We start from the raw sequence: 48236 nt of genomic DNA, 5'->3' as shown, positions 1-48236 counted from the left end.
GTCAGCCTGCCGTGATCCATGATCTGCAGCAGCACATTGTACAGGTCCGGATGCGCCTTCTCGATTTCGTCGAGCAACACCACGCAGTGGGGGTGCTGATCGACGCCATCGGTAAGCAGGCCACCCTGGTCGAAGCCGACATAGCCCGGAGGCGCGCCGATCAGCCGCGACACGGTGTGACGCTCCATATATTCCGACATGTCAAAACGGATCAGTTCGACGCCAAGCGACGCGGCGAGCTGCTTGGCCACCTCGGTCTTGCCGACACCGGTCGGGCCCGAGAACAGATACGAGCCGATCGGCTTCTCCGGTTCGCGCAAGCCCGCGCGCGCCAGCTTGATCGAGGCCGCGAGCGCGTCGATCGCCTTGTCCTGGCCGAACACCACGCGCTTGAGCGTCTGTTCGAGATGCTTCAAAACCTCGGCATCGTCCTTCGACACGCTTTTGGGCGGAATCCGCGCCATGGTCGCGATGGTGGTTTCGATTTCCTTGATGCCGATGGTCTTCTTGCGCTTGTTCTCCGCCACCAGCATCTGCGCCGCGCCCGACTCGTCGATGACGTCGATCGCCTTGTCCGGCAGTTTGCGGTCGTGGATGTAGCGCGACGACAGCTGGACCGCGGCCTCAATGGCCTCGTTGGTGTATTTGAGCCGGTGGTAATCCTCGAAATAGGGCTTCAGACCCTTGAGGATCGCAATCGCGTCTTCCACCGTCGGCTCGTTGACATCGATCTTCTGGAACCGGCGCACCAGCGCGCGATCCTTCTCGAAATGCTGGCGATATTCCTTGTAGGTGGTCGAGCCCATGCAGCGGATCGTGCCCGATGCCAGCGCCGGCTTGAGCAGATTGGACGCATCCATGGCGCCGCCGGAGGTCGCCCCTGCCCCGATCACGGTGTGGATTTCGTCGATGAACAGGATGGCGTTCGGATGCGCCTCGAGTTCCTTGAGCACCTGCTTCAGCCGCTCCTCGAAATCGCCGCGATAGCGCGTGCCCGCGAGCAGCGTGCCCATATCCAGCGAGAACACCGTGGCCGCCGCCAACACTTCCGGCACTTCGCTGTCGACGATGCGCTTGGCGAGCCCCTCGGCGATCGCGGTCTTGCCGACGCCGGCTTCACCGACGAACAGCGGGTTGTTCTTCTGCCGGCGGCACAGAACCTGGATGGCGCGGTTGATTTCGGCATTGCGTCCGATCACCGGATCGATCTTGCCGTCGCGCGCCTTCTTGTTGAGGTTCACGCAGTAAGTATCGAGCGCCTCGCCCTTCTTCTTGGAATCCTCATTGCCTTTGGTCTCGGTCTCTTCGTCGACACCGCGCACCGGGCGCGCTTCCGACACTCCGGGCCGCTTGGCGATGCCATGGCTGATGTAATTGACCGCGTCGTAACGGGTCATGTCCTGTTCCTGCAGGAAATAGGCGGCGTGGCTCTCGCGCTCGGCGAAGATCGCGATCAGCACATTGGCGCCGGTGACCTCCTCCCGGCCGGATGACTGGACGTGGATCACCGCGCGCTGGATCACGCGCTGAAAGCCCGCGGTCGGCTTGGCGTCGTCGGCGCCGTCCGTCACCAGGTTTTCGAACTCGGTCTCGAGATAGTTGACCAGACTGGTGCGCAGTTTGTCGAGATCGACGCTGCAGGCACGCATGACCGCGGCCGCATCGCTGTCATCGATCAGCGACAGCAGCAGGTGTTCAAGCGTCGCATATTGGTGGTGACGCTCGTTTGCAATCGCCAGCGCTCGGTGCAGGGATTGTTCAAGGCTCTGGGAAAAAGTCGGCATTCGCGTCCTCGTTGGCCCCCGCCATCATGATCGTCGTTGCCCGGTCAGGCAACAACAACCTTTGTCATATATAGTTACATCCGATCATGGCGGAAGACCGGTTCCCGCGACTCGCCGAAGCTTGGCCTGCGCGAAGCTGGCATCCATTGCCTGTCAATGCTAAACCCGTTCCCATTCTGGCAGAGCGCGCGCGACGTCACTTCTTTTCCATCACACATTGCAGGGGATGCTGGTGCTTGCGCGCGAAATCCATCACCTGCGTTACCTTGGTCTCGGCGATTTCATAGGTGAACACGCCACACTCCCCGATTCCGTGATGGTGGACGTGGAGCATGATCTTGGTCGCGGCCTCGACGTCCTTCTGGAAGAACTTCTCCAAAACGTGAACGACGAATTCCATCGGCGTATAATCGTCATTCAATATCAGCACGCGATAGAGATTCGGCCGTTTTGTCTTCGGTTTGACCTTGGCGATGACGGATGTGGCAGGACCGCCGGTCCCACCCGCGCGGCTCTCGTCATTGCCCATTCGAGCAGCAGATGCGCCGGCGGGCGGCACGGACGGATCAGATTTGAAAGTTAATTGCAGCATGGCACAGGCGTTCGAAATCCCCACGGGAAACTGGGCGGCGACCGGATGATGCTCTCCGAGAGGAGGCATCGAAGAATTCCGGACACCCTTCCAGATCGCCGCTCCCGGCCGGCCTGACCCATCAGTTGGATCGATAGCAGGAATATGGGTCTAGCCTCGGTTCGCCGCAAGCGCGCAGATATTGGTCAAATGCAGCTTGCGACGGGCCCGATTCCCGGCCCGGCGATGTCACTAGGTTAGTCAATCCCGTTGGGTTTGACAAAGCGAGCCTACCCCGGGCGTTTACGGGCCTTTGAAAGATATCGACGGCTGGCGCAGGTCAATTCGCGACCCACGGGACGATGGCCCCGATTTTTCAGGCCAGGTGTCATGTCCAGTGGATGCGACAGCGTTCACAAGCGCTGCCAGTCGCGAAGTTTTTATCCCCTGCGATCCCGCGAACCCGGCGCCGGACGTGGATGCGGATGTCAGGCTTCCTGACAAGAAAAAGCCCGGCGGGTGACCGCCGGGCTTTCGAATTTCGGAAAACCGAGTTCCCGTTAGTGGGTAGCGGCAGGGGTGTACTTGGCGACCATGCCTTCCAGCGGCTTGAAGGTCTGCTTGGCCAGATCGCTGTAAAGCCCGGCGATCTTCTGCGACTCGGCCACGAAGGTCTCATAGGCGGACTTCGCGTATTCGGTCTGCATTTCGACGGCCTTTTCCAGCGACTTCACGCCGGACAGCTTCTCGACGAACGATTTGGTGTCCTCATAGGATTTCTTGGTGTAGTCGCCATAAGCGCTGGCGATCGCCTGAAAGCCGGTCTGAAGGGTTGTCGCGGAGGCAACAACGGTCTCAAGATGTTCTTTTCCGTACTGCTGAATGTCTTCAATTTTGACCATTAATGGAATCCTTTCCCAGACTGATGTCGCGTTGATCTGCCGGGAGGTCCCGGCCCCCTGACCTCCAGCAAAATACTGCAATGCACAATAAAGTCAACATTTTTGTGCGCCGCACCAATTTATGATAATTAGCATCGAATCCCGTGGTCTTACGCAAGCCTTCCTTAATCTTTTGGAAACCCCGGGGACCTAACCTGATTCTTGGCTTGCTCGGATCCGGGCAGCCATCCGAAAACTGTTTGTTGACAGCGTCTTAGCCAGAATAGCGGACTGATCGGCCGGCCCGGCGGCAATACGCGCCGCGAGTTGGTGCCTGAGCAGTGAAACATCAGCGGCCGTCGGGCATAATTTGGCCTCACGAACCGGTGATCAAGACAGAAATTGGGACGGGGAAGTTCATGCTTCGCACAACCTTGGCTTCCTCGCGTTTGCGGGTATGCGTTTTCGGGTTCGTCACGGTCACCGCAGCGGTCGCTTTCACCAACGATACCGCCGACGCGCGCCACTACCGGCATTACCGTCATTATGCGCGTCACTACAGCGAGCCGCATGAAAGCTACAGCCCGGCGTTCTCCTCCATCATCGTCGACGGCAATTCCGGCGCGACCCTGTCTTCCAACAATCCCGATGGAAGCCGCCATCCCGCCTCGCTGACCAAGATCATGACGCTTTATCTGCTGTTCGAGCGCCTCGACGCCGGCAAGATCAAGCTCGACACCGAAATGGAAGTGTCCGAACACGCCTCCGAGCAGGCGCCGACCAAACTCGGGTTGCGCCCCGGCCAGACCATCCGCGTCGAAGACGCCATCAAGGGACTGGTGACGCGCTCCGCCAACGACGCGGCCGTCGTGATCGCGGAAGCCCTCGCCGGCGATGAAGACGATTTCGCCAAGCTGATGACCCGCAAAGCCCGCGCGCTCGGCATGAGCCGGACGGTGTATCGCAACGCGTCCGGTCTGCCCGACGACGATCAGGTGACGTCGGCGCGCGATCAATCGACCCTCGGCCGCGCCATCCAGGACCGCTTTCCGCGCTACTACCGCTACTTCTCGACGACCGAGTTCAGCTATCACGGCCATTCGATCAGCAACCACAACCATCTGCTGGGCACCGTCGAGGGCGTTGACGGAATCAAGACCGGCTATACCCGCGCCTCCGGCTTCAATCTCGTGACCTCGATGCGCCGCGGCAATCGCCATCTGGTCGGCGTGGTGATGGGAGGCCGCAGCGGCGGTTCGCGCGACGCCATCATGCGCAGCCTGCTCGCGGAAAATCTCGAAAAAGCCTCGACCAGGCGGACCGTCGCCGCGATTACCGAACGCAATGCCGCCGATGCCAATGCCGATGTCGCGGAAGCCGAAGCTGAGACGCAGCCGGCACCGATGGTTCAGGTTCAGGGCGCCGTTCAGCCCGCACCGGTTGAGCCAGCCGCGCCGCCGCCGGTGCATTCGGCCGCGCCGGTCTTGCGAGCGGTCGCGCCAGCCGCCAGCGCGGCTGCGCCGCCACAGGCCAAATCCGATATCAGGTTCGAGTCCAAGTCCGAAGCCAAGTCCGAACCCGCGCCGCTGACCAGTGGCGTGATTCAATCCCAGTCGATCGCGGCGATCCCGGGTTCCTCCGAACCGATGAAGCCCGTCAAGGTGAAGACCGTTCAGATCAAGGCCGGACAGGTCAAGCTGGCTTCGGCGGGTTCAGCGCAGCCAGCCACGCCCGTCACCAATTCGATAGCTGCGCGCCCGGAAGTGCCGGAGACATCAAGCGCGGTCGTGGCCAAGGCCGAGACCGGCAAGCCCGATTCCAGCAAGCTCGACATCTCCGGCAAGGCCGACATGCCGCCGCAGCCGGCAAACCACGGCACCGGAAACGGCGTGCTCGGCGTATTGCCGGCATCGAGCGTACCGTCCGCCTCCCCTACCCAGGCGATGGCCTACGCCGACCCCGCTCCCCATTCCCAGCCGCAGACCATTCAGCAAAACGGCGCGATCAAATCCGAAGCCACCCATACGGGATGGATCATTCAGGTCGGCGCGCTGGAAAGCGAAAGCGAAGCGCGTCAGCGTATCGACGCCGCGCGCAATCAGGCCCACGGCCTTCTCAACAAGGCTGATCCGTTCACCGAACCGGTCGTAGCCAAGGGCGAACGCAAGCTGTTCCGGGCCCGCTTCGCCGGCCTCGATCATGATCAGGCCGAAGCGGTGTGCCGGACATTGAAGCACAGCGACATCTCCTGCATTACCGTTCGCAACTGATCACACGACCGGCAGCCTCGAGCGAAACGCCAACGGCTGCGCGCAAACCGCGGCCCGCTGATAGCGCACATGCCTGTTCGCGCGGGATGTCGCTGCCGTGACGACTGCTGTGGCCGTCATGTCACTGCCGACGCGCAATCCGCGCCTTGCAAACCTCTCGTCAAGATTTAGCCGCTACAAACGATCAAATAAGGGATCGACCATGCCGGACAACGGCGGGCGGCAACGGGCGTCAACCGGAGAATAAAGCAGGAAGCAACTCGCGGAATCGTGGCGTTTGATAGCGTTGCCGGAGTTAAGTGTGATGCGTACGAATCAAAGTCTCCTTGGCCTCGTTTACACGGGCAGCGAGGTACGTCGACCCCCCTTGGTCGGGATGCAGTTTCTTCATGAGCGCGCGATGCGCCCGGCCGATCTCGTCGCGCCCCGCGCCCGGCTGCAGGCCAAGGATCTGATAGGCCTCCTCGTTCGTCATTTTGCCGCTCGCCGCCGGGCGGCTCTGCCCCCCTGCCGTATTGCCCTGCGCGTCCTGACGCCAGGCGGGAAACCGGCGGTCCAGATAGCTTTCGAGTAGCGGCACGCTTTCGGCGTCCATACCTGGAATCATCGCCGTCAACTGCGGCAGATCGAACTCGTCCAGCGAGTGACCGGCATTCGGCCCGGCCACGATCTGGCCTGAAAGCTCGCCGCTGTCGTGATCGAGGCTCATATCGAGAAACTGCGAGCGAACCCGCGACCGCTGTCCCGACGAGCGCTGTCCGCTTGAGCCCCCGAACATCCCGGCGATGTTGGCGAAACCCGACGTCCCGAACGGCGACCAGCCCAGCAGCCCCGCGCCGAAAATGCCGATCGGGATGGCGACGGCGAGTTCACCCTTGATGCCGGTAAACGCCGCGACCGCGAGCGCCACCACACCGCCGCCGATCTTGATCGCGCGCGCCAGCACGACCGGATTGGCTGCGCGAAACATCTGCAGCAGTGAATAGAGCAGGATAACGGCGACAACGCCGGCGATCAAAGTGGCCATGAATTCAATATAACGGGCTCAGCCGTAAAAATCATGCCGATCCCTGCCGCCCCGAGGACGATCAAGCCAAAATCTTCTTGGTGCAAAATCTCCTTGGCGAGGGTCTTGTGAATTCATTACGCTGCCGTCCGACCGCAACCGGATAGCGAGGGAGCGCGACGTGACGACACCGGGCTTGACGACGATCCAGAGCAGTTTCGAACCGAAAGAGACGATGAACAGGCTCGAGGCCGCGGTGCAGGCAAAGGGCATGACGGTATTTGCCCGCATCGATCACGCCGCGGGCGCGACCGCGGCAGGGCTGTCGCTGCGGCCGACCGAGGTCCTGATTTTTGGCAACGCCAAGGCAGGCACGCCGCTGATGAATTCAGTCCAGACCATCGGGCTGGACCTGCCGCTGAAAGCGCTGGTTTGGCAGGATGCCACCCGCAACACATGGCTTTCCTACAACGATCCTGGCTGGCTGGCGCAGCGGCACGGGATCGACCCCGAGACGCAGCCCGTGGTCGCTAATATGACCGTCGCGCTCAATGGCGTCGCCAAAGCCGCCACCACGGCGTAATCCCGGCGACGTCCGGCCGGCCAGCCACGCCCACAGCCTGCTTCGGATCACTTCATCTGGCCGAGCAGTTTGGCGGCACCGCTTCCGGGTTTCGACAATTGCTGCAACGCTGCGCGGCCACCGGCGGCATAGGCCGCGGCAGCGCGCAACAGCTCGCGCAATTGCGCGGCTGCGCCAGGATCGAACCGGCACCATGCGCCACCGGTCAGGCGCGCGATTTCCCGGAACGCCTGCTCGGCTGCGCCGTCATGGCCTTCCTGAAACATGAACACCGGCACCTTGAGCAGGCCGAGTTCGCCCGCCTTGGCGCAGAGCTCGTCGACACGTTCCTCCATGGCGTCGCCGACGAACACCACCGCGCGCACCGCGGAGGCGACCGCCTCGCGCCGCGCCTCCGACAGCACCTTGCCGATCTGGGTGTTGCCGCCGCGGCAATCGATCTTGCCCATCAGCTTCGCCAGTTGCGCGCTGTCGGAAATCCAGCCGGTGGCGCGGCACTCGTTGAGGCCGCGATAGTAGACCAGGCGGATATCGAGACTGCCGATCGCGGCCGCCTCGCGAAACATATCGGCCTGTAGCGCGCAGGCCATATCCCATGTCGGCTGCCGGCTCATGGTGGCGTCGAGCGCAAACACCAGCCGGCCCCTGGCGCCGGCGGCATGCGGGGACATCGCGCGGGCTTTGGCGACGAAAGCGGCTATGTCTTCCGAGGCGGACGGCCTCGCCTCCGGCAACGCACCGGCTTTGCCGGCCTCGGCCTCACGGCCCGCGGATATTTCGCCAGCTGATTTCGGTTTGGTCGGTTCGGCGGACATAAAGGCTCGCGAATGGCTGCAAGCCTTATGTGGGCCGCGATCCCCGAGGGGTCAATGCGTCGCGTCTGGCCCGGCCTGATCCCGGAGCGGTATTTTGCCGGAAGGCGCCAGACCCGGCGTCAGTTCTGGGCAACCGGCGCGTAGGGCGTAACCGGTCCGGCATCCGTCATCGATGGCGGCACTTTGGTGTCGACCGGCCTGAGCGGGCTTTCATCATCGAGGAATTTGTCGACCATGTCCTGGATCGATGCCTTGGCCTCGTCCGGCCCGGTATCGCGCATGTCGTTGTGCTGGAAACCGGTACGAACGACGGTGATGCCAGCCTTCTCGCAGATCTCGGCGTCGGGAATGACGCCGGGATCGGGCTTGAAGACGGGGTCGCTTGAGCGGAATGAGAGGATCTTGAACCTGCCATCGGTCATGAACGGCACACGCAGATTGTCGAGCGTGACCACCTTCTTGATCTGATCGGGATACATCTTGGCGAAGTAGAGCGAGACGTCAGCGCCCATGGAGTGTCCCACCATGGTCAAATGGTCATAGTCCGCGTTCGGCTGGACCTGCTTCATTTCATCGATAGCAAAGCGGATGTTGGCGATGTCGCGCTCGTATTGCGGCTGACGGCCGACATAGAGTTCGCCGACTTTCGTCACCATCGGGGCGTCGGTCGGCAGATCATGCTGAATACTGACCACCATATAACCACGGGCGGCAAACAGGTTTGCCAGAAAAGAGTACTCGGTGAATTTGACGGTGTTGCCGTGATTGAGGATCGCCACCGGCAGTTTGATCATGCCGGCATTCGCCTGCAATTCCTTGTCACGCCGCACGGCCAGATCGACAGCGACCAAACGGTTGCCCCGCACCGGATCATTGAACGTCAGCATCTCGTGCCTGATCGCCCACTTGCTCGCGGTGAAATAGGCGACCGCGACAACGGCGCAAAGCGAAAGCAGAACGGCAATTCCACGTTTCATTTTTATCCTCGGCGGGACGGCTTCAGCGGTCCGAATTCAGGTCGAGACTCCGGCAGCACGTGACCTTAATATAATTCACGCCCAAGTGACGTGAAGACTAAATATTGTGACTTAGCCGCCTGATCGTTGTGCGGCGCACCCGATTATTGTGCAGGTGCACAATCCGAGATACCCATCAATCTGGGACACCACGCCTCAAGGAGCGGTTCAAATCCTGGGTAAACACCCGGTAAACAAGGCACTGTAAAAACGGCCTATCAGCGCCATTCGTTCCACAGTTCTGAAGAGAATGAGAACAAAACCACCGGTTGAAAGCGGCTGTGCGATCGGGACCGGCGCCAGAAAAGCGCGGATTAGCCGGTCAGGAGCATCTCGTACGGGCGATCTCAGGCGCCCAGGATGTCGTGGACCTCGAGCGGCTTGTCGACCTGGCTGAACCATTCGGCGCGGTTGGCCGCGCGGCGGCGACCGCGCTCGTCGAGCGGCAGCTTCAGCTGGCGCAGCAGGCTCGTGACTTCCTCGCGTGCGGTCACATGGCCCATGCTCGGGCGGGTGCCGAGCGTGGCTTCGTCGAGGTCGTCGAGCGCGGTCAGCCCGCGCGGAAAGAATTCGCGGTACACAACGCGTTCGGCAAAGCCATCGATCGAGCGGAAGCCGAGCCGGAACGACAATTCGTTGAGGCCGTCGGCGACCAACTGCTTGTTGCGCGATCCCAGCATCGACAACCGGTTGCGGACGACGATCCAGTCGGTGGTGACGCCGTCGACCTGGCGGCGCTTGCGCCTGGTATCGCGCACCATCTCCGCATAGTGGCTCTCGCCGGTCACGGAATAAGTCGCGGGGTCGACGGTTCCGAGCACGTCGAAATCGAGGAAGCTGTCGTTGATCGGCGTCACCAGCGTATCGGCCATCGAGTGCGCCAGCCGCATCAGATAGCTGTCGGAACCCGGGGTATCGATGACGATAAAGTCAAACGTCCGCTCGACCGCGCTCACGGCAGACATGAATTGCTGGAATTCGGACGACTCGTTGTCGGCGATCTGCATGGTTTCGCCGAGCTTGATGCAGCAATGCACGGGAATCTCGAGATCAAGCCCGGTGCGGCGCGCCCAGGCGCGCCGGTTGTCGATGTAATGCGTAAAGCTTTGCTGGCGGCAGTCGAGATCGATGGTGGCGACGCGCTGGCCGGCTTTCATCAGGGCGACGGCGACATGCAGGGCGGTGGTGGATTTACCCGAACCACCCTTCTCATTGCCCAGCACAACGACATGAGCCGAGCCCGACTGCCCTTGACTAGTCTGCACCAACATTCTGCAACCCCTTTCGATATCTTCAAATTACGCGCGACCGCGGTCAAGTTAAATGCGCAACGATGCCCTCAAATCGCTGACCGTCTGCCTTAATCATGAATCGTAGACATGGCGCCGCGCGTCCGTGATCAGCGACACGGTTTGGCGCACGACCGGCACCACCGCCCTGTCGCGTTCGGGCGGTGCCTTGCTTGGCGGCAAGGCTGCTTTGATCAAGGCATCTGATTTGATCAAAGCTTGGGCTTTGATAAGGTCGGCTTCCCCGCCGCAAAGTCAGACGCCGCCGACTTCCCGACCTCACAGATCGAGCCCCGATGTCGCCAAGCCCCATGATCGTCCGCACGGTCCCTGCGTTACGTCGCGCCCTCGATGGTCTTCGTGCACGAAAAGCCACCATCGCGCTGGTACCGACCATGGGAGCACTCCATGACGGCCATGTGTCGCTGGTTCGGCTGGCCAAACGCCGCGCCAAAAAGGTGATCGTGTCGATCTTCGTGAACCCGACCCAGTTCGCGCCATCGGAGGATTTCGGTTCATACCCGCGCACCTGGAAAGCCGATGTCGCCAGACTTGCGGCCGAGGGTGTCGACCTGATCTGGAATCCCGACGTCAAGACGATGTATCCGGACGGCTTCGCCACCCGGATTCTGACCGAGGGGCCGGCCACCACGGGCCTGGAGGATCGCTTCCGCCCGCATTTCTTCGGCGGCGTCGCCACCGTGGTCGGCAAATTGTTTACGCAGTGCCGGCCGGATTTCGCGATCTTCGGCGAAAAGGACTTCCAGCAATTGCGCGTGGTGACGCGGATGGCCGGGGATCTCGACCTCGGCGTCAAGGTGGTGGGATCGCGAACCGTGCGCGAGCGCGATGGGCTCGCGATGTCGTCGCGCAACGTCTATCTGTCGCCCGAGGAGCGCCGCGCCGCGCCCGTGCTGTACCGCGCGATGAAGCAAAGCGCCGGACGCCTGCGGGCCGGCGATGACGTCGAAGCCGCGATGGCCAGCGGCACCGAGCTGATCGTCGGCGCCGGTTTTACACTGGATTATTTCGAGGTCCGGCACGCCGAGACGCTGGCGCCGATCGCCTCGGTCGAGGACGGGCCGATGCGAATCCTGGTCGCGGCTAAAATCGGAAAAACCCGGCTGATCGACAATATCGGGGTCTAGGCGGCCCGGCAGCCGCCGGAAACACCGAGACCCAATAGTGTAGCACTACTGTAGCACTACTCAGAATAGAATATCGCCACATAAGGATCTGCCGGGGGAACTGCCAGCATGAGCATATGGTCGGTACGCGCTATCATTTTCAGCGCGCTGATGACTTTGGTCGCCACCGGCTTTGCCGCAGCGCAGACGGCGCAGCGGCCGCCGATCGGCGGCATCGGTCAGTTGCCCGACGCCATGATCTTTTATGTCGCGCATGGTGCGCCCGGCGCCTGCGGGCAAGGCTGCTCGGAATGGATTGCCGCCGAAGGCACCGTTCAGTGGGATACCCATAAACGGCTGATCGCGATCCTCGACCGGCAGGCCGGGCGCAAGCTTCCCGTCATCATCCGTTCCTGGGGCGAGTCCAATCTCAATGTCGCAATCAGCCTTGGCCGGATCCTGCGCGACCGCGGCATCGACACCACGGTGGGGTCGACCGAAGTCGAAACCTGCGATGGAAAGCCGGAAGCGGAATGCTTCACGCTCAAGCGCCAGGGCGGCCCTCTCGACGCCAAGTTGAACCTGTTGGATGCGCGCTGCGAACTTGCTTGCGTATTCATGCTGGTCGGTGGCGTGCATCGCAGCCTGCCGGTCGGCACCCGGATGATCCTGAGCGGCATGTCGATCCACAACCGCCTGGCGCCCAATATATCCGAGGAACGGCGCGAAGGTCTGACGGTGCGATTTGGCGAACTGTTCCGCATATATCTGCGCGAGATGGGCGTCGAACCGGAACTGCTCGACATCATCGACAGGAATTCGGAATCCAGGCGTCAAACCGAGTTGCCGCCCTCCGAATGGACCAGGATGCGGATCGTCACGGCGACGTCGCTGTAGCGCGCGGACCACAGCGGGTCGATGCACAAGACAGCTGTCAGCTTAAAGCACGGCCTTGGGCTTAGAGCAGCCCGAGGTCACGCAGCTCGCGCCGCATCGGCTCGGGCATTGCCGCGACGCTCGCCGCCGCAGCCTTGCCGAGATCGGGCGGCGCGGCGTCTGGCGTGAAATAGCGCCAGCCCTGGAAGGCCCGCATCGGCCGCGGCGATACCGCGATCACTTTGGGCTGCATCACCAGCCGGCATCGCCCGATACCGTCCCGATCGCGAAACGGCTCGATCGCGATGAGCTTTTCGCGGGCCGCGATCTCACCGCGGATGACCCAGTACAGCGAACCGCCCGCGAGCAGTTCTTCGACGCGCTTCGGCGTCATCCGGGTGATGTGAATATGATGGAGCGGCAGCCCCTTCTTCTTGGCGGTCTTCATGCGCTCGGCGACCCAGCCCTTGAGTTCCTTTAGCGACTCACAGCCGACGGCAAGCTTGATGAGATGAAGCGACATGGTCTGGGGTTTAGCGATCAGCGCTGGCTTTTGAAAGCATCAATCATTCGAGGCGGCGGGAGCCGGTGCCGGTGCAATCGAAACCGGCGCCACCGCTGGCGCGCGCGGGGGTTTCGGCACCGGCTGCTTTTTCGCTGCCGCCAGCGTCGGCGCCGCCACCGGAGTGGGACGTGGTGACGGCAATGGCGCGTTGGCGGTCGACGCCGGCGGGCGCGGCGCGGCTGTGCCCGGCTCCGGCGTCATGATACTGACCGGCGGGATCGAGGCCGCGGTCGGAAACTCGGCATTGGTCGGCTTGCCCGTAGGCTTTCCCGGCTCCAGCGCCGCGACCGGTGCCACGGCCGGCGGCGCATTCGGCGCATTCCATGTCGGCGCATAACGCGAGATCAAGCCGTCATAGACCCGCTCATCCATGTTGGCCACGATCTGATGACGATCCGTCAGCGCCCGGAAGGCCGTGCAGTCCGACGGTGTACAATGGTCCCGCACCGCCAGCGCATACGCCATGAGCCCGTATCGGTCGTGCTCTACTGCGCGGCGTAATGCCTGCAGCTCCGGCGTCATGCTTTTGTTGGCGGCGGCGACATCGCCAAGCGCGGTCAGCCGGTTAATCTGGGAGGCCGCGTAGGATACGGCCGCGGCCGCGGATTCGGCGGAACCGAACAGCGCCTTTTCGCAGGCGGTCAGAACCGCATCTCCGGCCAGATCGTCGACACACGACAGCGCCGGCAGCGCCACGTTCACCATCTGCGACGACGAGGGTTCGCCGGACGCAGTCCGGCCACCCGGTCCAAATCCGCGAATGGTGGCGGCGACGGCAATACCGATGGCCAACAGCGTGATGACCGTCAGCGCGCCGTTGGCGACGGACTTCTCCGCGCGCAACAGCGTGATGAGGACGATGACCCCGAAGAATCCGGCCGCCGCCAATGTCAGCCACATCGGAAAGGCCGGTGAACGCCAGATTTGATCGAGCGATGAAGCCCAGGCCCAGTTCATGCGCGATGTCCCTTAACGCAGCATAATGCGCATTTGGCGAAAGTAAGTGCCGATTCTTTCGCACAAGACGCAGAATGGTTCTGCGAACGGGGCCTTTTCACGGCAGGCGAGATGCAAGCCGCGTCACCCGGCCATGCGCACAATTTCAGGAGATATCGAGCTGGCTTTCCTTGGCCACCCGCTCGAAAGCTTCCGTCGAGCTCTTGATCCGGTACTGGCAGTCGTCGCCATCGGTGGGAAGCAGCCGGATGACCTCATAGGTGCCGCTGGCGGCCGGACGTGCGACATTGCTGGCGGTAAAATAGACAGTCTCTCCAACGTTGTATTTGTGCTTCAACGCCCTCTCCATCACGCAAAAAACGTCGGTCGCGCCCACGGTCCCGCTGCAGCGATCGACTGGAAAACACGCATTTTATATAGCACGGCACCGGTCTTTTTGGCCAGTTAAATGCACATAGCAAATACCAGGAATTTGCAGGTTTTTCAGTACGATAAATACCTGTTTGGGGGGCGGACGAATCCGCCTGACGGCGGCATACAAGCGTCGCGGCCAAGCCGGAAATCGGGTCGATCAGGATCGAATATCGACCAAAGATCCCGGCAAATGGAGGCGGGCAGTCGGCTGGTGCCTGGCCCTCCCGGATAGCGCGCGTCTGCCAGCTCGCGACCGGCCATTCGACCTCTCCTACCGAGAGGAGAGGTCGCGCCGGTCACGCGGAATCCAACAACGCAAATGTCAGGCGGTATGCGGCAGCTTGCCGTCCGGGCTGGCGTGATCCACCGCCGCGGGAAGTTCCTTCGCCAGCAGTTCGGAGATCTGGTCGACCGGTATGTTGTACTTCGCCGCCAGTTGCTTGACGGTGTCGCTGCCCAGCACCTGATGCAATTGGTCGGCCGTAATCGGCAGGTTCTGACCGTTTCCGATCCAGGACTTGACCTGGTCGCCGAGGCCGGCCTGCTGCAGCTTGGCAACAACAGCGGTGAGCCCGCCCTGATTGCCATTGCCGAGCACTTCGCTCAGCACCACCGGAAGCACCGCGCCCCCGATCTGGCCGAGCGCGCTCTTGAGCGCGGGTGAATTTTCCAATGAATCGAGAATTCCCATGGCCAAACCCTCTTCAGCTAAATTCACAATGTCGGTTCCAGATTCAGACCGCTTTCGCTTGCCTGCGTCAAGCCGCGATTGCGGCCTGTGGCCGGCAAATTCGCCGCTTACACCGTCTCAAATCTGTCAATGATGATGGTTTCAGCCAGGCCGGCACGGGTCCACTCCTGAAAAGCCGGCAGTGCCATCATCGCCGCCATGTAATCCCGCGCGCCCGGCTCAATTTCGATCGCATAGGTCAAAAAACGATGCACCACCGGCGCGAACATGGCGTCGGCGCCGCCAAAGGCTCCAAACAGGAATGGCCCGGACGCTCCGAAGCGCTGGCGGCACTCGATCCAGATCTGCTGGATGCGCGCGATATTGGCGCGCGCATCCGCCGACAATTCGATGGCGCCAACCGGCCGATGCAAATTCATGCCGCATTCGTTGCGAAGCGCCGCAAAGCCCGAATGCATCTCCGCCGAAATCGAACGCGCATGTGCCCGCTGCACGCGGTTTTCCGGCCACAGCCGTTTCTCCGGGAACCGTTCGGCGAGGTATTCGATAATGGCCAGCGAGTCCCAGATCGTGACGTCGCCATCGATCAGCGCCGGCACCTTGCCCGAACGCGTAAACCCCAGAATCCGCTGTTTGTCGGCGTCGCCGGTATAGAGCGGAATGAAAACCTCGTCGAAAGCGATGCCGTTGGCGCGCAGCGCCAGCCACGGCCGCATCGACCAGGACGAATAGTTCTTGTTGCCGATCACGAGCTTCAAGGTCATGCACGCAAATCCATCTTTGGCTTGCCATCCCCAGTTTGCCGCAAGGTAGCACGAACTTCAGGCACCGGGCACTGGGAGCGTTCAACCCGCGGGTCGCATCGGTTGCCGTGATGGCTCATGCATGGCAGCATCGGCGAGCACCGGGGGATGCTACATGAGCGGATATTGGATCGATATTCTGGCGGTCGGCTTCTTCGCCCTGGAATGGACGGTGTATGCCGTCACCCTGGAGCATAGCGCCTATGGTCGCGACAGCCTGTCCGCCCGCATGCATATCTACCGCGAGGTCTGGATCCGGCGCATGCTCGACCGCGAGACCCGCATGGTCGACATGCAGATGTTGGCGTCGCTGCAAAACGGCACCGCCTTCTTCGCTTCCACCAGCCTGTTCGCGGCCGGCGGCGCGCTGGCGCTGCTGCGATCGACCAGCGAGGCGCTGGCCGTCCTTCGTGCATTGCCGATCGATCTCAGCCCCTCGCCCGCACTTTGGGAACTCAAATGCGTCGGACTGATCCTGATCTTCATTTATGCCTTCTTCAAATTCGCCTGGACCTACCGGCTGTTCAACTATGTCGCGATCCTGCTCGGCGCGATGCCGCCGGCCGCGCGGCGCGACACGCCGGAAGCCGAAGCGCATGTCATTCGCACAACAAGACTGTTCGAAGCCGCGGGCCGGCACTTCAATCGCGGACAGCGCGCGTTCTTCTTTGCGCTCGGCTATCTCGGCTGGTTCGTCAGCCCCTGGGTTTTATTCGCGACGACGGCGGCGGTGGTAATCGTCATCTGGCGCAGACAGTTCGCCTCGAGTGCCTGGCGGGCGATGGGGAGTTGATCGTCAGCACTTTTATCAATCCCATTTCGGCGCGAAGCCGAAATCGGTGAGCCGGCCCTTGGCGCTTCCCATCGCGGAGATCAGACGCATCTCCTCGTCCGACAGCGTGAAGTCGAAGATGTCGATATTTTCCGACAGCCGTTCGATCCGCGAGGTCCGCGGTATCGCCGAAACGTTCTGCTGCACGAGCCAGCGCAGGCAAACCTGTGCGGCGCTCTTGCCGTGGTTCTGCCCGATACGCGCCAGCGTCTCGTCGTTCTTGATCCGGCCCTTCGCGATCGGACTGTAGGCGACCACGGCCATGCCCTGGCGCGCGCAGGCTTCCAGCACCTTGGTTTGATCGAGGTAGGGATGATATTCGACCTGGTCGCACGCCAGAGGCTCCGGACAGGCCGCGACCGCCTCTTCGATCAACGCCACCGTGAAATTCGAGACCCCGATATGCCTGGTCATGCCGAGCTTCCTGACATGCGCCAGCGCGCCCAGCGTCTCCGCCAGCGGCACCTGCGGATTTGGCCAGTGCAGCAGCAGCAGATCGACCTCGGAAAGCCGCAGCTTGGTCAGGCTCTCCTTGGTGGATCGTTCGAGGTCGTTCGGAGCAAAGTGGGTGGTCCAGACCTTGGTCGTCACGAATATCTCGTCGCGGCGCACCTTCGAGGCGCGCAGGCCTTCGCCGACCTCGCGTTCGTTCTCATAGACCTGGGCTGTGTCGATGTGACGATAGCCGAGTCTTAGCGCCTGCTCGACCAGACGCGCGCAGGTTCGTCCGCGCAGCTCCCAGGTGCCTAACCCGATCGCGGGGATCCTAGCGCCGTTGGCCTCGACAAATTGCATTGCGGGAACTCGAACTGACCAAACCGCATTATGTCCCGCCAAAGCGGCGCTGCCAACAAAGGGCTGCGCCGGATCACGCCTTTTTGGCGATCAGGCTTTGGCCAGAGCGGAGAACACCATGTCCGGGGCGTGGGCGATCACCGCCAGAAGCGCGCGCGCCGGCCCGCGCGGCATGCGTTTGCCCTGCTCCCAGTTGCGAATGGTCTCAACCGGTACGCCAAGCCGTGCCGCGAATTCGAGCTGCGTCAGGCGGGCCCGGCGGCGAAGATCGCGCACCGCTGGAGGGGGCGCCGTTTCCATCGGTACAGATGCGGGCGTCACGGGCGCCAGCGGAAACTCCTGCCCATCCCGCAATTCGACGATCCGTCCGTCCGCTTTCAACCGCAAGCGCTGCATGTCCGACTCAATCCAGAGCGCGATCAGTAACGCGCGCGCGGATTGTCGGCGATGCGCGTTAAGGCCCGATTAACGATACGCGCCGGGATGGATCCGGGACGATCCGGGTAACACTTGATCTAACAGACCAGCCTCAAGCCCCCGCCGGCTTCGGCATCAGGCTGACATGCGCGGCGGCGATGCGCCAACCTTCCGGCGTGCGCAGCCAGACATGACTTTGCCGGCCGGTTAGCGTCGAACCTTCGCGTTGAAACTCGGTATTGGCGGTCGCGAAATCACGGCCGTAGGTCGTGATGGTGGTGTTGATCAGACGACGCGTCATGTCGATCGGCGGCCGGGTCGCGCGAAAATTGGCGATGGCATCATAGCCGTAGAGGTTTTCCGCCACACCATAGCGGAGTGTGCGGGAATTCCTCCAAAACAGCTGATCCAGCGCCGTCACATCATTGGCAACAAGCGCGCGCTCGTAACACGTGAAAGCCGATGTGACTTCGGCGACAATTTCGGGAACATTGATCTCAAGCATGCACTGCACCTCCAAAACTAAAATTTTACCGGCGGTGGCGCCAGTACACCGGCGGCCTCACCCGCCGCGGCCACCCGCAACGCCAGATCCTCGCGCCATGGCGCCGCAATGATCTGCAGGCCCAGCGGCAATGGGCCCGCCCCCGCGATCGGCGCAGCCAGAACCGGCAGCCCGGCAAAGGACAATGGCTGGGTGAAAACACCGAGATGGCCCGCGGCCGGAAGTTGCCGCCCGTCCACCTCCATCATGCGTTGGCCGATCGGAAACGCTGGATAGGGCGTGGCTGGTGCCAGGATCACGTCGACGTCGCGGAACAGCGCTTCAAGCTCCCGGCAATACCAGCGGCGAAAGCGCTGTGCCCGCACATACCAGACCGCCGGCACCACCGTTCCCGACAGGAACAGCGGCCTTGTCATCGGATCGAAGCTGGCGGCCTGGGCCTTGAGATCGGCCAGATGCAATTCGCCGCCCTCGCTCGCCGTGATGATCATGGCCGCAGCGCGCGCCAGCGCGGGCTCAGGCAAATTGACATGCCGCACCACGCCGAGCGCGGAAGCGGCCTTTTCCGCTGCGGCGAAGACTTCCGGATGACCGGCGTTGGTGAAGTATCCAGCCGCGAGCGCCACCCTCAAGCCATCCATGCCCTGATGGAGTACCGAGGCGACCGGTTCGACCGGCCGGCCGGCGCAGACGGGATCGGTTGGATCGGGGCCTTGCAGCGCGTCGTAAACGGCAGCGATGTCGCCGACCGAGCGTGCGAACGGACCGACATGATCGAAGCTCGACGCGAATAGCCGTGTGCCGGCCCGGCTCAACCGGCCATAGGTCGGTTTGAGGCCGAACACGCCGCACAATGCCGCCGGGACGCGGATAGAGCCATTGGTATCGGAGCCCAGACTCATCGGCACCAGATCCGCGGCAACGGCCGCCGCCGAACCGCCTGAAGAGCCGCCGGCGATACGCGACACATCGTGCGGATTGCGGGTCGGCCCGTAATGGCTGTTCTGGGTCGAGAAGCCGAAGGCGTATTCATCCATATTGAGCGCGCCGACCAAAACTGCGCCGGCGCTTTCCAGCCGCGCCACCAGCGTCGCGTCGCGCGCCGCCGGCGGGAGAGCCGCGTCGATGCGCGAACCGGCAATGGTCGTGATGCCTTCGATGTCGAACAGATTCTTGACCGCGAAAGACACGCCGGCAAGTGGACCGGGATCGCGGCCAGACTGGACCAAGTCATCGACGCGTGCGGCCGCGGCAAGGGCGCGATCCGCGACCACGGCGGTAAAGGCGTTGATCGAGCTGTCGTGCACACGAATTCGATCCAGACTGGCACGCGTGGCGTCCACCGCCGTGATTCGGCCGGCGCGAACAGCTGCGGCAATGTCGATAACGCCAGCCATGAGCCTCGTTACCTTCCGCCGGCGATAAACACCGGCGACGGTTCGATATCCGCCGGCAACGGAAACTCCATCAGCGGCGCCGCGACGCGCGCCAGATTGGCAAATATCGCGACGACGGCGGGCATGTCCTGCGGCGCGATCGAAAGTCCGATCGCGGCCGCGGCTTCATCGACATAGCGTTGCAGATCGATGGGAGGTGTCGGTGGATTGGTCATGTTGGGCTCCATTGTCCGGCGGGTCGATTATTTCGCTTTGCCGACCACGCCTTCGACGTACCAGTCGAAATTCCCCATCTTGTCGCCGCCCCAGGACTCGCCCTCCTTGATCCGCACCACGTCGTTGTTGTCGGTGATTGGACCAGTGAAGGGATTGAAGCCAGCGCCGATCTTGTCGGCCGAAGCGGTGACGAGCGCGCGCACATCGTCCGGAACAGCGGGCCCGAACGGCGCAACCGCCATCATCCCCTGCCCGAGGCCCAACCGCACCATCGCCGGCTTGAATGAGCCCGCGATCACGCTTTTGGCCGTCGCCGTCATGAACTGCCCCCAGGTGAAGCCTAAGCCCGTCAGCCAACCCTTCGGCGCCAGCGTTCGCGCCTCGGTCGATTGAAATCCGATCGAATAGACGCCGCGGCTTTCGGCAATCTGGATAATGGTCGCCGGCGAATCCACATGCATGGTCACGACGTCGGCGCCCTGGTCGATCAGCGCGTTGGCGGCGACGGCTTCCTTGGCCTTGTCGGACCAGCCGCCGGTGACGACGACGCGCGTCACCGCGCTCGGATTGACCGACCGTGCTCCCATTTCGAAGGCGTTGATGTTGCCGATCGCGTAGCCGATGGGAACGCCGACCACAAAGCCGAGCGTGTTCGATTTGGTCATCTTTCCGGCCGCGACACCCATCGGATACCAGGCCGACTGCGTGGCGCCGAAAAAGTTGCCGAAATTCGCCGCCTGCATCCAGCCGCCGGCATGTTCGAACACGACATCCGGATGAGTCTTGGCAAGATTGAAGGCGAATTGCTGATGACCAAAGCTGGTCGCAAAGATCAGCTTGGCACCCTGCTGGATCATCCCCTCCATGATCCGCTCTGATTCAGCGGTCTCGGGAACATTCTCGGCCTCGATCAGCTTGAGCCCCGGAAGGTTTTTCTTCATCTCCTCAAGGCCGTCCTTCATGGCCCTGTTGTAACCGTAGTCATTGACGCTGCCGACATAGATCGCGCCAACCGTAAGCGGCTTGTCGTCGGCCCGGGCCTGACCTATGGCGAACAAGCCTGCGAGAGCCGCGCAGGCGGTCAGCAAAGCCATCAATCGCTTCATCGTACTCTCCATTCTGTCTGCGGCGCCGTTTCGCCGTCGTAGATGCGTTGAACCGCGAGCTATTCCACACCGAAAAAAGTTCGTCCCAGCGCCGCCGGTGCGACCGACTGGCGATTCCATCCCCACACCACGAGGACCAGTAGCGTGAGCAGGTACGGCACCATGTTCATCAGGAACGGCGACACATCGGCGCCAGCGGCCTGAAGCTGCAATTGCAAGGCCTCGGCGCCCCCGAACAACAGCGCGCCCGCGATCGCCAGAAGCGGATTCCATCTGGCGAAAATAACCAGTGCGATGGCGATGAAGCCGCGGCCGCCGGTCATGCCTTCGGCCCAGGTGCGCGTCAGTGCGATCGAAATATGCGCGCCGGCGATGCCGCCCATAAAGCCCGCCAGCGCCAACGCCTGGTACTGCAGGGAGGCCGGCCGGTAGCCGGCGGCATAAGCGGACGCCGGGTTCTCTCCGACCGCGCGCAGCACCAGACCCCAGCGGGTGCGGAACAATAGCCACCAGATCAGACCCGCGGTCGGCGTCGCGAGATAGACCAGGATGTCGTAACTCAATAGCCGCGCCCCGGCTCCGTTGGCGGCCAGACCAGGCAAAGGCAGCCGCGGCAATCCACCGATCAGCGCGCCAATGAATGGACGGCCGATCAGCGCACTCAGGCCCAGCCCGAAAAACATCAGGCAAAGGCCCGCGGCCAGCTGATTGGCCCGGCGTTCGACAACCAGATAGGCAAATATGAGATTGACCGCGGCCCCGGCGACCGCGGCGGCGATCAATCCGATATACGGATCGCCCGTCAGCGCGCTCACCGCAAAGCCGGTGGCGGCGCCGATCAACAGGATGCCTTCGAGCCCGAGATTGACAATGCCGGCGCGCTCGCCGACCAACTCGCCGAGCGTGGCATAGAGCAAAGATGTAGCCGACAGGATCGAACTGGCCACAACGCCGACAATGAGAGCGGTGTTCATCGAGCTAAGCTCCCCGCCGGCCGCCGGCCGAGAACGATGAACAGAATTGCTGCCATCAACACGTTGATGACCGCGAACGGCAGCCCCTGCGTGATCTGCAGGATGTCGCCGACCGAGCTGATGAAGGCGAACAGAAACGCCATCAGCACAATGCCGCTGGCGCTGGTGCCGGCGAGCCATGCGACAAGGAAGCCGACAAAGCCGTAGCCGGGCGATAGTTCCGACACCAACCGGCCCTGGACCGCGCTCACCTCGACCATCCCGGCCAGGCCGGCAACGCCTCCGGCGGCGAACATCACCACCAGGATGTAACGGAATACTGGCTGGCCAAGCTGGCGTGCGGCTTCCGGATTGCCGCCGATCGCCCGCATCTCCAGGCCCCAGCGGGTACGCGTCATCAGCAACCAGTAAAGAACCAGGCAAACCAGCCCATAGATCAATCCGGCGTTGATGCGGGTATGCAGAAAATTCGGCAGCCGTGCCGCATCGGCGAAGGCTGGCGACTGCGGATAGGAAGAACTTTGCGGGTCGCGCCATGGCCCGAAGATGAAGAAGCTGACGATCATCGGGGCGATGTAGTTGAGCAGCAGGGTCGAGATGGTCTCATTGACGAGACGCAACGCCCGCAGGACGCCCGCGATCAGGGCCCACAGCCCGCCGCCGACAAAGCCGAGCACGGTCAAAACCGGCAGCAGGATAAAGGCGGGCTGATCAGAGAGCGCGAGCGCACCGGCCGTGGCGAGCCAGGCTCCCATATAGAGTTGGCCCTCACCACCTACATTGATCAGGCCCATGCGGCTCGGCAATGCCGCCGCGACCGCGGTCAGCAGCAACGGGATCATGCGCACCAGCAGCTCGGAAAATCCGTAGCCGTTGCCGAACACGTAGAGGATCGTATCAAGGTAGGCCTTGAGCGGATCCATACCGGCCGCCATCAGCAGCGCGGCAAAGGCGCCGAACGCGATCAGCGCGATCAGCGCAAAGCGCAGGGCGGCCCCGAGCGCCGATTCCAGGCAGAGCGCGGCGCTACGCGGCATCGGATGTCCTCCCCGCCCCCACCATCGGTGGGCCCACCATCTCGGGGCGGAAATCCACCGGGCCGAACTCCCCGGCAATGGCGCCGCGATAGAGCACCAGCAGCCGGTCGCTCATGGCGAAGAGTTCATCAAGATCTTCCGACATCAGCAATACCGCGGCGCCGTCGTTGCGGGCCCCGGCAAGCAGCGCACGCACGGTCATGGTGCTGCGGGCGTCCAGCCCGCGTGTCGGGTAGAGTGCGATGATCAGTTTCGGGTTGTGCGCCAATTCCCGCGCCAGCACCACGCGCTGCAGATTTCCTCCGGACAGCGTTGCGGCGCGAGCCTCAAAATTGGGGCGGGGAAAGCCGAGCCTGGCAAAGCTGCGCGCCATGTCGCTGTCGAGCTTGCTCCAATCTACCGTGAAACCGGCGCGATAGCGCCCGCCCGTGCCGAGCGCGAGATTTTCCCTCACCGTCAATGCCGGCACGCAGGCCAGCGCTAGCGGATCGTCCGGAATGGCAGCAACGCCTCGCTCGCGAACCGTCGCGGTGGACCAGCGAGAGGCGTCCTCGCCCCACAGCCGCTTGGTTCCGGTTCGCGGCTGACGCAGGCCCAGAATGAGTTCCCCGAGTTCGCGTTGGCCATTGCCGGAGACGCCGGCAATGCCGACGATTTCACCGGGACGGATATTGATCGACAGATCGCGTAGCGCCACCTCGCCGGCGCCGGCCAACGTCGAAACCCCCGCGAGCGTCAGCGCATCGGCGCCGCCCCGTTGAACAGGAACGCCGGTCGGCCGCGACGGCGCAGTCAGCGCGCCCTCGAACATCAGCTCGAGCAGGCTTTGCTGCGAAACCCGGGCGCGATCGACGATGTCGACGATGCGGCCTTGCCGCATCACCGCGACGCGATCGGCGCAGTCGAGCACCTCGCGCAGCTTGTGCGTGATCAAAACAATGCCAAACCCCTCCGCGCGGAGTTCGGCGATGGTTCGGAACAGGCCGTCGCATTCCTGCGGCGCCAACACCTTGGTCGGCTCGTCCAGGATCAGGACGCGTGCTCCAGCAAGGACCTGCTTGAGGATCTCCACCTTTTGCTGCTCGCCAACCGCGAGCTGACGCACCGGCTGCCACGGATCGGCGGCAATTTGAAACCGCTCGGAATACGCGCGGATACGGTCCAGCAGATCGCCGCGGCGCATCACGGCGGGCAGGTCGCTCTGGAACAGCGCAATGTTCTCAAACACGCTCAGCGCCGGAATCAGCGTGAAGTTCTGGAACACCATGCCGATACCGAGAGCCCGGGCATCGCGCGGCGAGGAAATCTCCTGGCGCGAGCCCTGGACGCGGATTTCGCCGGCGTCGGCGGCATAGTAGCCATAGAGTATCTTTGCCAGGGTGCTCTTGCCGGCGCCATTCTCGCCCAACAGCGCGATCACTTCTCCCGGCCGGACGTCGAAAAAGCCGATATCGTTGGCCAACAGGCTGCCGAACCGTTTGACGATCCCGTAGGCCTCGAGCAGCGCCGGCCCGCCGGCATGGGTCATGCTGGCGCCGAACGGGCTCGCTGCTTTTGACTGGTCGGCTGGCATGTATTTTGCTCAGTGATACCGGCGAACGTCGTTATGCTCGCAGGGAATGGTGCGGGGACGCGCGCCATCCGGAACTTTCGGCAATGGTGCCGTAACAGAAGACCTTGGGGAAATGACAAAGCGATATGCACGTCATATCAGAACGGAATTTGAGCTCGGTTGACCTGAATTTGCTGGTGGCTTTCGACTCGCTGATGGCGGAGCGAAACGTCACGCGGGCGGCCGAGCGCAACGGCCTGACCCAGCCGGCGGTCAGCAAGGCGCTCAATCGCTTGCGCTACCTGTTCGATGACCCGCTATTCGTGCGCCGCGACCGCGCCATGGAACCTACCGCCCGCGCGCTCGAACTGGCCGGGCCGATTCACGGCGCGCTGGCCGCCATATCGCGAACCCTGACGCTGCCGACGGCCTTCGATCCGGCCACGGTCAGCGCGATCATCAAGATCGCCACCATCGATCTCTATCACATGAACCTGTTGCCGGCCCTGGTGCGGCACCTGCGCCGATATGCTCCCGGCGTCGACATCCAGGTGAGAGCCAGTGACTGCGCGTCGCTGCGCGAACGACTTGCCGACGGCGAGATCGATCTCGCCTTTGCGCCGCTCGGAAACAGAACCGGCGACCTGACCGCCGAACCCCTGTGGAGCGACCAGCTGGTCACGCTGGTGGGACCCAACAACCCGTTACCGGATGGCATGAGCATCGAGGCCTATGCCGCGGCCGAGCACGTGGTTGACGCTGGACACGTGCAGGTATCTGCCGACGGGATTGGTACCAGTTTGGTCGATGCGATTCTGACGGCGCGAGGATTGCGGCGGCGGATCGTGCTGGTACTGCCCAGTTCCGCGGGTATTCCGTTTGTGGTCGCGGAAACCGACCTGATCGCCACCTTGCCCAGTCGAATCGCAAAGGGTCTGTGCCCGGTGCCGAATATCAGGATCTTGAATCCGCCGTTTCCGGGTGTCGAAGTAAGTCCGCAAATGTTCTGGCATCGCCGCACCGATGCCGACCCGCTGCAGATATGGTTGCGCGCCGCCATCCGTCACATTGCCGCGGGCAATGTGATTGGCTGAAGCCGAACTCCGGCTACAGCCCACCTTCTATCTCAGCCCGAACCACAGCGTCGCGATGCCGAGAAACGAGAAAAAGCCGACCACATCGGTGACCGTCGTGACAAACGTGCCCGACGCCACCGCGGGATCGGCGCGCGCCCGCTCCAGCACCATCGGAATCAGAATCCCGCCGAGCGCGCCGGCTATCAGGTTGCACAACATCGCAAGGCCGATCACGACGCCGAGCGCGGGAATCCGGAACCAGGCCACCGCGGCGATACCGGTGATGACGGCAAAGGCTATTCCGTTGACAAGTCCGACCAGACCCTCGCGCATGACCACCCGAAACGCGTTGTTCGAACCAAGCTCGCGGGTCGCCAGCGCGCGTACCGCAACCGTCATGGTCTGGGTCGCGGCATTGCCACCCTGGCTCGCGACGATCGGTGCCAGCACCGCCAGCGCCACCATCTGTTCCAGTTGACCCTCGAACAGGCCCAGCACCGAGGACGCCAGAAAGGCGGTGGCCAGATTGACCAGCAACCAGTTGAAGCGGCCTCTGGCGATGGTCCAGACATTGTCGGACAATTCTTCATCGCTGGTGACGCCGCCGAGAGCTCTCAAATCCTCGTCGGCCTCCTCCTCGATCACGTCGACCACGTCGTCGATGGTGATGACGCCGACCAGCCGGTTTGCGGTATCGACCACGGGCGCGGCGACCAGATTGTATTTGCCGAACAACCGCGCCACCTCTTCCTGATCGTCCATGACGGAGACCCGGCGGCGGTCTTCGTCGATCAGATCGGCCAGCGGCACCTGCCTGCCCGCGCGCAGCAACGCATCCAGCGACACCGCGCCCTGCCAGTGTTGCGCGCCATCTACGGGATAGATTTCGTAAAAGCGGTTCGGCAGATCGGGCGTATCGCGCAGATAATCGATCGCCTGTCCCGCACTCCAGTCCGGCGGCACCGCGACGAACTCGGTCTGCATCCGCCGCCCGGCGGAATTCTCCGGATATTCCAGGCTGCGCTCCAGCGCATCGCGCTCGGATGGCGGCAGCTTTTCGAGGATTTCGTCCTGATCCTTCTCGTCCAGTCCCTCGAGCAATTCGACGGCGTCATCGGATTCCAGTTCGCGAACACCCTCGGCGACCGTCTCGGGTTCAAGTTCCTCGAGGATTTCCTCGCGGACGGTGTCGTCGACCTCGTTCAGCGCGGAAAAGTCGAAATCCGTGCCGGTAAGTTCCACCAGCCTGACACGATCGTCGGCGTCGAGCGCCGCGATCAGATCGCCGAGATCAGCCTCATGGAGTTCCGCGACAATCGCACGCAGCAGCGGCGTGTTGTCAGCATGGATCGCGTGTGCGATGTCCGCGACGAATTCGTGGCGAATTTCGCCATTTTCATCGCGCATCGGCAGAGGGTCGATAACCCTAGGGCCGGCGGGGTGGGCAACGTCGATATCTCCGGCCATGCCGCGCCTCACCGATCTGACAGGGTTATTGAAGCCGTCTGAATTGTCGCGTCAGGCATTACCCAATAGGCAGCCCTTGGCGCAACGACAAAACTTGGCGCATTGGGCAAGGATGCGGAGCCATCACGGACTGGGAATGCTCATGAAGGTGCTGGGGACCTGCCTTGTCGTGACGATGGCCCTTGTCATCGCGATGGAATGGATCGCGACGGCGCAGGCGGCGGACTGTCCGCGCCAGGATACTCTGGGCACCACGCTCGGCACCTCGCGCATTCTCAAGGTCGATGCCGCCACCACGCCACGGGTCGGGCTGAAAAGCTTTCCGCAGACGCTACCGCTGCAAGACCACGAGGTCGTGCTGACCTTCGATGACGGCCCCTGGCCGCCCACCACCACGCGGGTGCTGGCGGCGCTGGCCCATGACTGTGTCAGGGCGACGTTCTTCCTGATCGGGAAGCCCGCTTCGGAGCATCCGGAGCTGGTACGAAGGATCGCGGCCGAGGGCCACACCATCGGACACCACACCTGGTTGCACCGTAACCTCAGCAAAATCAAACCGGGCGAGACAACAGAGGAAATCGATCACGGGATTTCGGCAGTCGAAATGGCGCTGCACGGGCTCGCGACCACCACGCCGAGTACGCCATTTTTTCGCTTTCCCGGCTTTGCGTCGACGCCGGCGACACTCGATCTGCTGCAATCGCGCGGCATCGTGGTGTTCGGCGCCGATTTCTGGGCCAGCGACTGGAATCGCATGACGCCGAGGCAGGAACTAAAGCTGATCACCGACCGGCTCAAGGTCGCCCGTAAAGGTATCATCCTCTTCCATGACTCCAAGGCCCAGACCGCAGCCATGTTGCCGGCGTTTTTGCGCTACCTCAAAGACAACCATTATCACGTTGTACATGTGATAGCGGCGCCGCCCGCCGTTGAACCCAAAAGCGCCCACTGACGGCTAAATCATATGTGATAACCCCCACAATTAAGGCTGTGTTCATGTCGCGGTATGTAATTATCAGCCCATGGGAATGCATGGCGGTACTGGTTTCATGATTGGCAGGGTATTGGCTGGCTTTCGAATACCGCAATCGGCGGTCGTATCTTCGTCCCCCTCCTTGTTTTCCTTTCTGGCCTCCTTGGGACTGCTGGCCTGCATCACCGCCCCGGCGGCACTGGCGGCGGACTGCCCAGGCCATCCCGATGCGATCGGCACCTCGCGCACCCTGGTGGTCGATCCCCGGGAGCATCGCCTGCTCGGCACCATGCAGTACCGGGAGACGCTGCCGCTTAGGGATCATGAGGTGGTGCTGACGTTCGACGACGGGCCGCTGCCGCGCAACAGCAACCAGATTCTGGAAATTCTGGCCTCGCAATGCGTCAAGGCGACGTTCTTCGAGATCGGCCGGATGGCCCAATCCTTTCCGGACGGTGTCCGCAAGCTCCGCGACGCCGGCCACAGCATCGGTACCCACACTCAGACTCATCCGCTCACCATGAATCGCATGCCGATCGAGCACGCCCAGAAGGAAATCGACGACGGGATTGCATCGGTGAAGGCCGCCCTTGGCGATGACGCCGCCCTTGCCCCGTTCCTGCGTATCCCCGGCCTGCTGCGCGCCGACGCCGTCGAGGACTACGCGGCCTCGCAGGGGCTCCAGATCTGGAGTGCGGATTTTCCGGCCGACGACTGGCGGCATATTTCCCCGGCGCGCGAATACGATCTTGCCATCAACCGGATCGAGGCCAAGGGAAAGGGCATCCTGCTGCTTCACGATATCCAGGCGCGAACCGTTGCTGCCCTGCCGAGGATCCTCAACGAGCTGAAGGCGCGCGGCTACCACATCGTCCATGTCGTGCCGGCGACCCCGGAGCAGCCGGCGACGCCGACCGAGCCGCAGCAATGGCTGTTGCATCCGCCGTTAGAGAATGTGGCGATTTCGCACTGGCCAAAAATCCCGAATTTCGTGTTCGCCGGCGCCAATATGCTCCCCGCGCCCGCGCTGGCGGATGTCGACTGGCTCGACGCAGGGCCGATCGCCTTTGCCGAGCCATTCGATCACGCCAACCGGCGGGCGGGCGGCGTTGCGCAGCCGCGGCAAGAGCCCTGGCCCCGGCTATCGGAGTTGCCGCTGCAAAATGCCGCAATCACCCTGCCGGCGCCGCAGCAGAGCCTGTTCGAAATGCCGGATGGACTGCGCGCCACCCTGGAGAGTGCCGCGGCGGCCTCGCGCCGTGCAGAACTGGCCGCATCCAGCGCGCATGAAACGGGCACAAAGCTGGTTTCGGCCGATACCGGCGATTTCAGGCGCCTCGGCCGCGGACGGTTACATGCCGGACACGGGCTGGGACATAATTTGGGACGCGACCGGCGCCACGGCGCGACCAGAGTTGCCGGGCGTGGAACCCGCACCGCGGCACCGGCCCACCGGGGCCCGCTGAAGCATCTGGTTCAGGTCAAGAAAAGAAACGTGTGACCGTTCAATTGGTCACGATCTTTGTCACGCACAGCAGAACGATGATGCCGAGAAACAGCAGGTCGATATAGGCCTTCATTTCGCCGGCCGTACGCAGCCCGCCAACCTCGGTGACGATTTGCCTGCGCTGCGACGATGCGGCAGGCCCCTCCCCGGCCAGGGTCGCGAGACGGCGCGCCTCGACCTCGAGCCGCTCGATTCGCTGGAAGAAGAAAAACGAACGCAGCGCCGACGCCGCGCGCATCGAGGCGTAGACCAGCACAAGGATCGCGACGACCGCGCGTTGCTGATATTTCTCCATGAAATTCAGGCTGAAATAGACCAGCGAGAGAAACACGAAGTTGGAGACGAAACGGTAGGCGTAGCTCATCAGTCTCATGTGTATCCCCATATCAACGGTAAGCGTGAGAGTTCCGATCGAATGCTGCCCGAAGGATTCCGGCGGTCAGACCGGAATCGCCGGCCTCAGTCCCAGTTCTGTCGATACACCCGCGCTGTTACAGCGGGGCAACGGAAGCCCGCGTCGCATCGAACGCCGATTGCGGCCAACGGGAACTGCGCAACGCCAACAACGGCGTTGTTATTGCACGCACGCCCCTCCCGGTTTTGGGCCGGCACGGCATTGCAGAATTTCTGGTGCGCTCGGAGGGACTCGAACCCCCACGATTTTACTCACTGCCACCTCAAGGCAGCGCGTCTACCAATTCCGCCACGAGCGCTTAAAGGAGATCGGCACGGGATTGGCGCCGGACCGGATCATCGGCGCCGATGTAACAAATCAGGGATGGGGGGACAAGGCCTGCCGGCGCAGTGTTTCGAAGACAAGCGAGGGTCGGATCAAGGGCGCTGGTTCAGCGGGTGCCCGGCGATTTCGGCAGCATTTGCTTGACTTCGACCGCGATCCGGTTGCGATCGACAAGCACCACGCCGCTGGCGATCGGCAGATTGTTGGCGAGGATCTTGACCTCGTCCGCCTCGGTGGCATCCAGTTCGATGATGGCGCCCCGGCTCAGGCGCATTACCTGATGAATCGGCATCGTCGTGGTCCCGAGGACCACCATGAGGTTGACGCTGACTTTATCGAGGGTTGGCACTGCGGACCCGGACTGACTGACAAATGCAAAATTGCGTGGTTAGAGATCACCACGTTATGGTTAGCCAATGGTTAATGACCGCCAAAGCCTTGATTTGACGACCTTCGCGGCCCCCGCCGGCGGCGCCGCGGTGGAATGGCTGATCTCCGACGCCCCGGTGCCCTATCCCGAGGCCGTCGCGGCGATGGAGGCGCGGGTCGCCGATATCGCGGCAGGCCGGGCGCCCGAACTGGTCTGGCTGCTGGAGCACCCTGCGCTGTACACCTCCGGCACCAGCGGCAAGGCCGCAGACCTGCTCGATCCCCGTTTCCCGATATTCGCCACCGGGCGCGGCGGACAGCTCACCTATCATGGGCCGGGCCAGCGCGTGGCCTATGTGATGCTCGACCTCAAACGAAGACGGCCGGATGTACGGGCCTATGTCGCCGGCCTCGAACAATGGATCATCCAGACCCTGGCGGCGTTCAACGTGCGGGGCGAGCGCCGCGAGGATCGTGTCGGGGTCTGGGTAGCGAGGCCCGAAAAGGGGGCCGGCTTTGAGGACAAGGTGGCGGCGATCGGCGTGCGGCTGCGGCGCTGGGTCTCCTTCCACGGCATCGCCATCAATGTGGAGCCCGACCTCACCCATTTCGACGCGATCGTGCCCTGCGGCGTGGCGGACCCCCGCTACGGCGTCACCAGCCTTGTCGATCTCGGCCATCCGGTCACGACTGTCGACGTCGACACAGCGCTCCGGCAGACCTTCGCGGACGTATTTGGCGCGGTGCAGCAGCCCCTGCCGGAAACGACGTTGTGAGTTATGCCGCCGCCCCGTGCGGGGCGACCTCAATTCGCCAACGCGTTTGAACCTCGACGCGGCATAGGCCGACCTACCGACATTGGCGCAAATGGCCGCGCACAACGGGCGCGAAGTGCCGGGATCGTGTACATGACGAGTCCGGACGTGTGATCGGCTTCACAGACCCAACCAGGAATGGCCGCTAACCTTGAGCGGTTACAGGCAACGGAGGGGATACAGTGATGGCGTATGAAGCATCGGAAACCCTCGTTGAGGGGGCCGTGGTGCGATCAACCTTCCGGGATCGCGCGCTGCTGACAGGCTATATTCTCGCCATGACCGTCGCGATGAGCGGATGGCTTTGGTTTTTAGGTTCGCTCTCCTGGCGCCTTATCGGCTGGGCCCTGCGCTGACGTTTCCACCCTCCCTGTCGATACCGGCTCACCTGACGAAAACGCGTCAAAACAGCAGCCCGGGAACGCGATGGGTTTCGACAAAAAGCCCCGCATCACGGCGGGGCTTTTCGTTGTCGCTTGTCCGTCGCTTACCGGCTGATGCCGGAGCCCGGTCCGGTCGGCGTCAGGGTCGATCCACTGGGCGAGCCGTTGGGTGCGAGCGTATTCCCGGATGGATTCGTGGTGGTGTTGGGCATGCTGCTGGTGCCACGGGCCTGGCCAACCGTCGAACCCGGTGGATTCGCCATCTCATTTCCGTTCACGGATGAGCCGGTCGTGGTGCCGGTCGCGGAACCGCCGGTGTTGGAACCCGCACCGGAGGTGCCGCCGCCGCTGCTCTGTGCCAGCGCGAAGGTGCTTGAGAGCGCGAGCGCTCCCGCCAACGCCATTGTCATGAGTTTCATGGTTGCTTCCCTTGTTGGTGACCAAGGGAAAACCGGCGCAGGCGGCGGATGTTCCTCGATTTCCAACACGAAGACTTCAGCAAATTAACTGCGCTATTTCGCAAGCGTGGGAAGGATGCGCATCCTCCACAGGTTCCAGATGCGGTCGATCACGATGAAATTGATCTTGTCGCCCTTCTCGCCCTCGCCCGGCGTCAGATAGGTGACCTCGCCCCCCAGCGCGATGGCCTGCGATTGCAGCTTGGCGTTGACGTCGGTGTAATAGGCGCGGAATACCGCCATTTTGACCGATGGCCCGACAGTCACGTCGCCATGGCCGCGCATCAGGACCACCGGCTTGTCGCCGAGCGTCTGCGCCAGCGATTTGCCGAGCGCGGGGTTGCTGACCAGCATGTCGGTGTCGCCAAAATCCTTTCGGATATCCCACACCGGCACCCCGCCCGCCAGGAAAGACGGGTTGTGAAACATCGCCCGCAACGGCACTTTGGTGACGGAGAACGGAATGACGCCGGGAGAATGGGTATGGACCACCGACATCACATCCGGCCGCGCCCGGTAGATTTCGCTGTGAATGAAGCGTTCCAGGAACACAGTCCGGCCCCGCGCGTCCACGGCGTTGCCGTCGAGATCGAACTCCATGATGTCGTCGGCGGTGACGAGCGCGGGCGCGAGCGAGCGCGCCATCAGAAAGTGGTTGGGGTTGGTGGGATGACGCATGCTGACATGGCCGAAGCCGTCGAGCACGCCGAAATCGGCGAGCACGCGGCTGCCGATCACCATATCCTCGAGCGCCGCAGCGTCGACACCCGCAATCGGGATAGCCGGGGTTTGCGCCGATGTCTGCCCGAGACCTGACAGCAGTGCCAGCGCTACCGCCGCCCCGAGCGCGAGCCAAAGGCGCAAGTATGCCTTGATCGGCTGGCTGGAACGCAAGGCCGATATTTTTCTAGCCGAGATCCTTCTGAGCGTCCCCGTCATCGTCGCCTCCCACTTAATCGTTGGGTTTATTTTATATCGTCGGCAGCACCGAAAACCGTTCGCCTGCCCGCCGCAAGCCCAGTGCATCGGAATTGGCGGGTTCTTCCACGACGGCATCAACGCGCGCCGATGACGGTCCACGCCGGCATGACGCCACCATATCAGCCACGGCATCCTGTGGTCCTGAAAACAGGGCCTCAACGTTGCCGTCGGTGGTGTTGCGCACCCAGCCCTCCAGTCCATGCGCCCGCGCCTGATGCTCGACCCAGGCGCGGTAGCCGACACCTTGCACCCTGCCCCGGATCGTGACCCGGCGGATCGCGCCGCTCATCTAGCGCTTCAGTCCGAGAAATGCCGCCAGCCGCGCTTTCACGTCGGCCTCGCGCGTGACCTGGCTTGTCAATTCCGATGACGCCAGATGTTTCAGGTCCTTCGGCGGCAATCCGTCACGCAGCGCCTTAAGCGTCTCGTAGACCGCCTGCGTCGCCGCTGCGACGGGCGCGTGGCCCTGCAGCGCGATCCGCACGCGCTTATCCCTGAGATAATCCGGATCGATCATCTCCTCCGGAGCGCCGCCGAGCACGATCGGCAGCGTCGTCGCCGCGGCGATCGCCTCCAATTCGCTCCGCGTTTTGATGCCGGTGAAGAACAGCGCGTCGACGCCGGCGGCCTCATAGGCCCGCGCGCGCGCGATCGTGTCTTCGAGATCCGAGATCGACGCGGCGCCGGTGCGCCCCACGATCACCAGCGCGGGATCGCCGCGCCCGTCCAGCGCCGCCTTCATCTTGCCGACGCCTTCCTCCAGCGAGATCAGTTGCGTGTTCGCCTGCCCGTAAGCCTGCGGCAGCAGCGTATCCTCGATGGTGAGCCCGGCGGCGCCCGCCGTCTCCAGCTCCTGCACGGTGCGGCGGACGTTCAGGGCATTACCGTAGCCGTGGTCGGCATCGACCAGCACCGGCAATGCCGCCGCGCGCGACATCCGGCGCATTTGTTCGGCGAGTTCGGTCAGGGTGATCAGCGCGACATCGGGATCGCCGAGCACCGCGAGCGACGCCACCGATCCGCCGAACATGCCGACCTCGAAACCGAGGTCCTCGGCGATGCGGATCGAAATCGCGTCATAGACCGAGCCCGGACGGACGCAGGTCGATCCCGACAGGATCGAACGCAAGGCATCGCGGCGCTTTCGGAACGTCATCGGCGAACCTCTTAAAGGATACTCCGTCATTCCGGGATGGTGCGTTAGCACCGGACCCGAATCTCGAGATTCTCCGATGTGCAATTGAACATCATAGTTCGATGCCTCGCATCGCCCCGGAATGACCGGGTTTAGGCAAATTCGAGAATCAGCGCGTCCACCGCCAGCGTGGCGCCGGCGGCGGCGTGAATTTTCTTCACCGTGCCGTCGCGTTCGGCGCGCAGCACGTTCTGCATTTTCATCGCCTCGACCACGGCCAGCGTTTCGCCGGCCTTGACTTCCTGACCTTCGCTGACCGCGATCGACACCACGAGGCCGGGCATTGGGCACAGCAGTTTCTTGCCGGTATCGGCCGCCGTCTTCACCGGCATCAGCCGCGCTGCCGCGGCCTCGGCGTCGGTAAAGACCTGGACCGCGACCTCAAACCCCTGATGCGCCAGCCGGAAGCCGTTGGCGACCGGGCGTACCTGCATCGCCACCGGATGGCCATCCAGCGTGCCCTGCCAGACCGGGGCGCCGGGCGTCCATGGCGAAACCAGATGATGCGAATGGCCCGGCGTGCCGTCGGCGCCGACAAAGCGCACTGCGATCCCGTCGGCTTCGCGCGCGATATCGAGCGCGATCTCGTTGCGCTCCAGCCATACCGCACGGCGGCGTTCGCGCTGTACCGGCCGGCCGATCATCTGGCCGGAAATCTGCCGCTTGCGCTCGCCGAGCACGTGATCGATCGCGGCAGCGACCGCCGCCAGCCGGCGCGCGATCTCGCCTTCCGGCACGCGAACCGCAAATCCGCCGGGAAATTCCTCGGCGATAAAGCCGGTGGAAAGATTGCCCTCGCGCCAGCGCGGATGATTCATCAGCGCGGAGAGGAATGGAATATTGTGGCGGATGCCGTCGATGTAGAACGAATCGAGTGCGGTCGACTGCGCCTCGATCGCAGCCGCGCGCGACGACGCGTGGGTCACAAGCTTGGCGATCATCGGATCGTAATAGATCGAGATCTCGCCGCCCTCCTGCACGCCGGTATCGTTGCGCACGGTAATGCCATCGACGCTGCTCTCAAGCGGCGGGCGATATTTCACCAGCCGCCCGATCGAGGGCAGGAAGTTGCGGAACGGATCTTCCGCATAGACCCGCGACTCCACCGCCCAGCCGGTCAGCGTAACGTCCTTCTGCGCCAGTGCGAGCTTCTCGCCGGCCGCGACCCGGATCATCTGCTCGACCAGATCGATGCCGGTAATCAATTCGGTCACGGGGTGCTCGACCTGCAGCCGCGTGTTCATCTCCAGGAAGTAGAAGCTCTTGTCCTGGCCGGCGACGAATTCGACGGTGCCGGCGGAATCGTAGTTCACGGCTTTGGCGAGCGCGACCGCCTGCTCGCCCATCTTGCGCCTGGTGGTCTCGTCGAGCAGCGGCGACGGTGCCTCCTCGATCACCTTCTGATTGCGGCGCTGGATCGAGCATTCGCGCTCGCCGAGATAGACCACATGGCCATGCTTGTCGCCGAGCACCTGAATTTCGATGTGGCGGGGATTGACGATGAATTTCTCGATGAACACCCGGTCGTCGCCGAACGACGATTTGGCTTCGGCCTTGGCCAGCGAAAACCCTTCGGCCACCTCGGACGTCGAATGCGCGATCCGCATACCCTTGCCGCCGCCGCCGGCGGAGGCCTTGATCATCACGGGATAACCGATCTCGTCGGCGATCTTCACCGCGTGTTTCTCGTCCTCGATCACGCCGAGATGACCCGGCACCGTCGAGACCTTGGCCTTGGCGGCGGCCTTCTTGGATTCGATCTTGTCGCCCATCGCGGCGATGGCGCCGGGATTGGGCCCGATGAAAACGATCCCGGCCTTGGCGAGCGCGCGCGGAAACGCCTCACGCTCCGACAGGAATCCGTAACCGGGATGCACCGCTTCGGCGCCGGTCTTGCGGCAGGCCTCGATGATCTTGTCGATCAACAGATAGCTCTCGGCGGCGGCCGGCGGTCCGATCAGAACAGCATGATCCGCCATTTCGACATGGAGCGCGTCGCGGTCGGCTTCGGAATAGACGGCGACCGTCTCTATCCCCATGCGGCGGGCAGTCTTGATGATCCGGCAGGCGATCTCGCCGCGATTTGCGATCAGAATTCGTTTGAACATGTGCTGGCTTACTTGCAACCTCTGGGGCGGGATCCGCCTCCGCAATCTGGCACGCGGGGCTGGATGTAACAATTCCGTCGTACAGTAAAAACAAAGACAGGCAACGTCTGAGAGGCCGGAATTCGCGTAATTCACGTTTTGGGGTGATTGCGCCACTTGTCCGGCTTAGGCTGCAGGCTTTGGCATCAGGTGTGCCAACGCGCAAGCCGAAACAGAATCAGGCCGTATGGTCCAACAATCCCCGCGGTGCAGCGCAAACGTGATGCGCGCCTCCGGCCAGCAATTCCTCTTCCGTGCCATAACCATAGAGGACGCCCACGGCGGTCATGCCATTGTTTCGGGCTCCGATCATATCGTGGCTTCGGTCGCCGATCATCATGGCCCGTGACGGGTCAACACCTGTGGTCTGGAGCGCGTAACCTAGAAGTTCGGTCTTGTCGGTCCGCGTGCCGTCAAGTTCAGAACCAAAGACCCGCTCAAAATAGTCTCTCAGTTTGAAATGATCGATAATACGCTCGACGTAAACAACGGGCTTGCTGGACGCCACGAACAGGCGCCGGCCGGATTTGGCGAGCACGGATAGTGTGTCTTCGATCCCGGGATAGATGGCGTTCTCGAACAGACCGATGTCGCCGAACCGTTCCCGGTAAAGCAGTATCGCCTTATCCGCCAGATCGTCAGTGCCAAGCAGCTTTTTCAGGCTGGCATGAAGCGGCGGCCCGATGCACCAGGTCAGTTCGTCTTCGGTGGGAACGGCGTGATCAAGCTTGCCGAGCGCATATTGGATCGAGCGCGTAATTCCGGGTTTTGGATCGGTCAGCGTTCCATCGAGGTCAAAGTAGATTGTGTTCATCCCGGTCCAGGCCCATTGAGTTGCCCCCTCATACAGGGTTTTCTCGTTGCGGGGGACGGTACGGATCAGGAATATCCCATGCGATTTTGCAGCAAGGCCGTAAGATCGCTCATCTGACGGAAAGGCCTGCGCAGGCCCGGTGCAAGCCTGGCTTCGATCCCGGAGGTAATGATGTCCAATACAGAGATGCTCATTCGACTGCTCGGTGCGGCAGCCCTCGGAAGCCTCATCGGGTTTGAGCGCGAGCGCCTGCTGTGGGCCGCCGGGATCAGGACGCATATGCTGGTCTGCGTCGGATCGTGTCTGATCATGATCGTCTCGCAATACGGATTTTCAAACATTCTGACCCAGCAGAATGTCGTGCTGGATCCCTCGCGAATTGCCGCACAGGTTGTCTCCGGCATTGGGTTTCTGGGCGCCGGCGCGATCCTGGCCCGGGGTGAGATCGTCAAGGGTCTCACCACCGCTGCCAGCATCTGGACGGTGGCCGCGGTGGGGCTGGCCGTGGGCGGCGGCCTCTATCTCGCCGCCAGTTCGTCAACCGTGATCATTCTGATTATCCTCGCCGGCATCAAGCCGCTGGAGGAAGCCTACCGCTCGAGAAACCAGAGCTGCCAGCTCAAGATTGAAGTCGATAATGGCAGTCTCACGCCCGAACTGCTGCGAGACGCGCTCGACCTGCGAATCGGCCAGATCAAGCGTTTCCTGGTGGAAAGCCGGAATCCTGATGGCACCGATCATCTGGTCATTCTGTTAAGCAAGGTCTCTTCGCAGGATATCGCAAGCTATCCTGCGAAATTGAAAGAGCTGGATGGCGTCCGCGAGGTCACCATCGTGAAACGGCCGATCGACGTGAGCGCGAATTCAACCTGATTTTTTCGGCGACACGCGGCAACGATGGACAATAGTGCTGGAAGCATTCGCTGGATATCTGATAGGCAATGAAGCGAGCACGGGTTTCTCTCTTCGCAAGAACAGCACCACCGATGCGCTGGTTTATTTTGGCTTTGGCGATGTTTTCGGCCACCCCGGGCTGGGCTGCCAGCCCGATTGTCAGGGACGGCGGCACCCTCGAGCTTGCCGACGCAACCTACCGGCTCGACGGCATCGATGCGCCGGCATTTGACCAGATCTGCATCGATGATCACGCCGACAGCTGGACCTGCGGCGTTGAAGCGCGCGATCAACTGGCAAGCCTGATCGGCGGCCGCCCGGTCCGCTGTGAGGATCTGGGCGTCGACGCCGCCACCAGGAAGCGGCATGTCGGCCTTTGCACCGTTGAGGGTGAAACCACCAGCCTGAACCAACTGCTGGTTCGCCAGGGTTTTGCCTTGAATTTCGAACCCTCCGCCAAAGGGCGCTTCAGGGAGGACGAAGCCGGCGCCAAGGACAACCGCCGGGGACTCTGGAAAGGCTGCTTTGTCGCGCCGCAGGAGTTCCGCGGCGGACGCAAGGACGGTGCCTTGTTGGGTGGATCATGCCGGACCGACAAGGATCGCGAAATACGCGCGGCGTTATTCCCCGAGGAATCCGCGATGCCGTCAGGTTGCAGCATCAAGGGCAAATTTGCGGTGCGCGCCCGTGTCACCGGCAATGTCGGTATCTATCACCTGCAGGCGTGCCGCTCTTATCCGGCGATGACGAAGCCGGATCGCTGGTTTTGTTCCGAAGACGACGCCCAGGCCGCCGGGTTCCGCAAGGCGTATAATTGCCGGGCAAATGTCCATCCGCGGATGTAACAATTCTGTCATATCGCAAAACTAAACAGAGACTGCGGCTGACATGCCGACAATCCGATTCCTTGGGGAGATTTCCATGCGCCGTTCGGTCGTGATGCTGTCCGCTGGCCTAACCTTGCTGTCCGCCGGCACGGCATTCGCGCAAAGCAACACGCCGCATAACCTCATCCTGTTCGTACCGGACGGGCTGCGCGGGCGGATCGTGACGCAGGAGAGCGCACCCGCCATGGCCGAGGTCCGCGACAAGGGCGTCAATTTCAGGAATTCGCATTCGCTGTTTCCGACCTTTACCACCGCCAATGCCTCGGCGCTGGCCACCGGGCACTACCTCGGCGATACCGGTGATTTCTCGAACACGATCTATACGGGTTATCCGGTCGGGCCGGCGGACGGGACCGTCACGCCTTTCCTCGAGGTCGATCCTGTCATCCTCGATGCCGATGAGCATTTCGGCGGCGACTACCTGAACGAGGAAACCGTGCTGAAAATGGCGCGCGCCAAGGGTTTCAGCACGGCGGCCATGGGCAAGCTCGGCCCCACTTTGATTTTCGATCATACCGACAAGATCGGCGCCGATGGCCTGCACTCGATCGTGATCGACGACGCCACCGGCGGCAAGAATGGCGTTCCGCTTTCGGAGGAAATGAAGGCCGCCTTGACCAAGGCCGGTCTCGCGCTCGCAACGCCGCCGCGCGGTGACAACGCCAAGGCCGGTGACGCCAGGACGCCGGGCACCCTCACCCCGAATACCGCCCAGCAGGCCTGGTTCGCCGATGTCGCCACCAAGGTGGTGCTGCCGATGTTCAAGGCGCGCAACAAGCCGTTCGTGCTGGTGTTCTGGTCGCGCGACCCCGACGGCAGCCAGCACAATACCGGCGACAGCCTCAACACCGTCACGCCGGGGATCAACGGCCCCACCTCGCTGGCCGGCATCAAGAATGCCGACGACAATCTGGCGCAGTTGCGCAAGGCGCTCGACGATCTCGGCCTCGCCGCCTCGACCAACATCATCATCTCCTCCGATCACGGCTTCTCGACGATTTCGAAGGAGAGCAAGACCAGCCCTTCGGCGAAGATCGCCTATGACGATACGCCGACGGATTTTCTGCCGATGGGCTTTCTCGCGCTCGACCTGGCGAAGGCGCTCGACCTGCCGCTGTTCGATCCCAACGACAAGAACGCGAGGGTGGCCGCGAATGCTCATTCCAAGGCCGGCAACGGCCTGTTGGGACAGGACCCCGCCAAGCCCGATCTCGTGGTCGCCACCAATGGCGGATCGGACCTGATCTATCTGCCGAACCGGGACAAGAAGCTGGCGGATCGCACCATCAAGGCATTGCTGGAGCAGGATTACATCAGCGGGTTGTTTGTCGACGACAGCCTCGGGCGCTTCCCCGGCACGCTGCCGATGTCGCAGATCGGCCTCAAGGGCAAGGCAGTGACGCCTACCCCGTCGATCGTGGTCAACTTCCGATCCTATGCGGCCGGATGCGATGAGCCGACCAACTGTTCCGTCGAGATCGCCGATACCAGCCTGCGTCAGGGCCAGGGCATGCACGGCAGTTTCGGCCGTGGCGACACCTTGAATTTCACCGCCGCGATCGGGCCGGACTTCAAGGCAGGCTACGCCGACCCCTTGCCGGTCAACAACGCCGATGTCGGCATGACCATCTCACAGCTTCTGGGTTTGCATCCGGCCAATGCCGGCGGGCTGATCGGCCGGGTGATGTCGGAAGCCCTGCCCAATGGCATCATCCCGAAGGCCGCCGACGGCACCATCACCTCCAAGCCGGCGGCGAACGGGCTGCGGACGATCGTGAAGTTCCAACGCGTGCTGTCGCAACGCTACTTCGACGCCGCGGGTTTTCCCGGCCGAACCGTCGGCCTCGATGCGGAAGCCGGCAAACAGAAAACGGCGGGGCAATAAGTCAGCCGCTCAGGCCGCAACCCGGCTAGGCTTCACCAGAAGATCGGCCGGAATCTTCCAGCTCTCACTAATTTTGTGAATCATCTCGACCGTCAGAGGGCGCCGCCGGTTTAACAATTCTGATGCGCGTGAGCGGGAGCCCAGCAATTCCGCGAGTTCGGCTTGCGAATGTCCGAGCTCTTCGATGGCATAATTGAGCAAGTCGATCGGATCGGAAACATCGACATTCGGCCAGCGCCGATCCTCGTATTTTTCGACAAGTGTCGCCAGAATGTCGAGCTTGTCGCCTTCTTCAGTGCCGGCGGCAGCGCCCCAGAGCTTTTCGATCTCCCGAACGGCCGCCGCGTGGTCGTCGTCGTTTCTAATGGGATGAATTTCCATATTGCGTTCCCTAAAATAACGCCACGGTCAAAGCGTCGACCCTGTCGTACTCGGCATGGGTTCCGATGAATTTGACCAAAGCGATTTCCCTGCCGAAATCGAAGGCAACAATCATCCGAAAATTGCCGCCTGCGATTTCAAACCTCGCGCGTTCCCCGTTCAGAATTTTCGCATTCGGAGCGGTGAGTCGCACGTCGTCCATCGAATTCCATTTGGCGCTTCTAACCAATGTTCGCCAACGTTGGAGCGGCACCTTCGTCTCCGGATGCCGTTCGGCATACGAAGAAAGCACGCGCCATGCGATAATCCTCATGCTGGATATTATGTTCCCAAGATGGGAACATTGCAAGCCGGCAAATAAAAACGGCGGGGCGATAACCCCGCCGCTCTGAATTGCGCCCTCTCGGGCTGAATTTACATCCCGATATCGAATACGTTCGGCAGCTGGGTCAGCGGCAGCGCCGCGACGCCTACGATGGTGGCGACCAGCGACTTCAGGGTGCGGTTGCCGCGGCGCTTGCCGCGCATCTGGCTCGCGATCCATTCCAGCACTTCGGTATCGACGCCGGCCGAGCGTGTCGGAGCCCAGCTTTCGATCGCGGTTTCCGGCGACAAGGCGACGGTGCGCGACGGCACCGGCAGACCGGACGCCGAGGCGGCGTGATGCACCACGGCCTTGGCCAAGAGGTCGTCGAAACGTCCATCGTCGCTGCGCTCGGCGGCGGCATCGTTGATCTCAAACAGCGCCTCGGCTTCGGCCCGGCTGACCGGCTGATGCTCGACCGCGGTCGCGGTCAGGATGCGCGCGCACCAGGCAGCGTCATCGGCATCCAGCGCGCGAGAGAAATGAACCCGGCCCTTGGTGGTGGGGCCTTCGCCGGTGATCACGCCGTCACGCACAACGGTGAGGGCAAGTGCTGCAGTGTCCCGGCAGGAAATCTTGGAGGGTTCCAGAGCGGCGATCGGTTCGGCAACGGTAGCAAGAGGGGCAGACATTGGTAGTTACTCTTTTCAGTTTTTTTGTTCTGGGCCAGCATTTGCCTGCAGGCGTAAACGAGTGGTTAACGATTCGAAACTTGGTTCGCGAGTTTTTTAGATGGTTGCTGATTTGTCGCTGTGACTTACGTCACGGTTCAAGGCAGCGCAATCTCGTCCGGTGGCTATGAGGGGCGCAAGTGGCGATATCGGGGCAATCCGGGTTCACAAATTCGCTGTGACTTTTTCGCCGCACCGACGCGGATCGAAAGAAGATGCTAGGAACTGACGGCATTTGGGAAGGATATACCTTTTTTCCTGCAGCCGTTCACTTCCGTGACTTCGCCGCCTATACTCCAAAAGGCAAATTCACCTGTAACTTGAATGAGATGAGGTCGACACATGGCTCTCCAAATTGGCGCTGTGGCCCCGGATTTCGAGGCCGAAACCACCGACGGCAAGATCAAGTTCCATGACTGGATCGGCAACAGCTGGGCGCTGTTGTTCTCGCATCCGAAGGATTTCACCCCGGTCTGCACCACCGAGCTCGGTGCGCTGGCCAAGCTGAAGCCGGAATTCGACAAGCGCGGCGTCAAATTGATGGGGCTCAGCGTCGACCCCGTCGACAAGCACGCGAAATGGTCCGAAGACATTCGGGAGACCCAGGGCGCGGCGCCGAATTATCCGATGATCGGCGATACCGACTTCAAGGTATCGAAGCTGTACGACATGCTGCCGGCCGCGACCTCCGGCGACGCCGCCACACGCACCGCCGCCGACAACCAGACGGTCCGTAACGTCTTCATCATCGGGCCGGACAAGAAGATCAAGCTGGTGCTGGTCTATCCGATGACGACCGGCCGCAATTTCCAGGAAATCCTGCGCGTGATCGATTCGCTGCAGATGACCGCCAAGCACCGCGTCGCCACCCCCGCCGACTGGAAACAGGGCGACGATGTCATCATCGCAGGCTCGGTCAGCGACGACGAGGCCAAGACCATCTATCCGGCGGGCTGGAAATCGCCGAAGCCGTATATCCGGATCGTGCCGCAGCCGAAGTAACGGCTTGTCACGGCTGGCGGCGAAGCCATGCATGGCTTCGCCGCGGCAACGCTTCGCGTTTGTCGCAGGCAACACGAACTAGATTTTCGGCGCCATCCAGTTGGCGATCGTCAACCCGATCGTCGACGACACCGCCGTCACGAACGTACCCCAGCTCACGTCAACCATCACCACCGGCCAGGTCCAGTGCTTGAGCAGCGCCAGCGACGTGAGTTCGAAGGTTGCGTAGCAAAAAAATCCGAACAGCGCGCCATATAGCAGCGTCGATTGCCAGGTCGCGCCGGCCTGGCCGCTGACGAAGACCAGGATGCCGATCACGTAGAGCAGATAGAACAGGACCGCCGGCGCGAGCCTGATCTCCCCCAGCATGTCGCCGACCTGCGAAGCGAAAAACCCCTTGGCGACGATACCCAGAAACAGGAAATCGATCGGGATCAGGACGACCAGCGTCGCCAGATAGAGAACAACATGCCGGTTCACAAATCGCCTCCAGCGCTGTCGACAGACGCCTGTCATGTAGTACGCATCAGGCCGGGCGGAGTTGCAACCGTCCACGCCGGACCCGACGCGCCCCTTGCGGGTTGATCGCCCGATGGCCAGCAAATCCGCCCCTCCCGCGGCGCTTCAGGCATGGCGCTGGGTGCCGGAACTGGCCGCATTGCCGATAGGCCTGATCCACCGGCTATGGAGTGCCGCCCCCTTGAGCTGAAGGGCGCCGCCGAGATCTCGGCAAGACTTATCCGGAGCCAATCATCGATCACCGGATTGGCCGCGAGCGCGCGCTCAAGGCCTGCGCGCGGGTCCGCGCGGCGTGATCGCTGAGGCATCTTTTTTGACACGCCGACGAATCCCGCTATCGTTATCGCTTCGACAAACCCTGGGGGATGATATGGACGACGAGAAACCCGCTCTTGAACCGACGACAGAGACGATAAGCCCCGCCGCCGAGCCGCCGAAAGTAGCCGCCAAACCGGCGGTCAAAAAGAAGAAGGCTGCCAAGAAAGCCGCAAAGAAAGCTGCAAAGAAGGTAGCGCCGAAGAAGGCGGCGAAGAAATCCAAGAAGGCCAAAAAGGCTGCCAAGAAATCCTCGGCGAAGAAATCAGCCAAGAAGACGGTCAAGAAAGCTGCCAAGAAGACCGCCAAGAAGAAAAAAAAGGCCAAGAAATCGAAGCGTTGACGCAATCGGTTTGGTGTTCCGCGAAAGCCTCCGGATCAAAGCCGGGGGCTTTTGTTCTGGAACCCAGGCCGCGTTATGCCGGCGCTCGCCGGTTGACCACAAACACCGCGGCGGCACAGGCAACCATGCCTGTTATCGCGATCGCATCGAGCCGCTCGCCGAACAGCACATAGGCCATGGCCGCGGTCACCGCCGGCACCAGATAGAACAGGCTGGCCACCGAGGTGGCTGCCGAACGACGGATCAACCAGTACAACAGCCCGATCGATCCGATCGAGAGCACGACCGCGAGCCAGGCCACCGCCAGCACGAACTCGCCGGTCCAGTGCACCACACGGCTTTCGAATAGCCCCGCCGCGACGCTGAAAAAGATCGTCACCGCGACATATTGGACGAGATTGCCGGCGCGCCAGTCGATCTTGCCGCAATAGCGCCGCTGATAGAGTGTGCCCAGCGTGATGCTGATCAGCGACACGCCGGAGGCCAACCAGCCCCAGCCCGCGTCCCCGCTCATCGGACGACCATGCAGGATCAGCACCACGCCGGCGAGCCCGAGCAATAGCCCGGTCCATTGCAAGGGCGTGACCCGTTCGCCGAGCCAGCGGTTCGCCAGCGTCGAGGTCAGGATCGGCTGCAGCCCCGGAATCAGCGCCGAGAGCCCGGCGGGGATCGAATGGGCGATCGCGACCGCGGTGCCGCCGAGATAAAATCCGTGCACCAGAATTCCCGCGACAACGCTGTGGGCAAACCCCGACCGATCCGGCCATGGCGGCCTTGCGACGGCGACGATGACCGCCATCAGTGCCACCACCACGGCCATGCGGATGGCGAGATAGGTCAGCGGCTCGGCATCGCGCAGCACGTATTTGGTGGCGACAAAGCCGGTACTCCAGAGCACGACAAAAATCGCCGGCGCCGCGCGCGCGGCCAACTCTTCGATGTCTTTGTTCATTTGCGGCCGTGCTTGCCTGAACATATGCTATCCGGCAATCATAGATCCCGCAGGACCGCTGGCCGGAAAACGCAGATCGAAGACATCAACGCGGAAGACATGATGAATAGTCCATTCGCTGCGTGGTGACGTTTTAGGAAGATGCGATGCAGCTGCAATTTCAGACCGTCGACGTATTCACCGGCCAACAGTTTGTGGGCAATCCGTTGGCCGTTGTCCTGAACGCCGAGGGGTTGTCGACCCTGCAGATGCAGGCCATCGCGGCCGAGTTCAATCTGGCGGAGACGACCTTTGTCCTTCCGCCAAAGCACGCCGCGCACACCGCCGAGGTCCGGATATTCACGCCGCGCAGCGAGATGCCGTTTGCCGGCCATCCCAATGTCGGCACCGCCTTCGTGCTGGCCCGCGCCGGCATCTGTTACGGCCGCCAGGTCGACGGCGACGGCGTCATCTTCGAGGAAAAGGCCGGGCTGGTCCCGATCGACATCCTCAGGGACGGCGCGACGGTGGTGGGTGCGAGACTGGCTTCACCGCAACCGCTCTTCGTCGGCGCCGAAATCGCGGGCGAACTCGTGGCATCGGCTTGCGGAATTTCCCTGGCCGATATCGATATCGCCCATCATCGCCCCTGCATCGCGTCGTGCGGAGCGCCGTTCATTCTGGCCGAATTGAAAAGCCGCGCCGCACTCGCCGCGGCCAGCCCGAACGGCGACGTGTTTCGGCTGGAAGTCACCAAACACCCTGTGGTCAGCATCCTGCTCTACACCCGGGTCGATGAGGCCGGCCTTGACATCCGGGCCCGCATGTTTGCGCCGCATTTGAATATTCCCGAAGATCCCGCGACCGGCAGCGCCAACGTCGCCCTGATCGGACTGCTGGCCAAATTGCGCCCGGAGCCAAACCTGTCGCTGTCGAAGACGATTGCCCAGGGGGTCGAGATGGGACGGCCGAGCATCCTGCAGGCGAGCGCGGAAAAGCAGAACGGCGTCGTCACCGCGACCTTCATCGGCGGCCGCTGCGTGCCCGTGATGTCGGGATCAATCGATTTGGTTTGCGAGCTGGTTTGAGCGGGATCAAAATTCTTCCGGACAGGGATCGACGATCTTCCACAAATCCACGCCGTTGGTGATCTTCTTCATCTCGGTGGTCAGGCCGCCATTGCGGCGGATCCAGTCCTTCACCGTATCCGGATAATAGGACATCAGGTCGGAGGTTCCCTCCGAACTCGTGACCTTGATGCCGAAGGTGAAGGCCTTGTCGTAATAGGCCTGGTGGAAGCCGAGGCTGGCGCGCGGCGTCACGCAGATCTTGTTCATCGGCACGATGCCGAACACCAGCGTGCAGGCGGAGTTGCAGATGCCGTCGATGATGACGCGCTCGTGGTGGTCGCGGATGCGCGCATACTTCGTCTTGTATTCCTCGACATAGCCGCCGTGATCCCGGGTGATATGCAGATCGGCGCGCGCCGGCGCCGCGGCCAGCACGAAGAGCAACAGCAGGGGTATGAACGTGATGCGCATGGATCGATCGGGGACCGGTAAAGCCTGTCGGGGGACGCAAAAGCCTGTCGGGGACTCGGGAAAGCCGGTCCTTAAGGGGGGACCAGAGCGCGCAACTCTGGCCTTACTGTGTTGGAAATTCGTTAAGCATCCCGCCGGGAGCAAAAATCCGCGTTCTGTGGCAAATTTTCCGCCATTTTGCGGGCGCAGCGCTTTGGAAACGGCCGCAATTGGCCTAAAATATCCGGGCTCAAGGGAGGACCAGATGACCCGACTGAAGTTTTTCGCCGCCGCAATTGTTCTGGCCACGTTGGCCGCACTGCCGAACCAGGCGCAGGCGCGGCGTCATTTTCACCACCCCTATGGTCTCCCCTACGCCATCAGCTATCTCCACAATTACGGGCCCGGTCTCGAGCCCGGCACCTTCGCCTTTTATGATGGTCCCTCGACCAACGCCTGCCGGCGGAACGCGGCGAACTATCGCGGCCAGGATGGCCGCAGATACCCCTGCTCCTGAGCGGTTCTGGCCGGCTGATCTGCCCCGCGATCCGCCGGACCGGAGCCCCTGACAAGGCGGCTGGCCCTGCCCGGCCAAGTCTGGTAATCGAGCCCCGCAGGCGCTCGTAGCTCAGCTGGATAGAGCATCGGATTTCGATTCCGAGGGTCGGGAGTTCGAATCTCTCCGAGCGCGCCACCAGCCAGCCGATTGAAGCGCGGCATCACGCGCGCCGGTGCTCGCTGGTTTGCTTCTGATTTGAATTTCAAACAGCCAAGGCGAAAACAGATCTAGAGACCGTCATTGCCGGGCCTGACCCGGCAATCCATCTTCTTCGAAAGAACTTCTTGCGAAGACGGATGGATGCCCGGGTCAAGCCCGGGCATGACAAGTGTGTTTGCGTGCATACCGCCCCCAATTAAACAGCCCATCCTTCGCAGACACATTTTCACCTTCCCGCGACGCGAGGCGCCCGAGGTTTGCAAGAACCTTGTCCCTCAGAAAACAGAGGGCGCAGGGAAAGCCGGGTGCTTGGCGCACCCGCAGCCCCCTGTGCAACAAAAAAGCACAGGGGTAGAAGCCACAGGTTCGCCGGAACGCCCGGCCTTCCCTGCGCAATGGTTTT

At 62.5% G+C, this 48236-nt stretch carries 53 protein-coding genes and 2 tRNA genes; 18 read left to right on the top strand and 37 right to left on the bottom strand.

Annotation, left to right across the window (positions count from 1 at the left end; all coding sequences use genetic code 11):
• From ABR948_RS03465 to ABR948_RS03455, 3 genes are all read right to left on the bottom strand, one after another.
• Positions 1–1784, bottom strand: a 1784-nt coding sequence (locus tag ABR948_RS03465) for an AAA family ATPase (protein ID WP_428114040.1), incomplete at its 3' end; no start/stop codon positions are given.
• A 196-nt stretch (positions 1785–1980) separates the two neighbouring features.
• Positions 1981–2313, bottom strand: a complete 333-nt coding sequence (gene clpS / locus ABR948_RS03460) for an ATP-dependent Clp protease adapter ClpS (protein WP_428114044.1) — start codon at positions 2311–2313, stop codon at positions 1981–1983.
• 602 nt (positions 2314–2915) lie between these two features.
• Entirely contained in the window at positions 2916–3257 is a 342-nt protein-coding gene (locus ABR948_RS03455; RefSeq protein ID WP_428114039.1) for a phasin family protein, read from the bottom strand.
• Between the two features lie 398 nt (positions 3258–3655).
• On the opposite strand from ABR948_RS03455, the gene ABR948_RS03450 reads away from it, so the two are divergent.
• Positions 3656–5506, top strand: coding sequence for a serine hydrolase (locus ABR948_RS03450; RefSeq protein WP_428114038.1), 1851 nt, complete (start codon positions 3656–3658; stop codon positions 5504–5506).
• Positions 5507–5801: 295 nt separating this feature from the next.
• On the opposite strand, the gene ABR948_RS03445 is transcribed toward ABR948_RS03450, so the two are convergent.
• Complete coding sequence (locus ABR948_RS03445; protein ID WP_428114037.1) at positions 5802–6533, bottom strand: DnaJ domain-containing protein; 732 nt, start codon at positions 6531–6533, stop codon at positions 5802–5804.
• Between the two features lie 160 nt (positions 6534–6693).
• On the opposite strand from ABR948_RS03445, the gene ABR948_RS03440 reads away from it, so the two are divergent.
• Positions 6694–7095 (top strand): DUF302 domain-containing protein, encoded by a 402-nt coding sequence (locus ABR948_RS03440; protein ID WP_428114036.1) that lies wholly within the window; start codon positions 6694–6696, stop codon positions 7093–7095.
• Positions 7096–7142: 47 nt separating this feature from the next.
• Here ABR948_RS03440 and ABR948_RS03435 read toward each other — a convergent pair whose 3' ends face one another.
• The 3 genes from ABR948_RS03435 to ABR948_RS03425 form a co-directional block, all read right to left on the bottom strand.
• Positions 7143–7910: a VWA domain-containing protein gene (locus ABR948_RS03435; protein ID WP_428114035.1), complete on the bottom strand. Its 768-nt coding sequence runs from the start codon at positions 7908–7910 to the stop codon at positions 7143–7145.
• A 119-nt stretch (positions 7911–8029) separates the two neighbouring features.
• A complete protein-coding gene (locus ABR948_RS03430; RefSeq protein WP_428114034.1) occupies positions 8030–8887 on the bottom strand; it encodes an alpha/beta fold hydrolase in 858 nt (285 codons plus the stop codon).
• A 386-nt stretch (positions 8888–9273) separates the two neighbouring features.
• The gene (locus tag ABR948_RS03425) at positions 9274–10197 is read right to left on the bottom strand and encodes a division plane positioning ATPase MipZ (RefSeq protein WP_428114033.1); all 924 of its coding nucleotides are present in this window, start codon (positions 10195–10197) and stop codon (positions 9274–9276) included.
• 314 nt (positions 10198–10511) lie between these two features.
• Between ABR948_RS03425 and panC the strand changes: the two genes are divergently transcribed.
• Both panC and ABR948_RS03415 read left to right on the top strand, forming a co-directional pair.
• Positions 10512–11363 (top strand): pantoate--beta-alanine ligase, encoded by an 852-nt coding sequence (gene panC, locus ABR948_RS03420; RefSeq protein ID WP_428114032.1) that lies wholly within the window; start codon positions 10512–10514, stop codon positions 11361–11363.
• 108 nt (positions 11364–11471) lie between these two features.
• Positions 11472–12239 (top strand): hypothetical protein, encoded by a 768-nt coding sequence (locus ABR948_RS03415; RefSeq protein ID WP_428114031.1) that lies wholly within the window; start codon positions 11472–11474, stop codon positions 12237–12239.
• A gap of 61 nt (positions 12240–12300) precedes the next feature.
• On the opposite strand, the gene ABR948_RS03410 is transcribed toward ABR948_RS03415, so the two are convergent.
• From ABR948_RS03410 to ABR948_RS03390, 5 genes are all read right to left on the bottom strand, one after another.
• On the bottom strand, positions 12301–12741 hold the full coding sequence (locus ABR948_RS03410; RefSeq protein WP_428114030.1) for a DUF1489 family protein: 441 nt from the start codon (positions 12739–12741) through the stop codon (positions 12301–12303).
• A 39-nt stretch (positions 12742–12780) separates the two neighbouring features.
• Entirely contained in the window at positions 12781–13740 is a 960-nt protein-coding gene (locus ABR948_RS03405; RefSeq protein ID WP_428114029.1) for a hypothetical protein, read from the bottom strand.
• Positions 13741–13885: 145 nt separating this feature from the next.
• Positions 13886–14089 carry a hypothetical protein gene (locus ABR948_RS03400; protein ID WP_428114043.1) on the bottom strand — a complete coding sequence of 68 codons (204 nt, stop codon included), beginning with the start codon at positions 14087–14089 and terminating at the stop codon, positions 13886–13888.
• Between the two features lie 387 nt (positions 14090–14476).
• On the bottom strand, positions 14477–14845 hold the full coding sequence (locus ABR948_RS03395; RefSeq protein ID WP_428114028.1) for a YidB family protein: 369 nt from the start codon (positions 14843–14845) through the stop codon (positions 14477–14479).
• 107 nt (positions 14846–14952) lie between these two features.
• Positions 14953–15609 (bottom strand): glutathione S-transferase family protein, encoded by a 657-nt coding sequence (locus tag ABR948_RS03390; protein WP_428114027.1) that lies wholly within the window; start codon positions 15607–15609, stop codon positions 14953–14955.
• A gap of 154 nt (positions 15610–15763) precedes the next feature.
• Here ABR948_RS03390 and ABR948_RS03385 point away from each other — a divergent pair, with 154 nt between their 5' ends.
• Positions 15764–16441 carry a DUF599 domain-containing protein gene (locus ABR948_RS03385; RefSeq protein ID WP_428114026.1) on the top strand — a complete coding sequence of 226 codons (678 nt, stop codon included), beginning with the start codon at positions 15764–15766 and terminating at the stop codon, positions 16439–16441.
• 15 nt (positions 16442–16456) lie between these two features.
• On the opposite strand, the gene ABR948_RS03380 is transcribed toward ABR948_RS03385, so the two are convergent.
• The 9 genes from ABR948_RS03380 to ABR948_RS03340 form a co-directional block, all read right to left on the bottom strand.
• The gene (locus tag ABR948_RS03380) at positions 16457–17275 is read right to left on the bottom strand and encodes an aldo/keto reductase (protein ID WP_428114025.1); all 819 of its coding nucleotides are present in this window, start codon (positions 17273–17275) and stop codon (positions 16457–16459) included.
• A 90-nt stretch (positions 17276–17365) separates the two neighbouring features.
• A complete protein-coding gene (locus tag ABR948_RS03375; protein WP_428114024.1) occupies positions 17366–17671 on the bottom strand; it encodes a helix-turn-helix domain-containing protein in 306 nt (101 codons plus the stop codon).
• A gap of 133 nt (positions 17672–17804) precedes the next feature.
• Positions 17805–18197 carry an oxalurate catabolism protein HpxZ gene (gene hpxZ / locus ABR948_RS03370; RefSeq protein WP_428114023.1) on the bottom strand — a complete coding sequence of 131 codons (393 nt, stop codon included), beginning with the start codon at positions 18195–18197 and terminating at the stop codon, positions 17805–17807.
• Between the two features lie 17 nt (positions 18198–18214).
• Entirely contained in the window at positions 18215–19594 is a 1380-nt protein-coding gene (locus tag ABR948_RS03365; protein ID WP_428114022.1) for an AtzE family amidohydrolase, read from the bottom strand.
• 8 nt (positions 19595–19602) lie between these two features.
• Complete coding sequence (locus tag ABR948_RS03360; RefSeq protein ID WP_428114021.1) at positions 19603–19809, bottom strand: DUF4089 domain-containing protein; 207 nt, start codon at positions 19807–19809, stop codon at positions 19603–19605.
• A 27-nt stretch (positions 19810–19836) separates the two neighbouring features.
• Positions 19837–20916, bottom strand: a complete 1080-nt coding sequence (locus tag ABR948_RS03355; protein ID WP_428114020.1) for a BMP family ABC transporter substrate-binding protein — start codon at positions 20914–20916, stop codon at positions 19837–19839.
• Between the two features lie 59 nt (positions 20917–20975).
• Positions 20976–21890, bottom strand: a complete 915-nt coding sequence (locus tag ABR948_RS03350) for an ABC transporter permease (protein WP_428114019.1) — start codon at positions 21888–21890, stop codon at positions 20976–20978.
• Entirely contained in the window at positions 21887–22927 is a 1041-nt protein-coding gene (locus ABR948_RS03345; RefSeq protein ID WP_428114018.1) for an ABC transporter permease, read from the bottom strand. The genes ABR948_RS03350 and ABR948_RS03345 overlap by 4 nt, the downstream gene beginning before the upstream one ends.
• Positions 22917–24500 (bottom strand): ABC transporter ATP-binding protein, encoded by a 1584-nt coding sequence (locus tag ABR948_RS03340; RefSeq protein WP_428114017.1) that lies wholly within the window; start codon positions 24498–24500, stop codon positions 22917–22919. Before ABR948_RS03340 ends, ABR948_RS03345 begins: the two co-directional genes overlap by 11 nt.
• Positions 24501–24649: 149 nt before the next feature.
• On the opposite strand from ABR948_RS03340, the gene ABR948_RS03335 reads away from it, so the two are divergent.
• Positions 24650–25573 (top strand): LysR substrate-binding domain-containing protein, encoded by a 924-nt coding sequence (locus ABR948_RS03335; protein ID WP_428114016.1) that lies wholly within the window; start codon positions 24650–24652, stop codon positions 25571–25573.
• A gap of 27 nt (positions 25574–25600) precedes the next feature.
• On the opposite strand, the gene mgtE is transcribed toward ABR948_RS03335, so the two are convergent.
• A complete protein-coding gene (mgtE, locus tag ABR948_RS03330; RefSeq protein WP_428114015.1) occupies positions 25601–27022 on the bottom strand; it encodes a magnesium transporter in 1422 nt (473 codons plus the stop codon).
• Between the two features lie 175 nt (positions 27023–27197).
• Between mgtE and ABR948_RS03325 the strand changes: the two genes are divergently transcribed.
• Both ABR948_RS03325 and ABR948_RS03320 read left to right on the top strand, forming a co-directional pair.
• Complete coding sequence (locus ABR948_RS03325) at positions 27198–27974, top strand: polysaccharide deacetylase family protein (RefSeq protein ID WP_428114042.1); 777 nt, start codon at positions 27198–27200, stop codon at positions 27972–27974.
• A gap of 163 nt (positions 27975–28137) precedes the next feature.
• Positions 28138–29496, top strand: coding sequence for a polysaccharide deacetylase family protein (locus ABR948_RS03320; RefSeq protein WP_428114014.1), 1359 nt, complete (start codon positions 28138–28140; stop codon positions 29494–29496).
• Between the two features lie 4 nt (positions 29497–29500).
• Here ABR948_RS03320 and ABR948_RS03315 read toward each other — a convergent pair whose 3' ends face one another.
• The 3 genes from ABR948_RS03315 to ABR948_RS03305 all read right to left on the bottom strand — a co-directional run bounded on the left by ABR948_RS03315 (position 29501) and on the right by ABR948_RS03305 (position 30590).
• On the bottom strand, positions 29501–29875 hold the full coding sequence (locus tag ABR948_RS03315) for a hypothetical protein (protein WP_428114013.1): 375 nt from the start codon (positions 29873–29875) through the stop codon (positions 29501–29503).
• 255 nt (positions 29876–30130) lie between these two features.
• A tRNA-Leu gene (locus ABR948_RS03310) sits at positions 30131–30215 on the bottom strand.
• A gap of 132 nt (positions 30216–30347) precedes the next feature.
• Positions 30348–30590 (bottom strand): FliM/FliN family flagellar motor switch protein, encoded by a 243-nt coding sequence (locus ABR948_RS03305; RefSeq protein ID WP_428114012.1) that lies wholly within the window; start codon positions 30588–30590, stop codon positions 30348–30350.
• 67 nt (positions 30591–30657) lie between these two features.
• Between ABR948_RS03305 and lipB the strand changes: the two genes are divergently transcribed.
• Together lipB and ABR948_RS03295 are read left to right on the top strand one after the other, a co-directional pair.
• Positions 30658–31386 carry a lipoyl(octanoyl) transferase LipB gene (gene lipB, locus ABR948_RS03300; RefSeq protein WP_428114011.1) on the top strand — a complete coding sequence of 243 codons (729 nt, stop codon included), beginning with the start codon at positions 30658–30660 and terminating at the stop codon, positions 31384–31386.
• A 224-nt stretch (positions 31387–31610) separates the two neighbouring features.
• On the top strand, positions 31611–31781 hold the full coding sequence (locus tag ABR948_RS03295) for a hypothetical protein (protein ID WP_428114010.1): 171 nt from the start codon (positions 31611–31613) through the stop codon (positions 31779–31781).
• Between the two features lie 131 nt (positions 31782–31912).
• On the opposite strand, the gene ABR948_RS03290 is transcribed toward ABR948_RS03295, so the two are convergent.
• The 6 genes from ABR948_RS03290 to ABR948_RS03265 all read right to left on the bottom strand — a co-directional run bounded on the left by ABR948_RS03290 (position 31913) and on the right by ABR948_RS03265 (position 37403).
• Positions 31913–32227 carry a hypothetical protein gene (locus ABR948_RS03290; RefSeq protein ID WP_428114009.1) on the bottom strand — a complete coding sequence of 105 codons (315 nt, stop codon included), beginning with the start codon at positions 32225–32227 and terminating at the stop codon, positions 31913–31915.
• 93 nt (positions 32228–32320) lie between these two features.
• Complete coding sequence (locus tag ABR948_RS03285; RefSeq protein WP_428114041.1) at positions 32321–32989, bottom strand: class II aldolase/adducin family protein; 669 nt, start codon at positions 32987–32989, stop codon at positions 32321–32323.
• 247 nt (positions 32990–33236) lie between these two features.
• Positions 33237–33536, bottom strand: coding sequence for an acylphosphatase (locus ABR948_RS03280; RefSeq protein ID WP_428114008.1), 300 nt, complete (start codon positions 33534–33536; stop codon positions 33237–33239).
• Positions 33537–34403: an isocitrate lyase/PEP mutase family protein gene (locus ABR948_RS03275; RefSeq protein WP_428114007.1), complete on the bottom strand. Its 867-nt coding sequence runs from the start codon at positions 34401–34403 to the stop codon at positions 33537–33539.
• 131 nt (positions 34404–34534) lie between these two features.
• Entirely contained in the window at positions 34535–36550 is a 2016-nt protein-coding gene (locus tag ABR948_RS03270; protein WP_428114006.1) for an acetyl-CoA carboxylase biotin carboxylase subunit, read from the bottom strand.
• A gap of 217 nt (positions 36551–36767) precedes the next feature.
• Positions 36768–37403 carry an HAD family hydrolase gene (locus ABR948_RS03265; protein ID WP_428114005.1) on the bottom strand — a complete coding sequence of 212 codons (636 nt, stop codon included), beginning with the start codon at positions 37401–37403 and terminating at the stop codon, positions 36768–36770.
• A gap of 168 nt (positions 37404–37571) precedes the next feature.
• Here ABR948_RS03265 and ABR948_RS03260 point away from each other — a divergent pair, with 168 nt between their 5' ends.
• From ABR948_RS03260 to ABR948_RS03250, 3 genes are all read left to right on the top strand, one after another.
• Positions 37572–38276: an MgtC/SapB family protein gene (locus tag ABR948_RS03260; RefSeq protein WP_428114004.1), complete on the top strand. Its 705-nt coding sequence runs from the start codon at positions 37572–37574 to the stop codon at positions 38274–38276.
• Positions 38277–38416: 140 nt separating this feature from the next.
• Entirely contained in the window at positions 38417–39142 is a 726-nt protein-coding gene (locus ABR948_RS03255) for a thermonuclease family protein (protein WP_428114003.1), read from the top strand.
• A 76-nt stretch (positions 39143–39218) separates the two neighbouring features.
• The gene (locus ABR948_RS03250) at positions 39219–41069 is read left to right on the top strand and encodes an alkaline phosphatase family protein (RefSeq protein ID WP_428114002.1); all 1851 of its coding nucleotides are present in this window, start codon (positions 39219–39221) and stop codon (positions 41067–41069) included.
• A 9-nt stretch (positions 41070–41078) separates the two neighbouring features.
• On the opposite strand, the gene ABR948_RS03245 is transcribed toward ABR948_RS03250, so the two are convergent.
• The 3 genes from ABR948_RS03245 to ABR948_RS03235 form a co-directional block, all read right to left on the bottom strand.
• Positions 41079–41450 carry a helix-turn-helix domain-containing protein gene (locus tag ABR948_RS03245; RefSeq protein WP_428114001.1) on the bottom strand — a complete coding sequence of 124 codons (372 nt, stop codon included), beginning with the start codon at positions 41448–41450 and terminating at the stop codon, positions 41079–41081.
• A 10-nt stretch (positions 41451–41460) separates the two neighbouring features.
• Entirely contained in the window at positions 41461–41763 is a 303-nt protein-coding gene (locus tag ABR948_RS03240) for a type II toxin-antitoxin system HigB family toxin (RefSeq protein ID WP_428114000.1), read from the bottom strand.
• Between the two features lie 101 nt (positions 41764–41864).
• Complete coding sequence (locus tag ABR948_RS03235) at positions 41865–42446, bottom strand: hypothetical protein (protein ID WP_428113999.1); 582 nt, start codon at positions 42444–42446, stop codon at positions 41865–41867.
• A 381-nt stretch (positions 42447–42827) separates the two neighbouring features.
• Between ABR948_RS03235 and ABR948_RS03230 the strand changes: the two genes are divergently transcribed.
• Complete coding sequence (locus ABR948_RS03230) at positions 42828–43487, top strand: peroxiredoxin (protein ID WP_428113998.1); 660 nt, start codon at positions 42828–42830, stop codon at positions 43485–43487.
• A gap of 78 nt (positions 43488–43565) precedes the next feature.
• On the opposite strand, the gene ABR948_RS03225 is transcribed toward ABR948_RS03230, so the two are convergent.
• Entirely contained in the window at positions 43566–43967 is a 402-nt protein-coding gene (locus ABR948_RS03225; protein WP_428113997.1) for a DUF2177 family protein, read from the bottom strand.
• 409 nt (positions 43968–44376) lie between these two features.
• On the opposite strand from ABR948_RS03225, the gene ABR948_RS03220 reads away from it, so the two are divergent.
• Positions 44377–44664: a hypothetical protein gene (locus tag ABR948_RS03220; protein WP_428113996.1), complete on the top strand. Its 288-nt coding sequence runs from the start codon at positions 44377–44379 to the stop codon at positions 44662–44664.
• 73 nt (positions 44665–44737) lie between these two features.
• On the opposite strand, the gene ABR948_RS03215 is transcribed toward ABR948_RS03220, so the two are convergent.
• Positions 44738–45616, bottom strand: a complete 879-nt coding sequence (locus tag ABR948_RS03215) for a DMT family transporter (protein WP_428113995.1) — start codon at positions 45614–45616, stop codon at positions 44738–44740.
• A 146-nt stretch (positions 45617–45762) separates the two neighbouring features.
• On the opposite strand from ABR948_RS03215, the gene ABR948_RS03210 reads away from it, so the two are divergent.
• The gene (locus ABR948_RS03210) at positions 45763–46683 is read left to right on the top strand and encodes a PhzF family phenazine biosynthesis protein (protein ID WP_428113994.1); all 921 of its coding nucleotides are present in this window, start codon (positions 45763–45765) and stop codon (positions 46681–46683) included.
• 6 nt (positions 46684–46689) lie between these two features.
• Here ABR948_RS03210 and ABR948_RS03205 read toward each other — a convergent pair whose 3' ends face one another.
• Complete coding sequence (locus ABR948_RS03205) at positions 46690–47136, bottom strand: hypothetical protein (RefSeq protein WP_428113993.1); 447 nt, start codon at positions 47134–47136, stop codon at positions 46690–46692.
• Between the two features lie 244 nt (positions 47137–47380).
• Between ABR948_RS03205 and ABR948_RS03200 the strand changes: the two genes are divergently transcribed.
• Positions 47381–47632, top strand: a complete 252-nt coding sequence (locus tag ABR948_RS03200; RefSeq protein ID WP_428113992.1) for a hypothetical protein — start codon at positions 47381–47383, stop codon at positions 47630–47632.
• A 100-nt stretch (positions 47633–47732) separates the two neighbouring features.
• A tRNA-Arg gene (locus tag ABR948_RS03195) sits at positions 47733–47809 on the top strand.
• Positions 47810–48236 lie beyond the last annotated feature (427 nt).

The sequence above is a fragment of the Bradyrhizobium sp. genome (assembly GCF_050014615.1).
GTDB lineage: Bacteria > Pseudomonadota > Alphaproteobacteria > Rhizobiales > Xanthobacteraceae > Bradyrhizobium.
The sequence above is the reverse complement of the archived record's forward strand: the minus strand, read 5'-3'. Positions and strand labels throughout refer to the sequence as shown.

Bases quoted from the DNA above. Each gene is read 5' to 3' on its own strand.
- clpS (WP_428114044.1), bottom strand. From the start codon at position 2,313: ATGGGCAATGACGAGAGCCGCGCGGGTGGGACCGGCGGTCCTGCCACA.
- ABR948_RS03455 (WP_428114039.1), bottom strand. From the start codon at position 3,257: ATGGTCAAAATTGAAGACATTCAGCAGTACGGAAAAGAACATCTTGAG.
- ABR948_RS03450 (WP_428114038.1), top strand. From the start codon at position 3,656: ATGCTTCGCACAACCTTGGCTTCCTCGCGTTTGCGGGTATGCGTTTTC.
- ABR948_RS03445 (WP_428114037.1), bottom strand. From the start codon at position 6,533: ATGGCCACTTTGATCGCCGGCGTTGTCGCCGTTATCCTGCTCTATTCA.
- ABR948_RS03435 (WP_428114035.1), bottom strand. From the start codon at position 7,910: ATGTCCGCCGAACCGACCAAACCGAAATCAGCTGGCGAAATATCCGCG.
- ABR948_RS03430 (WP_428114034.1), bottom strand. From the start codon at position 8,887: ATGAAACGTGGAATTGCCGTTCTGCTTTCGCTTTGCGCCGTTGTCGCG.
- ABR948_RS03425 (WP_428114033.1), bottom strand. From the start codon at position 10,197: ATGTTGGTGCAGACTAGTCAAGGGCAGTCGGGCTCGGCTCATGTCGTT.
- panC (WP_428114032.1), top strand. From the start codon at position 10,512: ATGTCGCCAAGCCCCATGATCGTCCGCACGGTCCCTGCGTTACGTCGC.
- ABR948_RS03415 (WP_428114031.1), top strand. From the start codon at position 11,472: ATGAGCATATGGTCGGTACGCGCTATCATTTTCAGCGCGCTGATGACT.
- ABR948_RS03410 (WP_428114030.1), bottom strand. From the start codon at position 12,741: ATGTCGCTTCATCTCATCAAGCTTGCCGTCGGCTGTGAGTCGCTAAAG.
- ABR948_RS03405 (WP_428114029.1), bottom strand. From the start codon at position 13,740: ATGAACTGGGCCTGGGCTTCATCGCTCGATCAAATCTGGCGTTCACCG.
- ABR948_RS03400 (WP_428114043.1), bottom strand. From the start codon at position 14,089: ATGGAGAGGGCGTTGAAGCACAAATACAACGTTGGAGAGACTGTCTAT.
- ABR948_RS03395 (WP_428114028.1), bottom strand. From the start codon at position 14,845: ATGGGAATTCTCGATTCATTGGAAAATTCACCCGCGCTCAAGAGCGCG.
- ABR948_RS03390 (WP_428114027.1), bottom strand. From the start codon at position 15,609: ATGACCTTGAAGCTCGTGATCGGCAACAAGAACTATTCGTCCTGGTCG.
- ABR948_RS03385 (WP_428114026.1), top strand. From the start codon at position 15,764: ATGAGCGGATATTGGATCGATATTCTGGCGGTCGGCTTCTTCGCCCTG.
- ABR948_RS03380 (WP_428114025.1), bottom strand. From the start codon at position 17,275: ATGCAATTTGTCGAGGCCAACGGCGCTAGGATCCCCGCGATCGGGTTA.
- ABR948_RS03375 (WP_428114024.1), bottom strand. From the start codon at position 17,671: ATGCAGCGCTTGCGGTTGAAAGCGGACGGACGGATCGTCGAATTGCGG.
- hpxZ (WP_428114023.1), bottom strand. From the start codon at position 18,197: ATGCTTGAGATCAATGTTCCCGAAATTGTCGCCGAAGTCACATCGGCT.
- ABR948_RS03365 (WP_428114022.1), bottom strand. From the start codon at position 19,594: ATGGCTGGCGTTATCGACATTGCCGCAGCTGTTCGCGCCGGCCGAATC.
- ABR948_RS03360 (WP_428114021.1), bottom strand. From the start codon at position 19,809: ATGACCAATCCACCGACACCTCCCATCGATCTGCAACGCTATGTCGAT.
- ABR948_RS03355 (WP_428114020.1), bottom strand. From the start codon at position 20,916: ATGAAGCGATTGATGGCTTTGCTGACCGCCTGCGCGGCTCTCGCAGGC.
- ABR948_RS03350 (WP_428114019.1), bottom strand. From the start codon at position 21,890: ATGAACACCGCTCTCATTGTCGGCGTTGTGGCCAGTTCGATCCTGTCG.
- ABR948_RS03345 (WP_428114018.1), bottom strand. From the start codon at position 22,927: ATGCCGCGTAGCGCCGCGCTCTGCCTGGAATCGGCGCTCGGGGCCGCC.
- ABR948_RS03340 (WP_428114017.1), bottom strand. From the start codon at position 24,500: ATGCCAGCCGACCAGTCAAAAGCAGCGAGCCCGTTCGGCGCCAGCATG.
- mgtE (WP_428114015.1), bottom strand. From the start codon at position 27,022: ATGGCCGGAGATATCGACGTTGCCCACCCCGCCGGCCCTAGGGTTATC.
- ABR948_RS03325 (WP_428114042.1), top strand. From the start codon at position 27,198: ATGGCCCTTGTCATCGCGATGGAATGGATCGCGACGGCGCAGGCGGCG.
- ABR948_RS03315 (WP_428114013.1), bottom strand. From the start codon at position 29,875: ATGAGACTGATGAGCTACGCCTACCGTTTCGTCTCCAACTTCGTGTTT.
- lipB (WP_428114011.1), top strand. From the start codon at position 30,658: ATGGTTAATGACCGCCAAAGCCTTGATTTGACGACCTTCGCGGCCCCC.
- ABR948_RS03295 (WP_428114010.1), top strand. From the start codon at position 31,611: ATGGCGTATGAAGCATCGGAAACCCTCGTTGAGGGGGCCGTGGTGCGA.
- ABR948_RS03290 (WP_428114009.1), bottom strand. From the start codon at position 32,227: ATGAAACTCATGACAATGGCGTTGGCGGGAGCGCTCGCGCTCTCAAGC.
- ABR948_RS03280 (WP_428114008.1), bottom strand. From the start codon at position 33,536: ATGAGCGGCGCGATCCGCCGGGTCACGATCCGGGGCAGGGTGCAAGGT.
- ABR948_RS03275 (WP_428114007.1), bottom strand. From the start codon at position 34,403: ATGACGTTCCGAAAGCGCCGCGATGCCTTGCGTTCGATCCTGTCGGGA.
- ABR948_RS03270 (WP_428114006.1), bottom strand. From the start codon at position 36,550: ATGTTCAAACGAATTCTGATCGCAAATCGCGGCGAGATCGCCTGCCGG.
- ABR948_RS03265 (WP_428114005.1), bottom strand. From the start codon at position 37,403: ATGAACACAATCTACTTTGACCTCGATGGAACGCTGACCGATCCAAAA.
- ABR948_RS03260 (WP_428114004.1), top strand. From the start codon at position 37,572: ATGATGTCCAATACAGAGATGCTCATTCGACTGCTCGGTGCGGCAGCC.
- ABR948_RS03255 (WP_428114003.1), top strand. From the start codon at position 38,417: ATGTTTTCGGCCACCCCGGGCTGGGCTGCCAGCCCGATTGTCAGGGAC.
- ABR948_RS03250 (WP_428114002.1), top strand. From the start codon at position 39,219: ATGCGCCGTTCGGTCGTGATGCTGTCCGCTGGCCTAACCTTGCTGTCC.
- ABR948_RS03245 (WP_428114001.1), bottom strand. From the start codon at position 41,450: ATGGAAATTCATCCCATTAGAAACGACGACGACCACGCGGCGGCCGTT.
- ABR948_RS03240 (WP_428114000.1), bottom strand. From the start codon at position 41,763: ATGAGGATTATCGCATGGCGCGTGCTTTCTTCGTATGCCGAACGGCAT.
- ABR948_RS03235 (WP_428113999.1), bottom strand. From the start codon at position 42,446: ATGTCTGCCCCTCTTGCTACCGTTGCCGAACCGATCGCCGCTCTGGAA.
- ABR948_RS03230 (WP_428113998.1), top strand. From the start codon at position 42,828: ATGGCTCTCCAAATTGGCGCTGTGGCCCCGGATTTCGAGGCCGAAACC.
- ABR948_RS03220 (WP_428113996.1), top strand. From the start codon at position 44,377: ATGGACGACGAGAAACCCGCTCTTGAACCGACGACAGAGACGATAAGC.
- ABR948_RS03215 (WP_428113995.1), bottom strand. From the start codon at position 45,616: ATGAACAAAGACATCGAAGAGTTGGCCGCGCGCGCGGCGCCGGCGATT.
- ABR948_RS03210 (WP_428113994.1), top strand. From the start codon at position 45,763: ATGCAGCTGCAATTTCAGACCGTCGACGTATTCACCGGCCAACAGTTT.
- ABR948_RS03205 (WP_428113993.1), bottom strand. From the start codon at position 47,136: ATGCGCATCACGTTCATACCCCTGCTGTTGCTCTTCGTGCTGGCCGCG.
- ABR948_RS03200 (WP_428113992.1), top strand. From the start codon at position 47,381: ATGACCCGACTGAAGTTTTTCGCCGCCGCAATTGTTCTGGCCACGTTG.